Source organism: Rhodophyticola porphyridii (assembly GCF_003688285.1).
Lineage (GTDB): Bacteria > Pseudomonadota > Alphaproteobacteria > Rhodobacterales > Rhodobacteraceae > Rhodophyticola > Rhodophyticola porphyridii.
In genome coordinates this window covers 1-55,574 of the sequence record NZ_RCNT01000002.1, presented here as the reverse complement: position 1 = coordinate 55,574, position 55,574 = coordinate 1, and the positions used below count along the sequence as shown (strand labels likewise).

Sequence of the window (55,574 nt, the reverse complement as noted above, 5' to 3'; positions counted from 1 at the left end):
GCGGCGGTCTGGTTCAGCGCCAGTATCCATTCCGGCCCCGTCAGTTCCGGCGCGATGCGGGTGGCCTCGGCCATGGTACTGTCTGTCTCGGGCAGAACCCGGCGGCCCACACCATCGGGCCAGCCCATCATCTCAACGGACAAGCGTCGCCGCGGCGGCTTCGGCAAGGCCATCCACGCCGAACAGGTTGAAGACGCCCAGAACCATGATCCCGGCACAGGCCACCAGCCCGACCCAGGGCACCAGCCCCATTCTGCCGTCAAGGCCGTCTTCCTCGGCGCCGAAATACATCAGATAGACGATGCGCAGATAGTAGAACGCCCCGATGACGGACGCGATGACACCGGCCACCGCCAACCAGATCAGCCCGGCATCGACAGCGGCCATGAGCACGGCGAACTTGCCGAAGAACCCGACCATGGGCGGCACACCTGCCAGGCTGAACATCAGGACCAGCACCGCAAGCGCCTTGAGCGGCTCCTTCGAGGAGAAGTTGCTGAGCGCGGTGATTTCCGTCACATGACGCCCGTCCTTTTCCATCGACATGATGAAGGCGAAGGTGCCGATATTCATCGTCACGTAGATCGCCATATAGATCAGCATGGCGGTCACGCCCTGCTCGGTTCCGGCAGACAGGCCCATAAGCGCAAAGCCCATATGCGAGATCGAGGAATAGGCCATAAGGCGCTTGATATCCGTCTGCCCGATCGCGGCAATCGCCCCCAGAAACATCGAAAAGACCGCAAGAAACGCCACGATCTGCTGCCAGTCGCCCACCGCACCGCCGAAGGCGTCATGTACGACCCGCGCGAACAGCGCCATCGCAGCGACCTTGGGCGCGGTGGCGAAGAAGGCCGTCACCGGCGTGGGGGAGCCCTCATAGACATCCGGCGTCCACATGTGGAACGGCGCGGCGGAGACCTTGAAGGCCAGCCCCGCGATCAGGAACACCAGCCCCAGAAGCAGACCTATCGACAACTCGCCATTCACCGCCGTGTCGATGATGCCCGAGAAAAGCGTGGTGCCGGAATAGCCGTAGACCAGCGAGGCGCCGTAGAGCAGCAGCCCGGAGGAGAGCGCGCCCAGGATGAAGTATTTCAACCCCGCCTCGGTGGAGCGCACGCTGTCGCGCCGCAGGGAGGCGATCACGTAAAGCGACAGGGATTGCAACTCCAGCCCCATGTAAAGCGCCATCAGGTCGCCTGCGGACACCATTATCATCATGCCGATCGTCGCCAGCGTGATCAGCATCGGGTATTCGAACCGCAACAGATCCGATTTTTCCATGTAATCATGGCTGATCACAAGGATCGCCGCCGCGGCCAGCAGGATCGTGATCTTGGCAAAACGCGCGAAACCGTCATCGACGAACATGCCGCCGAAGGCGATGCGCGTGCCGCCGCCGGTCACCCCGATATAGAAGGCCATCACCACGAACAGGACCGCGGTGACATAGGTCAGTGTGGAGGCCAGCCCGTCCTTGGACGTATAGACCGCCGCAAGCAATCCGATCATCGCGTAGACGGCGAGAACGATCTCGGGGGTCAGAATGGAAAGATCGGTGGCGATCATTGCATCACCTCAATGGCTGGCGACTTGCGTATCCGGCACATGCTGTGCCAGCGCAACGTCGTAATTGGTCAACAGCGCCTCTACCGAGGGGCCGATGATGTCGGTCACCAGACTGGGGTAGACGCCCAGAAGCAGGGTCATGACGATCAGCGGCGCAAAGATCATGCGCTCGCGGCGCGTCATGTCGGTGATGGATTTCAGGCTTTCCTTGATCAGGTCGCCGAAGACAACCCGGCGATACAGCCAGAGCGCGTAGCCCGCGCTCAGGATCACGCCGGTCGCCGCCAGCACGCCGATCCAGGTATTGACCTGGAAGACGCCCACCAGCGTCAGGAACTCACCCACGAAACCCGAGGTTCCGGGCAGGCCCACATTCGCCATGGTGAATAGCATGAATACAAGCGCATAGGCCGGCATGCGCGTAACCAGACCGCCATAGGCCTCGATGTCGCGTGTGTGCATCCGGTCGTAGATCACGCCGACGCAGAGAAAGAGAGCGCCCGAGATGAAGCCATGGCTGATCATCTGGAAAATCGCGCCGTCCACGCCCTGCTGATTGGCGGCGAATATGCCCATGGTGACGAACCCCATATGCGCCACGGAGGAATAGGCGATCAGCTTCTTCATGTCGTCCTGTACCATCGCCACCAACGAGGTGTAGATGATCGCGATCACCGACAGCCACATCACCAGCGGCGCCATGATGTCCGAGGCGACCGGGAACATCGGCAGACTGAACCGCAGGAAGCCGTAGCCGCCCATTTTCAGCAGGATCGCGGCCAGAACGACCGAGCCTGCGGTGGGGGCCTGCACATGGGCATCGGGAAGCCACGTATGGACCGGCCACATCGGCATCTTCACGGCAAAGCTGGCGAAGAAGGCAAGCCACAGAAGCATCTGCATGCCGCCCGCGATCTGCCAGCCAAGCAGGCTGATCGGACCCGCATCGAACTGATGCTGCAACAGGCTGGGAATGTCGGTCGTGCCCGCGTCGATATACATCGCGACCATGGCCACCAGCATCAGGACCGAGCCGAGGAAGGTGTAGAGGAAGAACTTGAAGCTGGCATAGATCCGGTTCGCACCGCCCCAGATGCCGATGATCAGGAACATGGGGATCAGGCCCGCCTCGAAGAACAGATAGAACAGCACCAGATCCAGCGCCACGAAGACCCCGATCATCAGGGTTTCGAGGATCAGAAGCGCGATCATGTAGTCCTTCACCCGGTGGGTCACGTCCCAGCAGGCCGCGATCACCAGCGGCATCAGGAAGGTGGTCAGCATCACGAACAGCACGCTGATGCCGTCGACACCCAGCTTGTAGGTCAGGCCCAGAAGCCATTCGCGCTCCTCAACCAGCTGGAAACCCGTCTGGTCGGGATCGAACTCGAACAGAATGGCCAGCGATATGATGAAAGTCGCCGTGGTTGCCGCAAGCGCCAGCCATTTGGCGTTCTGCTGCGCCATGGCGTCATCGCCGCGCAGGAACAGCGCCATGATCAACGCGGCGGCCATCGGCAGGAAGGTGACGATCGACAGGAGGGAATTGAAGTCCATGATTGTCTCTTAGCCCCCGATCGACAGAGTTGCCCAGGTGATCAGAACGACGATCCCCAGCACCATCGCGAAGGCATAGTGGAAGATGTAGCCCGACTGCGCCCGGCCCGCGAGCCGGGTGATGAAGGGGATGATGCCCATGGCCAGCCCGTTGATCCCGCCATCGATGACCTTGCCATCGCCGCTTTTCCACAGGAGCCGGCCCAGAGCAACGGCCGGCCGCACGAAGATCGCGTCATAGATCTCGTCGAAATACCACTTGTTCAGCAGGAACCGGTAGAGGATCGGATTGGTTTCGGCCCAGATCTTCGGCAGGCGCGGGGAGACGAGATAGAAGAGGATCGCCATCGCCAGCCCCAGAAGCATCGCAATGAAGGGGGAGAACTTGACCCAGGTCGGCACCTCATGGGCTTCGTTCAGCACGTCATTGCCTGGCGCCGCGTGGATCGCGCCTTCGCCGGGCGCGCCGATCAGGACATAGTGGTGCTCCGCCTCTTCGGCATAGGCCGCTTCGCCCCCGTGATCCTCGCCCTCCGCGGCGGGTGCGTCCGCGTTCGCTCCGTGGCTATCCCCGGCGGCATGTTCGCCTTCTGCCGCATGGGCCCCGGCTTCGGCATATTCAACGCCGAAGAACTCCCCGACCTCATCGGTATGACCGAAGAAGCTGTTGTACCAGATGAAGCCCGAGAAGACCGCCCCGAGGGCCAACACGCCAAGCGGAGCCAGCATCGTCCACGGGCTTTCATGGGCGTGGTCATGGGTGTGCTTGTCGCCCCTCGGCTCGCCGAAGAAGGTCAGGAACATCAGCCGCCAGGAATAGAAGCTGGTGAAGGCCGCCGCGATCACAAGAAGCCAGAAGGCGTACTGGCCGAGATCGCCGCCGAAGGCGAAGGCGCTTTCAATCACCGCATCCTTCGAGAAGAATCCGGCGAAACCGATATAGGTGAGCGGAATGCCGACCCCGGTGATCGCCAGGGTGCCGATCATCATCGCCCAGAAGGTATAGGGGATCTTCTTCCGCAGGCCGCCATAATTCCGCATGTCCTGCTCATGATGCATCGCATGGATGACCGAGCCTGCGCCCAAGAAGAGCATCGCCTTGAAGAAGGCGTGGGTGAAGAGGTGGAACATGGCGACCGAATAGACACCCACGCCCGCCGCCACGAACATGTAGCCCAACTGCGAGCAGGTCGAATAGGCGATCACACGTTTGATGTCGTTCTGAACAAGGCCCACAGTCGCCGCGAAAAACGCGGTTGCGGCCCCGACGATGATGATGAGATTCGTGGCAAACGGGGCATATTCCATGATCGGCGACATGCGGCACACAAGGAACACGCCCGCGGTCACCATGGTGGCCGCGTGGATCAGCGCCGAAACCGGCGTCGGGCCCTCCATCGCGTCGGGCAGCCAGGTGTGCAGGAACAGCTGCGCCGATTTCCCCATCGCCCCGATGAACAGCAGCATGGCGATGGTATTGGCCGCATTGACCTCATAGCCGAGGAAGCTGAAGGTCATCTCGGCCAGTTCCGGCCCCATGGCCAGGATCACGTCGAAATTGATGCTGTCGGTCATCCAGAAGAGCGCGAAGATCCCCAGAAGGAAACCAAAATCCCCCACGCGGTTGACGATGAACGCCTTCATCGCCGCTGCCCCGGCAGAGGGTTTGCGGTAATAGAACCCGATCAACAGGTAGGAGGCGACGCCCACACCCTCCCAGCCGAAGAAAAGCTGCAACAGGTTGTCCGCCGTCACCAGCACCAGCATCGTGAAGGTGAAGAACGAAAGATAGGCGAAAAAGCGGGGGCGATAGCTCTCCCCCTCTTTGAAATTCTCGTCATGGGCCATGTAGCCGAAGCTGTAGAGATGGACGAGCGCCGACACCGTGGTGATCACGATCAGCATGATCGCGGTCAGCCGGTCGATGCGGATACCCCATGATGTGTCGAGCGAGCCCGAGGCGATCCAGGTGAAAAGCGGCTCGGAATAATAGCCATTTTCATGCGCGGCTGGGTCGAAGGTCAGGAAGATGATCCAGCTCAGCAGGCAGGACAGGAACAGAAACCCTGTCGCCGTGACGCAGGCCGCCTGTTCCCCGATCAGCCGCCAGGAGAACCCGCAGATCAGCGCACCCACCAGCGGGGCGAAAAGGAGGATCGTTTCCATCACCCTAGCCCTTCATCACATTGACATCTTCCACCGCGATCGTGCCGCGGTTGCGGAAGAAACAGACCAGAATGGCCAGCCCGATGGCCGCCTCGGCGGCGGCGACGGTCAGCACGAAGAGCGTGAAGACCTGCCCGGTCAGATCACCCAGGAAGAACGAGAAGGCAACAAGGTTGATATTGACGGCCAAGAGCATCAGCTCAATCGACATCAGAATGATGATCACGTTCTTACGGTTCAGGAAAATCCCGAAAATCCCGATGACGAACAGCGCCGCCGCTACTGTCAGGTAATGTTCCAGTCCAATCGTCATGTCGTCCCTCCGGGGGCACGCCCCGTGTCTCGTTCAAATCGTCGCGCGTTCGCGACAGGGCGGCGTCTTACAACCCCTGCCCCGGTTTCACATCCTTCAGTTCCATCGCCTTGGCCGGGTCGCGCATCATCTGGGCGACCACATCCTGACGCTTGATGTCCTGACGGTGGCGGAGCGTCAGCAGGATCGCGCCGATCATTGCCACCAGCAGGATCAGACCGGAAAGCTGGAATAGCAGGAAGTACTGGTCATAAAGCAGCAGCCCGAGCGCCTGGGTGTTATGCACCTCGTCCAGCGGCGGTGTCGGGCTGGCAAGCCGCGCCTCGACCCCATCGGAGAACTCCCATGTGCCGAAGGCCAGAACCAGCTGCATCATAAGGACCACGCCGATCAGACCGGCCAGCGGCACGTATTTCGCCATCTCGGCCTTCAGTTCGGCGAAATCGACATCCAGCATCATCACCACGAAAAGGAACAGCACCGCAACCGCGCCCACATAGACGATGACCAGCAGGAAGGCGACGAACTCCGCCCCAAGCAGCACGAAGAACCCCGCCGCCTGAATGAAACACAGGATGAGCCACAGGACCGAATGGACCGGATTGCGGGCGACGACGACGAACAGCGCCGCTGTCACCAGAATGATCGCGAAGGTGTAGAAGGTGAAATCGGCAATATGCATTCCGCGGCTACTCCTCAGCCTCGTCGATGGCGGCCTTGGCCAGTTCCATCGCCTTGTTCATGGCCGGCACACCGGCAAAAACCGCGGCCTGGCCGATCGTCTCGGCGATCTCCTGCTTGGTGGCTCCCGCCTCCACCGCATGGCGCACGGTCAAGCGGATCTGCGGTTCGGCCACCGCACCCTGAATGGTGAGGCCCTGAAGCGTGAGAAGAAGCCGGGTTTTCGCGTCCAGCCCGTCGGGGTTGAACTGCTTTCCCCAGAACGCCTCCAATACCTCCGACGGGATGGTCGGCCACATCTTGTCGAACCCCTGTGCCGTGAAATTGGCCATCGCCGGATTCACGGTCTTGACCCATTCCTGGGCCATTTGCTGGGTCTGGGCGAACATCGCCTCGAACGGGTTCTGGGGGGTGTCACTCATCGGTAGGGCGCGTCCATTTCAAGGTTGCGGGCGATCTCCGCCTCCCAGCGCTCGCCATTCTCCAGAAGCTTGGCCTTGTCGTAGAACAGCTCTTCGCGGGTTTCCGTGGCGAACTCGAAATTCGGCCCCTCGACGATTGCATCCACCGGGCAGGCCTCCTGGCAGAAGCCGCAATAGATGCATTTCGTCATGTCGATGTCATAGCGCGTGGTCCGGCGGGAGCCGTCTTCGCGCGGCTCCGCATCGATGGTGATGGCCTGCGCGGGGCAGATCGCCTCGCAGAGCTTGCACGCGATGCACCGCTCCTCCCCGTTGGGATAGCGCCGCAGCGCATGTTCGCCGCGAAAGCGGGGGCTTAGAGGGCCCTTTTCATGGGGATAGTTCACCGTGGACTTGGGGGCGAAGAAGTACTTCATCCCCAGTTTGAAGCCCTGGAAGAAATCGGCCAGCAGGAAGTACTTGGCCGCACGGGTATAGTCGATCTGTGTCATCGTCAGCCTCCAATCGCCCAACGGGCATAGGCGCCGCCAAAGAGTTCGAATTTCGCCAGGAAAGACACGATTACAACCCAGGCGAGCGACATCGGCAGGAAGACCTTCCAGCCAAGCCGCATCAGTTGGTCATAGCGATAACGCGGGGTGATCGCCTTCACCATCGCGAACAGGAAGAAGAAGAAGCTCATCTTCAGGATCATCCAGAACGCGCCATCTGGCAGCCCCGGGATCGGCGACAGCCAGCCGCCGAAGAACAGAAGCGAAATCAGCGCGCACATCAGGAAGATGGCGATGTATTCGCCGGCCATGAACAACAGGAACGGCGTCGAGGAATACTCCACCTGATAGCCCGCCACCAGTTCCGACTCCGCCTCCGGCAGATCGAAGGGCGGGCGGTTGGTTTCAGCCAGCGTGCTGATGAAGAACAGGAACACCATCGGCAGATGCGGCAGCCAGTACCAGTTGAACAGGCCCAGATCGCCATCCTGCGCGCGGACGATATCGCCGAAATTCATGCTGCCGGTGGTGATGATCACACCGATGATGATCAGCCCGATCGACACCTCGTAAGAGATCATCTGCGCCGCCGAGCGCAGACTGCCGAGGAACGGGTATTTCGAGTTGCTGGCCCAGCCCCCCATGATCACGCCGTAAACCTCCAGCGAGGAGATCGCGAAGACATAGAGAATGGCGATGTTCAGATCCGCCAGAACCCATGTGTCGTTGAACGGAATGACGGCCCAGGCCACCATCGCCAGAACGAAACTGGTCAAGGGCGCCAGCATGAAGACCGGCTTGTCCGCGCCGGCGGGAACCACGACTTCCTTGACCACGTATTTCAGCGCATCGGCCACGGTTTGCAGCAGGCCGAAGGCGCCCACCACGTTTGGGCCGCGGCGCATCTGGACCGCGGCCCAGATCTTGCGGTCGCCATAGACCAGAAACAGAAGCGAGATCATCACGAAACCGATGACCAGCAGGCTTTGCGCCGCCATGATCAGCGCGATGCCGGGAGTGGTTGAAAAGAAGCCGTCCATTCGTCCTCACACGGTCGGTATACCTTGCTCGGCGCAGGCCGCAGCCACCACTTCGGCGTCTAACGTCTGCAACCCTCGCGGGAGCGCCGGTGAGATGGTGTAAACCGCATCTCCGCGCCAAACGCCACCCTCTTCCTGCACATTAGTGCGGACATGTCGCGCAAAACCATAACCGCGGATCAGCGCATATTGCGACGCGGCGCATTTGGCATAATCCTCCACATCGGCGCGTGTGGCCAGTCCCGTCATCTGCACCCGGAAATTCACCAGATCATCGTCCAGAAGCCGGGTTTCCACACCATCGTAGAACGCAGCCCGGTTCGGGCTGTCCACGGGCGGCCGGCCCGCGCAGGCCGCGAGGACCGAAAGGCAGACCACGCCCGCGATCAAAGGCATGCGGCCCGGAACGCGCATATCGCGCCTTACTCCGCCGCGATGGGTGTGGCGCGGCGGGCCTTCGCATTGGCGCTCAGCTCCGCCATGAGCTGGCTGGCCCGCGTGATCGGGTTGGTGAGGTAATGATCGGCGATCGCGTTGCGGAAATCGCCATCATCCGGCTCCGCCGCATCCAGCGGCTGCCAGTCGTTTTCCGGCACCTCGTCGATGGTTGCAAGCTGCGGCACCTCGGCGACCATCGCTTGACGCAGCGCCGCAAGGCTGTCATAGGGCAGGGTCGCGCCGATTTCCGCCGACAGAGCGCGCAGGATGGCCCAGTTCTCCTTGGCCTCGCCGGGCGCGAACCCGGCGCGCAGCGCCAGTTGCGGGCGGCCCTCGGTGTTCACGAACAGCCCCTGCTCCTCGGTATAGGCCGCGGCGGGCAGGATCACGTCGGCGCGGTGCGCGCCCCGGTCCCCATGGCTGCCCTGATAGATGACGAACGGACCTTCTGGCAGTTCGATCTCGTCGGCCCCCAGATTATAGACCACGTCGGCCCCTTCAAGGGCGGCGTCTATTCCTCCGTCGGTCACGGCGCCTGCATCCATCGCGCCCACGCGGGAAGCCGCCGTGTGCAGGATCAGAAGCTTCGATTGCGCCGCTTCGGCCAGCCGCATCGCCGTGGCCAGAACCGCCGCGCCATCGGAACGCCGCAGCGCGCTCTGCCCCACGATCACCACGCCCGGCACGCCATGCTTGTCGGAATGATCCATCGCCGCCAGTTTCACCAGCGCCGCGCCACCGGTTCCCAGATGGGTCACGTCATAGGTCAGATCGACCGCTTCACCGATCAGGCCGACCTGTGCGCCGCGCAGCCATGCCTTGCGGATCCGCGCGTTCAAAACCGGCGCCTCTGCCCGGGGGTTCGTCCCGATCAGCAGAATCGATGTCGCGTCGTCGATATCCTCGATGGATGCCGTCCCCACATAAGCGGAGCGGTTGCCGGCAGGCAGTTTCGCGCCATCGGTGCGACATTCGACCGATCCGCCCTGCCCTTCGATCAGCTGTTTCAGCCCATAGGCCGCCTCGGTCGGGGCCAGATCGCCCACCAGACCGGCCACCTTGGATGCACCCGTGATCGCCGCCGCCGTCTTTGCAAGCGCCTCGCCCCAGGATGCCGGGCGCAATCTGCCGTTTTCGCGGATATAGGGCTTGTCGAGCCGTTGCCTCCGCAGCCCGTCCCAGACGTAGCGCGACTTGTCGCTCAGCCATTCCTCGTTCACGCCATCATGGTTGCGTGGCAGGATGCGCATGACCTCCCGGCCCTTGGTATCCACGCGGATATTGCTGCCAAGGGCATCCATCACGTCGATGGATTCGGTCTTGGTCAGCTCCCAAGGCCGGGCAGTGAATGCGTAAGGCTTGGATGTCAGCGCACCGACCGGGCACAGATCGACGATATTGCCCTGCATCTCGCTGTCGAGCGTCGCGCCGAGATAGCTGGTGATCTCGCTGTCCTCGCCGCGACCGGTCTGGCCCAGCTCGGGAATGCCCGCGACTTCGGTGATGAACCGCACGCAGCGCGTGCAGGAAATGCAGCGCGTCATATGGGTGCCCACCAGCGGCCCCAGATCCATGTTGTCCACGGCCCGCTTCGGCTCCCGGTAGCGGGAGAAATCCACACCATAGGCCATAGCCTGATCCTGAAGGTCGCACTCGCCGCCCTGATCGCAGATCGGGCAATCCAGCGGGTGGTTGATCAGCAGGAACTCCATCACCCCTTCGCGAGCCTTCTTGACCATGGGAGAGTTCGTCTTGATGACCGGCGGCTGCCCCTCGGGTCCGGGGCGCAGATCCCTCACCTGCATGGCGCAGGAGGCGGCGGGTTTCGGCGGCCCGCCCACGACCTCCACCAGACACATCCGGCAATTGCCGGCAATCGACAGGCGTTCGTGATAGCAAAATCGTGGAATCTCGATATCGGCCTGCTCACAGGCCTGGATCAGCGTCATCGCCGGATCCACATCGATTTCCTTGCCGTCAATGACGATCGTGCGCAGGTCGCTCATATATGCGGTCCTTCACTGGTCCAAGGCGGGTCTGATCCGCCCCGGCGGTGTCCGTTTGACCGCTTCTACCCCTCTCTGAGCAATCTGCCAATTGTAGAACCGGCGGAAATTTCGTCGCGCCCCACCTGACAGATGGTTTCGGGCGCGGCCTCTGATGCGCCGCGTTGTTCGAGCCATCGCCGGGCCAGGGCCCGCACCCGCTCCTTTTCGGCGTCATCATCAATATAGGCGGCAATCTCGCTACGGGAATAGCCAAGCGAAATGGCGCGATTGAACAACGGGATCGCCGCCAGCCGCGCAGGCCCCCGACGCCGCTCGATATCGGCGCAATTGTCCTCGATCATCCGCCCGATTGCGGCCACCAGCACGCCGTTGGCGATCTCGGGATCGTCGCGCAGCACCTGCCAGCGATCCGCCTGCGCCATCGCAACCGTCGTCAGCACGCCGAAGCCTGCCACCAGTATGCAACCCGCCAGCACTCTCGCATAATGTCTCATGTCTTGTTCCTGTTCAGACTTGGTCCGCCTCGGTGTCGGATCTGGACCGATCGGGCTCTGATATTCAATAACAGCCCGTTTGCATGGGTGGTTTCCCGCCGGAACAGCTAGTCTGCGGGACCCTCGGAACAGGGGGCCGCGCTCCAGGTCGAACTTCCATCCAGGCGTCCGCGATAGGAAAAATCGGCAATGGGCACCACCTGACCACGCTGGCCGCAATAGATGGTCAGCGCCTCAAGCGCCGCCTCGCGCGCGTCAAGCGGCAGACCGCTGCCATCGGGTCGGGTCACCACCAGCGCGCCGAACTCCGGAAAGGGCTGGATCGCCCCGCCCGCCGGCGCATCCGGCACCGGCTGATAGCGCGTCATGTCGGGATCCGGGCGAACCAGCAGCGACCCGGCCGATGTCTCTACCGCGACGCCTGTGTCAGCTGTGCAGGCGGACAAGGAGAGCAGTGCCGCCAGCAGCGCCCGCTTTTTCATTCCGCAGCCGCCGGGCTGCAGGCATGGCGCTTCCACAGCTCCGCTTCCTCCAGCCACGCCCAGTCAAAGGCATGGCTGCCGGCCCCATGGCTGCGCAGATGCTCCAGCCGCGCCAGCGCCTCCGACAATGTCGGACGGTGGCCGATGGGCACCCACCACATCACGAAATGCATCTCCCCCAGAACCTCGAACCAGTCCTGCCGGCGTTCGTAGAACCGCCGGTGCACGGTGTTCCAGACGAAATCTTCCAGGGTTTCAACACTTTCCCAGACCGTCAGGTTGGCGATATAGCGCGGATCACCGCCAATGGCGGCATCCGTATTCCCCGGCCCGCCCGACCCTTCCATCATCCAGACAAATCCAGGCATGCGTTTGCCCATCCCGTTGATCCGGTCGACATTGTCGATGAATTCGGCGACGCGCGGGTCGTCCACCGGTGCCAGCAACCGGCCGACATTCAGCTCCGCCAGATGATGCCCCTCCGGCGCGCTCACAACCTGACGCCCCAGAAGGCGACGATCATGTAGATCGTAAGACCGATCAACAGGATCGACAGGATCGCGTAAAAGGCGGTTTCCATGCGTTCCGGCGTGTTGAGCATCATCGCCACAAGCGAGGCCACCATCGCCCCCAGCACCACACCCAGGATCGACCCGCCAATCCCCCATGTGTAGCCCAGGATCATTCCGGCCACGCAGCAGCCAAGAAAAATCACCGTCAATCCAATGCGATAGACGCTTGTCATGTCTTTGCCCCTTTTTTATGCCCCACGACCCGGCTGCGGGAGAGGTCCCCGCACAGATCTTCGTTTCTTGATTGGCGGGAATGCTAGGAAAAGGGCGCGTTTTCAGCAAGAAAAAGCGCAAGTCCCGCGGGGATTAGACGGGTCACCTGTGACGCAGATGCCGCGCCCCAGAACTATGGAACGCCAGTGCACGCCCTGCCGCGAAGGCACCGGGGGATGTCGGCTTACCAGGACAGTGCGGAGCGCGGTCACTCCGCCGCGATTGCGCCGCCGCGTTTATGCCTGATCCGGTCTTCGATCTCGTCCCGGAAATGGCGGATCAGGCCCTGGATCGGCCAGGCCGCGGCGTCGCCGAGCGCGCAGATCGTGTGACCTTCGACCTGCTTGGTGACATCGAGCAGCATGTCGATCTCCTCGACCTCCGCCTCGCCCTTCACCAGCCGGTCCATCACCCGCATCATCCAGCCGGTGCCTTCGCGGCAGGGCGTGCACTGGCCGCAACTTTCATGCTTGTAGAACTTCGACAGCCGCCAGATCGCCTTGATGATGTCGGTGGAGTTGTCCATCACGATCACCGCGGCGGTGCCAAGGCCAGAGCGTTGTTCGCGCAGCCAGTCGAAATCCATGATCGCGTCCTTGCGCATCACCTCACCGGGCAGGCACGGCACGGAGGAGCCGCCCGGGATCACCGCCTTGAGATTGTCCCATCCGCCGCGGATGCCGCCGCAATGGCGGTCGATCAACTCGTCGAACGGGATCGACATCTCTTCCTCGACGACGCAAGGGTTGTTCACGTGGCCCGAGATGGCGAAAAGCTTGGTGCCCGCGTTGTTCGGGCGGCCGAAACCCGCGAACCAATCCGCACCCCGGCGCAGAATCGTCGGCACCACGGCGATGGATTCCACATTGTTCACCGTGGTCGGGCAGCCGTAAAGCCCGGCACCGGCCGGAAATGGCGGCTTCATCCGCGGCATGCCCTTCTTGCCCTCAAGGCTTTCCAGAAGCGCGGTTTCCTCACCGCAGATATAGGCCCCCGCCCCATGGGCGAGATAAAGGTCGAAATCCCATCCCGACCCGGCGGCGTTCTTGCCGAGCAGGCCGTTGTCGTAGCACTCGTCGATTGCGGCCTGCAGCGCCTCGCGCTCGCGGATGTATTCGCCGCGGATATAGATGTAGCTGACATGCGCATTCATCGCGAAAGACGCAATCAGGCAGCCCTCGATCAGGGTGTGGGGGTCGTTGCGCATGATTTCCCGGTCCTTGCAGGTCCCGGGTTCGGATTCGTCCGCATTCACAACCAGATATGACGGGCGCCCGTCGCTTTCCTTGGGCATGAACGACCATTTCAGGCCGGTTGGAAAGCCCGCCCCGCCCCGGCCGCGCAGACCGGAGGCTTTCATGGTCTCGACGATGCTGTCCCGGCCCCGCTGAATAAGCTTGTCGGTGCCGTCCCAATGGCCCCGCGCCTTGGCCCCTGCAAGGGTCCGGTCATGCATCCCGTAGAGATTGGTGAAAATCCGGTCTTTGTCCTGCAACATGTCTCAACCCTTACCGTTCAGCGGCGCGAGGCCTAGCCGCGCCGCGATTTCCACACCTGATACGTCACAAAAAGCGCCCAGACCAGTGCCGCGATTGCCGCAAGGTCGAACAGAAACACATAGCGCACCGGCAAACCCAACTGGCCGCCCAGAAACTGCGCGCCCATCCAGAGAACCATGGTGGCGGCCATGACGATCGCTGCCAGCCTGATCTGGCCGACACGCTGCCGCTCCTTGTCGCGTTGATCTGTCATCCTGCCTGCCAGAAGCCCGGGTGCCATCCGCACCAAGCGTAAAGATAGGGTTTCGCGCCGGGGGCGCAATGAGACGCGCCCGCCGAAGCCTCATGGGAGCACACCAAAGGCGCCGCCCTTACCGCTCAGTAGACATCCCCGCCATCGACCCTGCGGGAAAAATCCGTGTCCCCGCCGGCCGCCAGCAGCCTGGCCTGATCCACCCAGTTGTCGCGGCTGACCCGGCCCTTGAAGCCCTGCAGATTCTCGTCGACCCAGGCGATCTCATGGGCGCTCCAGCCCGCGATCTGGTCGAAATGGTAATATCCCATGGAATGCAGAAGCCGCTCAAGCTTCGGGCCGACGCCCTTTATCCTCTTCAGGTCGTCGGCGCCGCCCTCGCGCGGGCCATCCAGTCCGGCGGGGCGTGTGCCCTCGCCTGCCGAAACGGGCGCGGGCACCACCGGGTCGGAAACGGGCGCGGCCGGAGCCGGTTCCGCCGCGGGCGCCGGTGCAGGTGCTTCCGCCTGAGGGGCCGCCGCCGCGGGTGAAGAGGCCGCCGCGGGCCGTGCCGGGGCCGCAGGCCGCGCCGTGGATCCAGCGGTTCCGACGCGCACCGGCCCCGAGGATTTGCCACACAGGAACACCGCGAAAAACGTGCCCAGAACGCCGGCCAGAACCACCGCCGCGAACAGCGCCTGCCCTCCCGTCCAGTCGCCGAGGATAATCAACATCGCAGCGCCGAGCGCCCCGATTGCACCACCGATCACATAGCTGAAGACCATGCAGGTCAAACTACCGCTCTCAGAGTTCATCCCATCACTCCCCATTCCGTCCGATCGTCCGTGAATTGATCACAGTCTTATCGCAGGAGTTTTGAAATGTCTTCTATCCAGATGCAAGCTTGCGGGCCTGTGTGACCCAGTCGTCGCGCTCGATCCGGCCCTTGAAGGTCAGCCGCGCATCGACCCAGGCGATCTCCGCCGGGGTCCATGCGGCGATCTGGTCGAAATGCCAGAACCCCAGGTCGTTGAGCAGCGTCTCCAGCTTCGGGCCGACGCCGGTGATCTTTTTGAGATCGTCGGCCCCGCCCTGCCGGGGCGCGCTCAGCGTCTCCGGCGCGCGCTCCTCGATGTCTCCGGCGGCATCGCCTGCGGCGGACCGGGTCACCGCAGGGTCGGTCTTGGCGCTCGGTTTCGCCTTGGTCTTCGCCGGCGCTTCCTGCTTGGTGGTGCCGGTTTCATCCACCGGGCGGCCCTTGGACCGGTTGGCGGGCCGGGCCGGCGCCGGGGCCTCCAGAACATCGCCGGACTGGCGGCCCCAATTGGCCACCAGAGGCACCTCGGTCCCGTCGATGCGTTTAATCGTGTCGCCGATATCGGTGGCCAGCCGGGCCGAGACATTCAGACTGTCGCGCCCCGCCTCATACTCCTTCAGCGAGGTCAGGCCAGAGGCGGGTTCCGACGCGTAGCGCCCGTTCTGCGGGCCCGGCGTGGGTACCCTGCCCGCGGCCATCTCGTCGATGATCTCGCCCAGTCGCGCGGCTGTCAGATCCTCGTAATAATCCTTGCCGATCTGCGCCATCGGCGCATTGGCGCAGGACCCGAGGCATTCCACCTCTTCCCAGGAAAACTTGCCATCGGCAGAGAGTTGATGCGCACGCTTGGCGATCTTTTCCTGACAGACGCCGATCAGATCTTCCGCGCCGCAGATCATGCAGGACGTGGTGCCGCAAACCTGGATATGCGCGACCGAGCCCACGGGCTGCAACTGGAACATGAAATAGAAGGTTGCAACCTCCAGACCCCGGATATGGGCAAGACCCAGCATATCGCAGACATGTTCGATGGCAGGACGGGTCAGCCACCCCTCCTGCTCCTGCGCGCGCCACAAAAGCGGGATGATCGCGCTGGCCTGCCGGCCTTCGGGATATTTGGTGATCTGCGCCTCGGCCCAGGCCTGGTTGGCAGGGGTGAAGGCGAAGCTGTCGGGTTGTTCGGGATGAAGGCGGCGTAGCATGTCAGGCCTGATCCTTATGCGTCTGGCCGAAGGGCGCGTGGCACGGGCGGGAACCTCCGGCGGGGATATTTTTGAAGCAGAGAAGCATGGGGCCGACTATCGGTCCACCTCGCCGAACACGATGTCGAGCGAACCGAGAATGGCCGAGACATCGGCCAGCTGGTGCCCCTTGCAGAGGTAATCCATCGCCTGAAGATGCGGGTAGCCCGGCGCGCGCAGTTTGGCGCGGTAGGGCTTGTTGGTGCCATCCGCCACCAGATAAACGCCGAATTCGCCCTTCGGCGCCTCCACCGCGGCATAGATCTCGCCCTCTGGCACGTGGAAGCCTTCGGTGTAGAGCTTGAAGTGATGGATCAGCGCTTCCATCGAGGTTTTCATGTCGGCGCGGGTGGGCGGGGTCAACTTGCCGCGCGCCATGATTTCTCCGGGCTCGTTGCGCAGCTTCTCGCAGGCCTGATGGATGATCTTGATCGATTCCCGCATCTCCGCCATCCGGCACAGGTAGCGATCATAGCAATCGCCGTTCTTGCCAACGGGGATCTTGAACTCGAACTCGTCATAGCACTCATAAGGCTGCGCGCGGCGCAGATCCCAGGCCAGGCCCGAACCACGGACCATCACGCCGGAAAACGCCCAGTTCTGGATATCCTCTTCTGTCACGACACCGATATCGGCGTTGCGCTGCTTGAAAATCCGGTTCTCGGTCAGCAGCCCGTCGATATCGTCAAGCACCTTGGGAAACTCATGCGCCCAGGTGTCGATATCCTCCACCAGTTCAGGAGGCAGATCCTGATGCACGCCGCCGGGCCGGAAATAGGCCGCGTGAAGCCGCGCGCCGCTGGCCCGCTCGTAGAAGATCATCAGCTTTTCGCGTTCCTCGAAACCCCAGAGCGGCGGGGTCAGCGCGCCCACATCGAGCGCTTGGGTCGTCACGTTCAGCAGGTGGTTCAGGATGCGGCCGATCTCGCAGTAAAGCACACGGATCAACTGCGCCCGGCGCGGCACCTCGGTCTTTGTCAGCCGCTCGATCGCCAGGCACCAGGCGTGTTCCTGATTCATCGTGCCGACATAATCCAGCCGGTCGAAATAGGGCAGGTTCTGCAGATACGTCCGGCTTTCCATCAGCTTTTCGGTGCCGCGATGGAGCAGCCCGATATGCGGGTCGCAGCGCTCGCAGATCTCGCCATCCAGTTCCAGCACCAGACGCAGCACACCATGGGCCGCCGGGTGCTGCGGGCCGAAATTGATGTTGAAGTTGCGGATCTGCTGTTCGCCGGTCAGCGCGTCTTCATAGCCGCGCCCCGTCTCATTGCCGCCGTCCATCATGCCAGCGCCTCCATATGTTCGGTCCATCGCCGGGGCAAAGGCCCGCAGCGCGCCGCCACGGCGGCATATTGAGGAGCAAGCCACGCCAATGCGCGGCGTCTCTGCCCCTCGGTCATCTTCAGATCGGTGCCCGGAAGCACCCGAACCCCGGTTTGCGCGGGCCGGGGCGCGATGCCCAGAAACCCGCACAGCGCCGCGATCGTCTCGCGGTCGAAAAGGGTCTCGTAAAAGCCCAGAAACAGGTTCGCCGGGTTCAGTGCGCGCGCGGTCCGCTGCAATGTCGTCGCGTAGTCGCTGCGCAGGGCCGCCGCCTCGTCGCGCCCGTCCAGAACCTGATCCAGCCGCGCGCCCGCATTCGCGGCGAAATCGCCGGCGTCACGCGCCGCGACCATCCGGACATTGGACCACAGCCGGTCCAGCGGGTCGCGCATCAGAAACACGAACCGCGCCACGGGTCCCAGACGCTCCATCCGGCGCAGGCTGTCTTCGCCAAGCGTTCCATAGGCCGGCGTGATATCGCCGGTGAGTTTCACCGCCCCGGTGCCGCGCAGGAAATCCACATAGGCCGTGTCCCGTCCGCGGGTTTTCAGGACATCGATCCAGGCATCATATGCGCGGATTTCCCGTTTCAGCCGCCGGTCCTGACCGGCATCGCCGGTCGGCAAGCGATCCGCGCGGCGCGCGCGTTCCCGGTCCATCCGGGTCACCTGCCGCGCCCATTTCCCGGTCTCGCAGGTGTCGAACCAGTGCAGTTCCTTCACCGCTGGCATCGCCACATCCGGGTGCTGCGCCAGATAGCGGTAAAGCCAGGTCGTGCCCGCCTTCGCCGCGCCCAGCCCGAACATGATCGCCGTTTCCGCCACGGATCAGCCTTTCGCCTCTTCGGATTTCTCGTCCCCGGGCAGGATGTATTCCGCACCCTCCCACGGGCTCATGAAATCGAACTGCCGGTATTCCTGCACCAGATTGACCGGCTCGTAGACCACGCGCTTGAGTTTCTCGTCATAGCGCACTTCGGTATAGCCGGTGGTCGGGAAATCCTTGCGCAGGGGGTGCCCGCGAAACCCGTAATCGGTGAGGATCCGGCGCAGATCGGGATGGCCGGAAAACAGGATGCCGAACATGTCGAACACTTCGCGCTCATACCAGTTCGCCGACGGGTGCACAGATGTGATCGACGGCACGATCTGGTCCGCGCGGACATGGGCGCGGATGCGGATACGGTGGTTCTGGTACATCGACAGGAAATGCCACACCAGATCGAAGCGCTTGTCCCGGGTCGGGTAATCCACCGCCGTGATGTCGATCAGCGTCGAAAACCCGCAACTCCGGTCGTTCTTCAGGAACTCGACGAAGCTTTCGACCTCTGTCGCGGTAATCTCCACCGTCAGTTCGCCAAAGGCGATATCGGCGCCGATGACCGCGTCGGCCTGTTTCTCGGCAATATGATCGGCCAGTTCGCGCAGGGCGTCGTCGCTCATGCTGTTCTCTCTCTTCGCAGGCGGCTTAGCGCGTTATGGTGCCGGTGCGGCGGATTTTCCGCTGCAACTGCAGGATGCCGTAGAGCAGCGCCTCGGCCGTCGGCGGGCAGCCGGGCACGTAGATATCGACGGGCACGATCCGGTCGCAGCCGCGCACCACGGAATAGCTGTAGTGATAATAGCCGCCGCCATTGGCGCAGGAGCCCATCGAGATCACGTAGCGCGGTTCGGGCATCTGGTCGTACACCTTCCGCAGCGCGGGCGCCATCTTGTTGGTCAGCGTGCCGGCCACGATCATCACGTCGGATTGCCGGGGCGACGCGCGCGGTGCGATGCCGAACCGTTCCGCGTCGTAGCGCGGCATCGAGGTATGCATCATCTCCACCGCGCAACAGGCGAGCCCGAAGGTCATCCAGTGCAGCGAGCCGGTGCGCGCCCAGTTGATGATATCCTCGGTCGAGGTCAGCAGGAATCCCTTGTCCTGCAACTCTCGGTTCAGATCCTGGGTGGCGACCTCGCGGTCGGCGCCCGCGGTGTTCGCGCCGGTCATCACTCCCATTCCAACGCTCCCTTTTTCCACTCATAGGCAAAGCCGATGGTCAAAACGGCGAGGAACACCATCATCGACCAGAAGCCGACCATCGAGATTTCGGAAAACGACACTGCCCACGGGAACAGGAACGCGACTTCCAGATCGAAAATGATGAACAGGATCGCCACAAGGTAGAACCGCACGTCGAATTTCATCCGCGCATCGTCGAACGCGTTGAACCCGCATTCGTAGGCGCTGACCTTTTCCGGGTCCGGGTTGCGAACGGCCAGCACCACGGCGGCCAGGATCAGGGCAATCCCCAGCCCAATGGCCAGAGCCATGAAAATCAGGATCGGGGCGTAGTCTCTGAGCAGGTCTTCCACCTGAGGTCTCCTTGGCGGTTCCGCATGCCTAAGGACCGTCGGTCCGGTCTGCGACACGTCTATCTGCGGGCGCGGGGCCGGTCAACCGGAGGACGTGCGGCAAAGGCGCGTCTTTGCGTCAGCCGCGCGGTCCCCCCAACACCATATGATAGGCGCGATCGCGGCCCCTGCAAGGCTGGTCGGGTGCGCGCGACAACCGCCCCAGTCGGAGCATCCGGCATCCTGGAGTGGCCGGAAAGCGAAATCGCGCGGCTCGCGACCGGGCAAGTCACCTATCCCTCCGACCGTTCGCAAGCCTTCTGGCCTTATCAACAAGCATCAGGGCGACGATCAATATCCAGATAAGCCCATAGAGCAGAACCAGGGCGAGGTAGAAACCCGGGCCGCCTGTGGGCTCCGACACCCCCAGAATCGTGATCACGCAAATGAGAATGACGACCGGGGTGAAGATCATGCAGCTTGCGTCGAACGTGTCGCTCAGGATGAAGCGGCAAACCCGCTGAAAGCTAGGACACCGCGGCTGTCTCAGATCGGCCGCGTATCTCCTCAGATCGGAGATCGTGCTCTCCCAATCCCAGAGTGCGAATATCAATGAGATGATGGCCAGCCTGATCAACAAGTGGACATATGCGAATTGCCCCTGCTTGGGCGTATCAAGGCCCACAATCATCATCACGCTGTTGATGACGGTCACGATGGCGAATGCCGTGCAGATCTCTCCCAGAACCCCCTGACCGTTGAAAATCCAGCGATATATCTGCTTCAGCTTCTGCATGGCACATCACACTCAACCGGGTTCGAACCAGATATGCCCAATCCACCGGCCGGACACGCAAGCCTTTTGCGCTCGGGGGCCGCGTTCATGCCCGCGCCCGGTTCAGGGTCTGGAACTCTTCGACCATCGAAGATAATCCCGCAGGATGCGCCCGTCGAGGCTCGGATAGAGGCTGCGGCAGGCAAAGTGCGACCCAAGCCTATGCCGTGACGCGGATGGAAACGGCCGCCAGCGGCTCGCGCTGCACAATGACGGCGCGCAGACTTCGGGTTCACTCCGCGCGCAGCTCGTCCCGCAGGAACCGCCGCAGGATCTTGCCCGAGGCGGATTTCGGCACACTGTCCACGAAGCGGACCTCTGCGGGGTGCTTGTAATGGGACAGACAGCCCTCCAGATGCGCCATCACCGCATCTCCGTCCAGCTCCGCGTCCGGCGCGGCGACCACGAAGGCAATCGGCAGCTCTCCTGCCTCATCATCGGGTTTGCCCACCACGGCGGCGTCGATGATCTTTTCATGGGCGATCAATGCGGCCTCCACCTCGGCCGGGGCCACCGCGAAGCCCTTGTACTTGATCAGCTCCTTCAGCCGGTCGCGAATGAACATGTACCCGTCGCCGTCGATCACCGCCAGGTCGCCGGTTTTCAGCCATCCATCCTCGGTCAGGGTTGCCGCCGTCGCCTCGGCATTGTTCAGATAGCCCATCATCACCTGCGGGCCCCGCACCCAAAGCTCCCCTTCCTGATCCGGGCCCAGATTCCGGCCCGTTTCCGGCTCCACGATACGGCATTCGGTGTTTGGCACCGCCTGGCCGGAGGAACCGTGCCGGGGCTTGCCGCGATAGGTGGAGTGGCTCACCGGGCTCATCTCGGTCATCCCGTAGCCCTGGATCGATTCCGCACCCAACCGCTCCCCCACGGCAATCTCGACCTCGGCGCTCAGCGGGGCCGCGCCCGAAAATATGAACCGAACCGACGACATGTCGTATTGCGCCACCATTGGATGCTTGGCCAGCGCCAGCGCCACCGGCGGCACGATGTAAAGCCGGCTGACCGCGTGGGTCTGGATCAGATGCAGGAACTGTTCAAGATCAAATCGCGGCATGGTGACCAGCCGCCCTTCCTGCCCCAGAACGAGGTTCATCAGAACGGTCATGCCGTAGATGTGGAAGAACGGCAGAAAGGCGATGACCGTTTCGCCACGCTCAATGCCCGTTGGCACGGCCAGCTGGTTCACGTTGGTCACGATGTTGCGATGGCTCAGCATCACGCCCTTGGGCCGCCCTGTGGTACCGCTTGAATAAGGCAGAACCACGGGAAAACTGTCGAGATCCACGCGCACCTGAGCTGCCTGTGGCGCGCCCATCAGATCATCCAGCGACAGCGCATCTTCCGCGCCGCCTCCGATCACCACCAGCTCCGTGACGGCCGTGCCCGTCATGCCCGCGCGGGCCAGATCGACCAGTGCCGGGATCGTCACCAGCATTGTCGCGCCGGCATCGTGCAACTGGTGCTGGATTTCGGGGGCCGTATAGGTGGGGTTCAGCGTGGTGATCGTACCGCCCGCAAAAGCCACACCGTGGAAAACCACCGCATATTCCGGGCAGTTCGGCGCAAGGATCGCAACCGTTCCGCCCGGCAAGACGCCGCGTGTCACGAGCCCGCCGGCAAGCGATCTGATCTGGTCGACGAGCGCAGCCGAGGTCAACGCCCGCCCTGTGGGCCCGTCGATGATCGCCACGTCTTCCGGGCGGTTCTCCAGCCCCTGGAACAAACGCTCGGTGATCGACATGTCACTCAGCGCGACCTCCGGATAGAGGCTCGGAAAAACGGTCATGGAATCCTCCCTGTCCGGCCCTCTTTGGCGGGGCCGATCGGGCAAGGCTAGCACAGGCGCGCGAAAACGGAAGCCGCGATCAGATCTCGATTACGACGGTGCCGAGCTTCTCGGCCGCTTCGACCATGCGGTGCGCCGCGGCGCAGTCTGCCAACGATCCGCCCGGCACGACAGCATGGCTGAGCGCGCCGGCCTCCAGCCATGTGGCCAGCTGCGCCTCCCCCCGGCGATGATCCGCAGGTGCCATCAGATAGCAGATCAGCATGTGCAGCCGCACGTTCTTGAACATGAACGGGTAGAATTCTAGCCGCGGCACCATCTCGCTGGCCGAGCCATAGGCGGCAATCACGCCGCCGGGCTTCACCAGCGCCAACGCCGTGGCCTGATTGGCGGCGAAATCCACCTCCACCACCCGGTCAACGCCTGCGCCATCGGTTAGGTCCATCACCGCGTCGGCCACATCCGTGTCGCGATAGTTGATCCAGGTCTCCGCCGTCGAATGCGCGCCCTTCTCTTCCGAAGAAACCGTGGCGATCACACGCGCGCCCGACAACGCCGCCATCTGACAGGCGTAGCGCCCGACGCTGCCCGCGCCGCCGGCCACCAAAACCGTTTTCCCGTCCACGGGCCCGTCCCCCAGCACGGCCATCCACGCAGTCATCGCAGGGATGCCGAAACACGCGCCTTCGGCCAGCGAGGTCCCGTCGGGCAGATGCACCGCCTGCGCGCTCGGCAGCGCGACGTACTCGGCTGCCGTGCCGAAGGCCCGTTGCCAGCCCGCATTCCATACCCAGACGCGCTCTCCCACGCGGGCCGAATCCACGCCATCGCCCACCGCCTCAATCACACCGGCGCCGTCGGAATGCGGTACTATCCTGGGAAAGGCCATGGTCGCGCCGGGTCTTGCGCCCGCACGCAACTTCACATCCGACGGATTGATGCCCGAAGCCCCAAGGCGGACCAGAACCTCGCCAGCGCCCGGTTCGGGCCGGGTCAGCGTGCCCATATGCAACACATCGCCCGCCGCCCCGAATGCTTCATACCAAACCGCCCGCATCCTATCACCCTTCCCTATTCGACACGCCATAAACGGTGTCATTTCAGCCCATCGGACATGCCCGACGCGGGCTCCCGGCTCCGCCCCCGCGCGAAGCGACGTAGACATTCCCGCCCCGAAAATCTCAGGTACTGCTTCCTGTTACTCCTCCACCCAATGGGGCTTCCGCTTCTCGAAAAAAGCGCCGATCCCTTCGGCGCTTTCCGCACTTTCCCAGCGCGCCACAAGCGCGTCCACCGTCATCGCAACCGCCGCCTCGCCCACGCCCGGGGCCAGACGCGCCACCAGCGCCTTGCCCTCGGCCACCGCGCCGGGGGCCGCGGACAGATAGGGCAGCACCTCCCGCTCCACCGCAGCATCAAGCTCCGGCTCGGGCACGGCGCGGGCCAGAAGGTCAAGCTCCACGGCCTCCTGCGCCCCGAAGATACGGCCGGAGAAAAACACCCGCCGTGCCTTGGCGGCCCCGATCCGCGCCACGACATAGGGCCCGATGGTCGCCGGGATCAGACCGAGCCGCACCTCGGTCAGCCCGAATTTGGCGGTCTCCACACCCACCGCCACATCACAGACCGACATCATCCCGACGCCGCCGCCGAAGGCCTGTCCCTGCACCCGCCCGATCAGCGGTTTCGCCATCCGGTCCAGCGCACCCAGCATATCGGCAAGCTTGCGCGCCTCGCGGCCCCGCGTGGCCCCGTCCGCGTCCATCTGCGCCTTCATCCAGCCGAGATCGCCCCCGGCGCAGAAACTGGCGCCGGCGCCGGTCAGAACCACCACGCGGACTGCCGGGTCGCGCCCCAACCGGCCCGCAGCTTCGGTCAGCTCGGCGATCATCCTTGCGTCCAACGCGTTGTGCTTGTCCGGGCGATTCAGAGTGATCTTCGCCACCCCGCGTGCATCCACGGCAATCTCGATCGTTTCCATCACGCCGCCTCCCGGCGCATCGCCCGCGCCATCCCGGCTGCCTGCGCCAGCACCCCGGCATCCAGCCCGGTCTCATAGCCCAGATCGGCCAGATGGCGCGCCACCGCTTCGGTCGCCACATTTCCTGCCGCGCCCGGCGCGTAGGGGCAGCCGCCCAGCCCCCCCACCGCCGCATCGAAAACCCGCAGGCCGAGGCTCAGGGAGGCGTCGATATTGTCCAGCGCGCGCCCGCGCGTGTCATGGTAATGCCCCGCCAGACGGCCCGCGGGCACAACATTGCGCACCGCCAGCAGCATCCGCGCGATGCTGTCAGGCGTCCCGTAGCCAAGGGTGTCGCCGAGGGAGATCTCGTAGCAGCCCATGGCAAAAAGCCGGTCGGCCACACGCGCGACCTGCCCCGGATCGACCGGGCCGTCATAGGGGCAGTCCGTCACACAGCTTACGTAGCCCCTGACCGGCAGATCGATATGCCGCGCGGCCTCCACCACGGGCCGGAACCGCTCCAGGCTCTCGTCGATGGTGGCGTTGATATTGGCCTTGGAAAACCCCTCCGAGGCGGATCCGAAAATCGCGATCTCATCGGCGCCCGCCGCCAGCGCCGCCTCGTAGCCGCGCATGTTCGGGGTCAGTGCCGCATAGCGGATCCCGTCGGCCCGCGCGATGCCCGCCAGAACCTCGGCGCTGTCGGCCATCTGCGGCACCCATTTGGGCGATACGAAGCTTGCCACCTCGATCCGCCGGAACCCGGCCTCGCTCAGCCGGTCGACCAGCGCGATCTTGTCAGCCACCGGGATCTCTCCCGCCTCGTTCTGCAAACCGTCCCGCGGCCCGACCTCGAAGATCTCGACATATTCGCTCACACCCCGCCCTCCTTCTCATGGTTCCCGATATCGTCGCGTCCGGGGCGCATGTCCGCCACCCGCGCGACGCCCGTCAGTTTGCCTTCCCGGCTCCGTCCTCCCCGCTCCAGGCCTCGTAATAGTCCCGGGTGTAGAGCCCGCGCCCCGCAGGCAGGGACGCCGTGAACCCGGGGCGGGCCGTGATCCGGTCATACCACGCCGCCGCCGCCGCGAAAGGCTCAAGCCGTGCGAAATGACGCGCCATGTAAACCGCCTGCCCCACGCTGATATCGGCCGCCGAAAACCCGCCATCCAGCAGATAGGCGCGGCCCGCCAAACGCTCCTCGATGACCTGATAGCATTTCTCGATCCGCCTGGCCTCGATCTTCATCACGACGGGGGAGCGCATGTGATCCTCGTAAAGCGCCTCATGCTGTTGCGTCAGCGCCGCCACGTGCTGGCTGATCGTCTCGGCAAAATGCACCCAGATCAGCCAGTCGGCCCGCTCCGCATGGCCGGGCGCGCGGCCCATCCCCGCCTCGGGAAACCGCTCGCACAGGATTTCCGTGATCGCGCCGGTTTCCCACAGGCTGACCCCGTCAAGCTCAAGCGCGGGCACACGCCCGGCGGGGTTCAGCGCCAGAAACTCCGCACTGCGCAAGGTCTTGTCGAAGGGCCATTCCACCACCTCGAACGCCACGCCCAGCTCATGCAGCAGCCAAAGCGTCCGCATAGACCGGCTTTGCGGCACATGATGAAGCCGGATCATCGCCCACCCTCCAGCACCGCCACAACCCCGGGCCGCGTCTCGGCAAAGGCCGCGCGCGCGGATATCCCGGCGAACCATCGGCTCGGCGCGGACCGCGCCTCCAGCATCGCCCTGCCCTCGGACACGAGCGCAAAGTAACCGATCATCGACGCCAGCGGGCGATCGGCGCGGCTGTCATCGCGCCCGGCCGGGCTGGCCTGCCCGTCTTCGGTGAAGGGGTTCGCCTCGTCATACTCGTAGGCCAGCGCCTTTTCGGACGGTGCAAGGCGCACCGCGCGGGTATAGACGCTGTCCTGAAACCCGATCAGCGTCAGCCCCGTCACGCCGCCTCCTCCGCTTCTTCCAGCACGATCAGCGCGGCACCGGCTTCCACCTGCGCGCCTGCCTCAACCATGACTTCGGCCACGACCCCGTCCCGCCCGGCGCTCAGGGTGTGTTCCATCTTCATCGCTTCCAGCACCGCCAGCCGGTCGCCTTTCGCGACCGCCTGCCCGACGGCCACGAACACCGTTTTCACCAGCCCCGGCATCGGCGCCTCGATCCGGCCCGCCGCCGCACCGCCTTCGGCCACCACATCCAGCGGATCGACCGGCTCGAACCCGTAGGCGTTCCCCCAGAAGACGGACACGCCTGCATCGTGACGGACGACCTGCGCCGGTACCACAGCGCCGTCGATCCGCCAGCGGTCACCGTCGCGCTCCAGTTCATGCACCGCCTCACCGCGGACCCGGAAACGGCCGGGCGCCAGCGTCTCCACCACCAGATCCAGGCTCTCGCCGCGATACTCCAGCCTCACCGCCTGTTCCAGCGGCGCCCAGAGCGCAAACCCCGCCAGCGGATCGGCCGTGTCATGCAATCCCAGCGCGCCTAGCGCCGCCAGCGACCGAGACCGGGTGCAGGCCACCGGCTCGGCGGCCAGCGTCTCCAGATCGCGCCCGATCAACCCGGTATCCACATCGCCCGCACCAAACCCCGGATGCCGCGCCAGCTTGCGCAGAAACGCCAGATTGGTGACCGAGCCGGCCACCTGCGTCCCCGCCAGCGCCTGTTCCAGCCGGGTCAGCGCAACCGCGCGGGTGGGCCCGTGCACGATCAGCTTGGCGATCATCGGGTCGTACCACGGGCTGATCGTGTCGCCCGGCCTGACGCCGGTATCTGCCCGCGCAGTGGCCGGGAACACCAGATGCGCCAGCGTTCCGGTGGCGGGCAGGAAGCCTTTCGGCACATCCTCGGCATAAAGCCGCGCCTCGAACGCATGGCCGTCGATCGCCAGATCCTGCTGCGCCATCGGCAGGCCCTCGCCCGCCGCCACACGAAGCTGCCATTCCACCAGATCGACGCCGGTAATCGCTTCGGTCACCGGGTGCTCCACCTGCAGGCGCGTGTTCATCTCCATGAACCAGAACCGGTCGGGTCTCAGCCCATCGGACCCGTCGACGATGAACTCCACCGTGCCCGCGCCCGCATAGCCAATCGCCTCGGCGGCGCGCACCGCGGCCATCCCCATCTCGTTGCGCATCTCCTCGGTCATGCCGGGGGCGGGCGCTTCCTCGATCACCTTCTGATGGCGCCGCTGAAGCGAGCAGTCCCGCTCGAACAGGTGCACCGCACGTGTCCCGTCGCCAAAGACCTGAACCTCGATATGGCGCGGTTTCTCGACGAATTTCTCGATCAGGACCGCATCATTGCCAAAGGCTGTGGCCGCCTCTCCCTTGGCGCTTTCCAGCGCTTCCATGAAGCCGGATGGCGCATCAACCTTGCGCATCCCCTTGCCGCCGCCGCCGGCCACCGCCTTGATCAGCACCGGATACCCGATCGCGTCCGCCGCACCGGACAGATGCTCCGGGTCCTGGTTCTCGCCGTGATATCCCGGCACCACGGGCACCCCCGCCTCGGACATCAGCGCCTTGGCCGCATCCTTTAGCCCCATCGCCCGGATCGCATCCGCCGACGGTCCGATAAACACCAGCCCCGCCGCCTCGACCGCCTCCACGAAATCCGGGTTTTCGGACAGGAAGCCGTAGCCCGGATGGATCGCCTGCGCGCCCGTGGCTCTCGCCGCTTCGATGATCGCCTCGCCGCGCAGATAGCTGTCCTTCGGCGCGGGCCCGCCGATATGCATCGCCTCGTCCGCCATCGCCACATGGCGCGCGCGTGCATCCGCGTCGGAATACACCGCCACCGTGCGCACCCCCATCGCGCGGGCGGTCTCCATCACCCGGCAGGCGATCTCGCCCCGGTTCGCGATCAAAATCTTGCTAAACATCCCCGCCCCCAAAATCCTCGACCATCCGAAACCGCTCGCAGATCAGCGGCATCTCCGGGTCCCAGCCGCCATTGCGTTCGAAATACGCCCGGTGCGCGCGGCGCCAGCCTTCGAGGCTGTCATTCTCGCCTTCGGCCAGGGCGAAATCCGCCTCCACGTCGCAAAATCTCTGCTGCCTCACCTCGACCGTCTCGATCACCAGCGCGGGCGTTCCGTCCCAGTTGAGCGCGATATCCCGCCGACCCGCGACAGGCATCGCCTCGCCGCCGGGGCCGAAATCGCGCGCCGCCCCGCAGGTAGCGGTCTTGCGTCCCGACCGGACCAGCGCCAGAAGGTCCGCGCACAACTCCGGTCCGTCACCGAAGGTGAAGCTTTCCGCCCCCGGGTAAAGCGCCTTCGCCTCCTCCAGTGTCATGTCGCCCTTCCTTCATACCAGCCCGCATGCGCGAGGGTTCCGCAAAACATCCGCATCGCCCCCGTCACATCCGGAAGACGCCGAAACGCGTCTCCTCCATGGGTGCATTCAGTGCCGCTGACAGGCTCAGGAACAGCACCTCGCGGCTTTTGCGCGGGTCGATCACCCCATCATCCCACAGCCGGGCCGACGCATAGAGCGGGTGGGACTGACGCTCGAACATATCGATGGTCGGCTGCTTGAACGCCGCCTCCGCCTCGGTGGACCATGTCTCGCCCGCCCGCTCCATCGCCTCGCGCTTCACGGTCGCCAGAACGCCTGCAGCCTGCGCGCCGCCCATTACCGAAATGCGGCTGTTCGGCCATGACCACATGAAGCGCGGCTGGTAGGCGCGGCCTGCCATCCCGTAATTCCCAGCCCCGAAGGAGCCGCCCACAACCATGGTGATTTTCGGCACCGACGTGGTGGCGACCGCGGTCACCATCTTCGCGCCGTGCCGCGCGATCCCCTCGTTCTCGTACTTCCGGCCGACCATGAACCCGGTGATGTTCTGCAGGAACACCAGCGGGATGGACCGCTGCGAGCACAGCTCCACGAAATGCGCCGCCTTCTGCGCCGCTTCGGAAAACAGCACGCCGTTATTGGCCACAATCCCCACCGGACAGCCCATCAGATGGGCAAAACCGCAGACCAGCGTTTCGCCGAAGCGCGGCTTGAACTCGTCGAACCGGGAGCCGTCCACCACGCGCGCGATCACCTCTCGGATATCATAGGGCGTGGTCAGCGCGGCGGGCACGACCGAGAGCAGGTCCTCGGGGTCATAGGCCGGATCCTCGGGGGTCTGCCACTGCACCGTCGCCGGTCTGGCGCGGTTGAGCGAGCCCACCGCCCGCCGGGCCAGCGCCAGCGCGTGAGTGTCGTCCTCGGCCAGATAATCGGCGACGCCGGAAAGCCGCGTGTGCACATCGCCGCCGCCCAGATCTTCCGCCGTCACGACTTCACCGGTCGCCGCCTTCACCAGCGGCGGCCCGGCCAGAAAGATCGTGCCCTGCTCCTTCACGATGATCGTGACATCGGACATGGCCGGCACATAGGCGCCCCCCGCCGTGCAGGAGCCCATCACCACGGCGATCTGCGGGATGCCCTTGGCGCTCATCCTTGCCTGATTGTAGAAGATCCGCCCGAAATGATCGCGATCGGGGAACACCTCGTCCTGATTGGGCAGGTTCGCGCCGCCGCTGTCGACAAGATAGATGCAGGGCAGATGGCATTCCTCCGCGATCTCCTGCGCGCGCAGATGCTTCTTCACGGTGATCGGATAATAGGTTCCGCCCTTCACCGTCGCGTCGTTGCAGACGACCATCACCTCCTGGCCGTGGACCCGCCCGACACCGGCAATCGCGCCGCCGCACGGAGCGGCCCCGTCATACATCCCGTGCCCTGCGGTCGCGCCCACCTCAAGAAAAGGCGATCCCGGATCGAGCAGGTTCGCCACCCGCTCCCGCGGCAGCATCTTGCCGCGCGACACATGCCGGTCCCGCGCCCGCTTGCCGCCACCAAGCGCGGCCAGTTCCGCCGCCTCGCGCACCTGCGTCAGGGCTTCCAGATGCGCGGCCCGGTTGGCCTTGGCCTCGTCCGAGCCCGCCATCAAGGTTGTCGATAGTCTCATTCTTATCTGCCTCTTGGACTGGAACGGGATGTGTTAGCGATACGCCTTTCAGGCACAACCATTTTGTCGCAGCGCAACCGTCGCATCGCTTGACCCAGATCAATGTTGCTGCGGTGCGGCAGGCGCAAGACCGAGGAGCGCGCAAACTGAAAGGCATAAAAATGAGAACCTCGATTTCGTCCCTCGCCATGATTGCTCTGCTTGCCTCGGCAGGCGCCGCGACCGCGCAGCAGGCGGGTGACTGGACCCTTGGCTTCGGCATCGGATCGGTCAATCCCCAATCCAGCACCGGCGTCCTTGACGGCGCAGCCTCCTCTATCGACGATGATATCCGCCCGACCATCACGTTGGAATATTTCATACGCGACAATCTCGGCATCGAGCTTCTGGCGGCCACGCCATTCGAGCACACGATTTCTCTTGCCGGGGTGGGGGAGGTTGGCACGGCCACACACTTGCCCCCCACCGTCTCGCTGAACTATCATTTCGCCAATGACAGCGCGCTCACACCCTTTGTCGGTGCAGGTGTGAACTACACCGCGTTTCTGGATGTCGACGCCGTGGGCGCACTCTCCGGCCGGGTGCTGGATATCGACAACAGTTTCGGGCTCGCCCTTCAGGCCGGTATCGACTACGCGGTTTCTGATCGCTCCGCGATCCGCTTCAATATCCGTTGGATGGATATCGACGCCGACGTCCATCTGGACGGGGCCTATATCGGCACTGCCGAGATTGATCCGATGGTCTATGGCATCTCCTACGTGCTGCGCTTCTGAACGCAACATGCAGCCTGCCCGTGCAGCAGCTCGGGCAGGCAGGGTACTCTGGCCACCCCGGCATAGACGCTGAGCACCGGCGCTCAGCCAATGGTTAGGCCCGGAACCCGTCACGCACGATACTCCGGGTTTTCATAGTCGAACCGGCATCCCGCCTTCCACGCGCGGCGGTCGTTGCCCTCGTTCGGGAGGCCGCCCGCCTCCTTCAGCAGCTTGGCCAGATGCATCAGGTTCCAGGTCATGATCGTTGTGTTGCGCTTGGTGAAATCATTGTCGAACCCCACCTGTCCGCCCGCCCCGTCATCGTCGCCATACGACGCACCGGGCCCCGCCTCGCCGATCCAGCCGCAATCTGCCTGCGGCGGGATCGTCACGCCCAGATGGCTCAGCGCATAACCGATCGTCATCGCAGCATGTTTGATCCCATCCTCGTTGCCGGTGATCACGCAGCCGCCCACCTTTCCGTAATAGATGCTCTGCCCCTTGTCGTTCAGCATCCCCGACATGCCATAAAGCCGCTCGATCAGGATCCTGCACAAGCTGCTTTCCTCGCCCAGCCAGAGCGGTGTGCCGATGACCAGAATATCGGCCGCCTCAACCTTCTCCCAGATCGCGGGCCAACCATCGGTGTCATAGCCATGTTCGGTCATGTCCGGGTAAACACCGGGTTTCACATCCGAGGTTGCGATATGCACATGCTCCACCGTCACACCCTGCTTTTCCATGATCGCGGCAGAGGCATTCATCAAAAGCTGAGTGTGGCTCTCCTCGGGTTTGAGTTTCAGGGATGTGTTGAAAAACAAGGCCTTCAGGCCGTCAAAATCGCTCATGTCCGCAGCTCCTCCGCCAGAAGATCCGGCCCGATATCCACCGTCGCGCCGTAGATGTCGACGGCGCGCGCCCAGGGTGTGTCCCGGTCATTTTCGCAGATCACCACCAGCCGCACACCCTCCAGCGCCGAAGGCCGCGCAAAGCAGTCGGTCGGCGTCCCGCCGGTCTCGGCCACATATTGCGCCGCGACACCGGCATGATCTCGGTCTCACCGGGCGGGATGGCGCGCTGACCCCAGACCATACCCAGAACGCCGGCGCAGGCCAGAAGCGCGGCGAAGCTGATCTTCATGCCCGGGCTCATCGTTCGGGGTCCCGGCGGATACCTTCGATCTCGCGATCGAGAAAGAAGCTGATGGCGGACCTGATCAGCACCAGCAGCCCCAGAAAGACCAGATCGCCCAAGGCAAAGCTCAGCGCGGTGTGGATGATATCGGCCACGATGAACAGTTCCAGCCCGGCAAGGATATAGCGGCCAAGCTCGACCCGCTCCTCGTTCAGGATCCGCGCGCGGTCGGTCTTGGCGATCTTGGCCTCGCCGATGACGAAGCCATAGAGAAACCGGGCCGCCCCGATCAGCATCACCGCGATCGCGAGGATGCTGATCAGCGCCGCGATCCATTCCAACACCATGGCCACGCCCGCCAGGTCGCCGTGAAGGACGCCTTCGGTCACGCTGAGATCGGCCAGGTCTTCCATCCCGTTCAGGCCATTGCCGCCATCATCTCGCGGCCCACCAGCATCCGGCGGATCTCACTTGTGCCCGCACCGATCTCCATCAGTTTGGCATCGCGGAAGATCCGGCTGACGGCGCTGTCATTCATGAAGCCCGCGCCGCCCATTGCCTGCACCGCCTGATGGGCCACGACCATCGCCTCTTCGGACGCATAGAGCACGCAGGCCGCCGCATCCTGCCGCGTCACCTCACCCCTGTCGCAGGCCTTTGCCACCTCGTAGACATAGGCGCGCGCAGAGTTCATCTTGGTATACATGTCGGCGATCTTGCCCTGCATCAGCTGGAAATTCCCGATGCTCTGGCCGAACTGCTTGCGCTCCACCATATAAGGCATGATCTCGTCCAGACAGGCCGCCATGATCCCGGTGCCGATGCCGCTCAGCACCACGCGCTCGTAATCGAGCCCCGACATCAGAACGCGCACGCCCTTGCCTTCCTCGCCCAGAACGTTGTCGAACGGCACTTCCACATCCTCGAAGATCAACTCCGCCGTGTTCGAGCCGCGCATGCCAAGCTTGTCGAAATGCGGCGAAGTGCTGAACCCCGTCATATCTTTTTCTATAAGAAAGGCGGTGATACCCTTGCTGCCAGCCTCCGGATCGGTCTTGGCATAGACCACGAGCGTATCCGCGTCGGGGCCATTGGTGATCCAGTATTTCGTGCCGTTCAGGATGTAGCGGTCGTTCCGCTTCTCGGCGCGCAGCTTCATGCCCACCACGTCCGAACCGGCCCCTGCCTCCGACATCGCCAGAGCGCCCACATGCTGGCCGCTGACCAGACCGGGCAGATACTTCGCCTTCTGCGCGGGCGAGCCGTTCAGCTTGATCTGGTTCACGCAAAGGTTCGAATGCGCCCCATAGGACAGCGAGACCGAGGCCGAGGCGCGCGCGATCTCCTCCACCGCGATCACATGGGCGAGATAGCCCATGCCCGCGCCGCCGAACTCCTCTTCCACCGTGATGCCGAGCAGGCCCAGTTCTCCCATCTCCTGCCAGAGATCCGCCGGAAACTCGTTCGAGGCATCGATATCGGCCGCAATCGGCCTGATCCGCTCCTGGGCCCAGCGATGCACCATATCGCGCAACGCATTCACATCCTCGCCCAGATCGAATGTCATTGAAGCCATGAACATGGGCGGTCCCTCCCCCTAATTGAACGCTTGTTCAGTTATTAGCGCAGCATACTTCCCGAGTCAAAACGTATCGCGCCCCCCGCGCGGCCCGCAGATCGCGCAGATCACGCCGCCGCGCGGACCTCGTCGCGGATGATGGAGGCGATGAGGCTGCAATCCTCTTGCGAAAAGGTCAGCGGCAGACGCATGTCCATCAGCCCGGCCAGAACCGCATCGGTTCGCGGCAGGCGCTGCGCCGGGGCATAGCGCCAGCTGTCATAGCGCGAGGTGAAGGCCACGGGCTCGGCCGCGCCGAACCATTTCAGCTCCACGCCGCGCGCAAGGCATCCGGCAAGAACCTGCCCGATCGTTTCGGGCGCTGCGCCGGGCAGAAGGAACTGGATCGACGAGCCCACGAACCGTTCGCGCGGATCGCGCTCGATGACCCGCAGGCCGGGCGTGTTGCGCAGCCCCTCTTCCACGGTTCGGTAAAGCGCGTTCCACCGCGCGATCTGCGCCGGCAGATCGGCCAGTTGCGGCCGCAGGATCGCGGCACGCAGATTGTCCATCCGGCCCGAAATATTGGGGGTGACGTATTTCACCCGCTCGAAAACCTCCGCCGGGGGCGCGGCGCGATGGCGCCCATAGAGCATGTAGCTACCGGATTGCATGATCGCCCGCGCCATCAGGTCGGCATCGTCGGAAACCAGCAGCCCGCCCTCACCGGAATTGATGTGCTTGTAGGTCTGCGCCGAGTAGCAGCCGAACACGCCGTGGCGCCCCGATGGCACGCCATCCCATTCCGCGCCCATCGTGTGGGCGCAATCCTCCACCACCACGATGCCTGCGCGGTCGCAGATCTCCATCAGCGCGCCCATGTCGCAGATATGCCCGCGCATATGGGACAAAAGCAGCACCCGCGCGCCGGAGCTTGCCGCCTTTTCCGCCAGATCGGGCAGGTCGATGGTCAGGCTTTCGGTGGTCTCCACGAAAACCGGCACTGCGCCCAGGCTGGCAATCGCGCCGGGCACGGGGGCCAAAGTGAACCCGTTCGACAGCACCTTGTCACCCGGGGCCACGCCCAGCGCGCGCAACGCACAAGCCATGGCGTACCCGCCGGAGGCGACGGCCAGCGCGTATCTGGCCCCGGTGAAGGCTGCGAATTCCTCCTCCATAAGCGCGGTTTCCCCCGCTTCTTCGGACTTGAGATTGTAGCGGTGCAGACGCCCGTGACGCAGAACCTTCAGCGCGGCGTCGATGCCCGCCTCGGGGATCGGCTCCTGTTGCGTAAAGCTGCCGGTGAAGATGAGTTTGTCCATACCCGGCAGGTTAGGCGACAGCGTGGCGGCGTCAATCCCAAGCAGCGTGCGCGAAAGGCCTGCGCGAGACCTCCAATCGGGGTAAATGCGGTGCCGGGAACATCGCCCGGCCTGTCAGGCAAGGCATGTGCCCGCTGCGCGGTCAGACGATCAGGCGGCCTACGATACTGTCCAGATCGTCGTAGCGCTCCAGCAAAGCCTCGGGCGCAAGCGCGTTGACGCCGCGGCCATCGGGGCCGAACGCCACCAGAACGCACGGCACCCCCGCGGCGCGGGCGGTTTTCCGGTCGGTCTCGGTATCGCCGATCAGAAGCGACCGGGCCGGGTCGCCCCCGGCCTGCTCCACCGCCAGCAGATAGGGCGCGGGATCGGGCTTGCGCACCGGCAGCGTGTCGGCGCCCACCAGCGAGGCGAAACTGTCGCGGACCCCCAGCCGGGTCATCAGCGTTTCGGCCAGACCCTGAGGTTTGTTGGTGCAGATCCCCACCGCCACGCCGTCACGGCGCAGCCGGTCGACCGCCGCCATCGCGCCGGGGTAAAGCGTGGTGTGGGTGTCGATGGCGGCGCCATAGGCCTGCAACAGGACCGGATAGCCTTCGTCCACATCGGCGGCGGCTCCCGTGATGCCCAACCGCTCGAAGCCCAGCTTCAACATCGCCCGCCCGCCGCGAAACGCGGTGGCGTCATCCCGCCCCGGGACAAGTTGCGGCGAGTGACCCAAAGCCTCCAGCGCCGCGTTCGCGGCCGCGATCAGATCGCCGGACGTATCCGCCAGCGTCCCGTCCAGATCGAAGATCACACAGCGCATCCTGGCCCCCCGTCTTTCGGCAGGTTTCCGCCTGCTCCTGAAATGAACCGTAGGCCGAATTGACCCACGCCGTCCTTGCGCGACGGGGTGGCATGGATAATACCGGGGTCACAAGACCAAAAACCAAGCGGACAGGCCCATGCCCACAGCCCTTGTAATCCTTGCTGCCGGTCAAGGCACGCGGATGAACTCCGAAATGCCCAAGGTGCTGCACCAGATCGCGGGCGCGCCGCTGATCGCCCATGCGATGCGCACGGGCGCCGCCGTGGACCCCGAGCGGGTCGTAGTCGTGACGGGTCATGGCGCCGAGCGGGTGGAGGAGGCGGTGGCCGCGTTCGATCCATCGGCCATCTGCGTCCGCCAGACCGAACAGCTTGGCACAGGCCACGCCGTTCTGCAGGCTGCCCCGGCGCTGGACGGGTTCGCCGGCGATGTGATCGTGCTTTACGGCGACACGCCCTTCATCCGGCCCGAAACGCTCGACGCGATGCTGGTCGCGCGGCGGAGCCACGACATCGTGGTTCTGGGCTTCGAGGCCGCCGAACCCGGTGGCTACGGCCGCCTGCTGATGGAGGAGGACCGGCTGGTCCGGATCGTCGAGGCCAAGGATGCCACACCCGAGCAGCTGGCCATATCCTTCTGCAATTCCGGGCTGTTGGCAGCCGATGCCGCAACCCTGACCGGCCTTCTGAAAAAGGTCGAAAACGACAATGCCGCAGGCGAATACTATCTGACCGACATCCCCGCGCTGGCCGCGGCGGCGGGGCTCTCCGCCACGGCGATCCACGCGGCGGAACGCGAAACACTGGGCATCGACACGCGCGCCGCGCTGGTCCGGGCGGAGGCGCTGTTTCAGGCCGCCAGGCGCGCCGGGATGCTGGAGGCCGGCGTGACGCTCACCGCCCCCGAAACCGTGTTTTTCGCCTATGACACCGAGATCGGGCGCGATGCGGAGGTGGAGCCCCATGTGATCTTCGGCCCCGGCGTCACCGTCGAATCCGGAGCGCGGATCCGCGCCTTTTCCCATCTGGAGGGCGCCCATGTGGGCGCCGGGGCCACCGTCGGACCCTATGCGCGCCTGCGGCCCGGGGCGGAGCTTGGCAACGGCGCGCGGGTCGGCAATTTCGTCGAAGTGAAGGAAGCCCGGATCGGCGAAGGCACCAAGGTCAATCATCTCAGCTATATCGGCGATGCCACGCTTGGCGAGGGCAGCAATATCGGTGCGGGCACCATCACCTGCAACTATGACGGGGTGATGAAGCACGAAACCCAGATCGGCGCGCGCGCCTTCATCGGGTCGAACACGATGCTGGTCGCCCCGGTCACCGTCGGCGAGGAAGCGATGACCGCCTCGGGCTCGGTGATCACCGAGGATGTGCCGGCCGGCGCGCTTGCGCTGGCGCGCGGCAAGCAGGTCAACAAGCCGGGACTGGCCACCAAGCTGATGGCCCGGCTGCGCGCCATCAAAGCCAGCAAAAAAGGGTAGCAACCATGTGCGGCATTGTCGGTGTGCTTGGGGATCACGAGGTTGCCCCTATTCTGGTCGAAGCCCTGAAACGGCTGGAATATCGCGGGTATGACAGCGCCGGCATCGCCACGGTGCAGAATGGCGCACTGGACCGGCGGCGCGCCGTGGGCAAGCTGGTCAACCTCTCCGATCTTCTGGTTCACGAACCCCTGCCCGGCAAATCCGGGATCGGACACACAAGATGGGCGACCCATGGCGGCCCCAGCGTCGCCAATGCCCATCCCCATCGCACCGGCCGGGTTGCGGTGGTTCATAACGGCATCATCGAAAACTTCCGCGACCTGCGCGACCGGCTCAAGGGCGCGGTCTTCGAGAGCGAGACCGATACCGAAACCGTCGCCCATCTCTGCGAAAGCTTTCTGGACGACGGCATGCCCCCCCGGATGGCCGCGGCGGAAACGCTGAAGCATCTGGAGGGCGCCTTTGCGCTGGCCTTCCTGTTCGAGGGCGAGGAGGATCTGATCGTCGCGGCGCGCAAGGGCTCTCCGCTGGCCATCGGCCATGGCGATGGCGAGATGTTCGTGGGCTCCGACGCCATCGCGCTGTCGCCGATGACAAACCGGATCACCTATCTTGAGGAAGGGGATTACGCCTTCGTCACCCGCGCAGGCGCCGAGATCTTCGATGCCGAAGGCCGCCGTGCCAACCGGGATCTGCGCGAGATCTCCTCCAAATCCGCGCAGATCGACAAGGGCGGACACCGCCATTTCATGGTCAAGGAGATTTTCGAACAGCCCACCGTACTGGCCGACTGCCTGACCCATTACGCCCCCGGCGACGCCGTGGTCATCCCCGAGGGCAGCGTTGATTTTTCCCGGACCGACCGGCTGATCCTGGTGGCTTGCGGCACCGCGCATTACGCCTGTCTGGTGGCGAAATACTGGTTCGAGCAACTGGCCGGTCTGCCCTGCGACGTCGATATCGCATCGGAATTCCGCTACCGCGAACCGCCCGTCTCGGAGCAGGCGGCCGCTTTGTTCGTCAGCCAGTCGGGCGAAACGGCCGACACGCTGGCCGCCCTGCGTTATGCGACGGGCAAGGCCGCGCATATCCTGTCGGTCGTGAATGTGGCCGAAAGCTCCATCGCGCGCGAAAGCGATCTGGCGCTACCGATCCTGGCCGGCGTCGAGGTCGGGGTCGCCTCGACCAAGGCGTTTCTCTGCCAGTTGGGCGTACTGGCCAACCTGGCCATTCTCGCAGCACGCCAGAAAGGCAGGATCGACGCCCGGCGCGAGGCGGAGCTGCTGCACACGCTGCGCAGCCTGCCGGCACTGATCAACCAGTCGCTGGCGCTGGAAGACGAGATCAGGCGCGGCACCCGGGCGCTTGCCCGCGCGCAGACGATCCTTTTCCTCGGCCGCGGCCCGATGTTCCCCATGGCGCTTGAAGGCGCGCTGAAACTCAAGGAAATCAGTTATATTCATGCCGAAGGCTATGCCTCCGGAGAGCTAAAACACGGACCCATCGCGCTGGTGGACAAGACCGTGCCCGTGGTCGTGCTCGCCCCCCGCGACGCGCTCTTCGACAAGACGATCTCCAACATGCAGGAGGTCATGGCGCGTGAGGGCCGCGTCTGGCTCGTGACCGACAAACCGGGCGCGGCGGCAGCCTCGGACGGGGTCTGGAAGACCCTGACCATGCCGCAGGTGGACCCGATTTTCGCGCCGCTGCTCTATGCGGTCCCGGCGCAACTCATCGCCTATCACACCGCACTTCACAAAGGCACCGATGTGGACCAGCCGCGCAATCTGGCGAAATCCGTGACGGTGGAATGACGCCCGAGAAAGGGATCTCCGCGCGCGGTCAGGGGGCAGGCTGAAACCCGTCGCGCGGACGAAGCCCGCGCGCCTTCTGCCGGGGCGGGCGGCGAGGGATTAAATGCCTCCGGCGGCGGTATTTCCGACCAGAAGAAGGGCCGGAGAGCTCTGTTGAACGCGTGATTGCTCACTTCGGAAAATGGCCGCGGGATGCAAGGATGGCTTTTCGGGGCGCTCCTGTCAGACCTGCGGCACGCCACCGCCAAGCACGGTCAGGAACCACTCCGTATCGATATTCCCGCCGCACAGGATCACCCCGACCTTCCTGCCGTTCATCCGCTCCCTTTCCTGCAACAGACCGGCCAGCGGCGCCGCGCCCGCGCCTTCCGCAAGGTTGTGAATGTCGCGGTAGTAGATGCGGATCGCCTCCGCCACTTCTGCATCGCTGACCGAAATGATGCGCGCGGCCCCTTCGGAATAGATCTCGAACGCCTCTTTCACCGGCACCCGCACCGCCATCCCGTCGGCGAAGGTCGCGGCGCTCTCTGTCTCGATCAGGCGACCGGCCTCCACCGATTGCTTCACGCAGTCGGCCCGGTCGGACACGACCCCCACGATCTCCGTTTTCAGGCCGAGGGCATTTCGGGCCAGAATGTTCCCGCAGATGCCCGAGCCGCAGCCGACCGGCACATAGATCGTATCCAGATCCGGCACAGCGCTCAGCAATTCATAGGCATAGGTGGCCACGCCCCGCACGATTTCGGGGTGGAACGGCGGCACGATAACCAGACCCTCGGCGTCGGCCACGCGAAACGCCTCCTCCCGGGCGGTGTCGAAATCGGCGCCGAATTCGATCACCTCGGCACCGAAGGCCCGCATGGCGGCGTTTTTCTCCACCGAATTGCCGTGCGGCACATAGACCTTGGCGGTCAGCCCCGCCGCCACGGCCTGCCGCGCCTGACCCTGGCCGTGATTGCCCCGCGAGGCGGTGCAGATCCCGCGCGCATCCGGATGGGCGCGCCGCACCCAGTCGATGAAGGTGATCGCGCCACGCGCCTTGAAGGAGCCCGTGGGCGTGTGGTTCTCATGCTTGACCCAGACTTCGGCGCCCGTCCGCCCGGCCAGTTGCGGCCAGGCATATTGCGGGGTGGGCCGCATCTGGGTGTAGACCAGATCGGCCGCCGCTTTCAGGTCGTCCAACGTCAGTTTCATCGCATCGCCTCCGCTGCTTCCGGCGGAGCCTAGCGACACATCCGCCCCTTGTCAGCCTGCCACGCCGCCCGTATGACCCGCCCGGAACCTTGGAAGGGACGGGGCGCAGGACACATGCCCATACTGGTGATGAAATTCGGCGGCACATCGGTCGCCACGCTGGACCGGATCCGCCGCGCCGCCAAGCGGGTGGGCCGCGAGGTGGCCAATGGCTACGACGTGATCGTCATCGTCAGCGCGATGTCGGGCGAGACCAACAAACTGGTGGGCTATGTCGAGGAGACCTCGCCGCTTTTCGACGCGCGCGAATACGATGCGGTGGTGTCCTCGGGCGAGAATGTCACCGCCGGGCTGATGGCGCTCACGCTGCAGGAAATGGATGTGCCGGCGCGAAGCTGGCAAGGCTGGCAGGTGCCGCTGAGAACCACCTCCGCCCATGCCTCCGCCCGGATCGAGGAGATCCCGACCGGCAACATCACCGCCAAGTTCGCCGAAGGCATGAAGGTGGCCGTCGTCGCGGGCTTTCAGGGGATCAGCCCCGAAGGCCGGATCACCACGCTCGGGCGCGGCGGGTCCGACACCACGGCCGTGGCCTTTGCCGCCGCCTTCGGGGCGGAACGCTGCGACATCTACACCGATGTGGACGGGGTCTACACCACCGATCCGCGGATCACGTCGAAGGCGCGCAAGCTGGACCGGATCGCGTTCGAGGAGATGCTGGAGCTTGCCTCGCTTGGCGCCAAGGTTCTGCAAACCCGCTCGGTCGAGCTGGCGATGCGCTACAATGTGCGCCTGCGGGTGCTGTCGAGCTTCGAGGATAATGACGAAAACGCGGGCACGCTGGTGTGCTCGGAGGAGGATATCGTGGAAAGCAATGTTGTCGCCGGCGTCGCCTATTCCCGGGACGAGGCAAAGATGACGCTGGTTTCGGTCGCCGACCGGCCCGGCATCGCCGCGGCCATCTTCGGGCCGCTGGCCGAGGCGGGCGTGAATGTGGACATGATCGTACAGAACATCGCCGAAGAAGGCCGCACCGACATGACCTTTTCCTGCCCCACCGATCAGGTGAAACGGGCAGAAAAGGCGATGACCGACGCGCAGGAGCGCGGCGAGATCAATTTCCACGATCTGGTCGCCGACACCGATGTCTGCAAGGTCTCGATCGTGGGTATCGGCATGCGGAGCCACGCGGGCGTGGCTGCGAAAATGTTCTCCACGCTGCGTGACGAGGGGATCAACATCAAGGTGATCACCACGTCGGAAATCAAGGTCAGCGTGCTGGTGGACCGGAAATACATGGAACTTGCGGTCCAGTCGCTGCACGACGCGTTCGGGCTCGAACGCGCCGCCTGATGCCCCGCGGCGCGCCGCTCAGCCGCCGCCTTGCAGAAGAAGTGCGGCCACCAGATATCCCAGCGATGCGCCGAAGGCGGCCAGCGCGCGGATGTGGTTCCACCGGGTCCAGCGGCTGGCATAGGCCGGCCAATAGGCGCGCGCCTCCGATCCGCCCAGCGCCATCGCGTCGAGCCTGCGGTTCATCGGCACGTTACCCAGCGCCGTGACGCCGAAACCGCCCAGCAGGTAGAGACCCGCCGCCCCGATCAGCAACGCGGCCACCGCGCCGCCCTGCATCGTCACGCCATAGACCAGGATCAGCACCGAAACCGGCACCAGCCCCAGAAGCAGCGTCAGGAAGACCGTGCGATAGACCTCGCGGTTGATATGCTGCATTGCCCGCGTGCCCGCCGCAGGCTCCGCCGCCACGAGCGACCGGATCACGAAATCCGAAAAACTCAGGAAAACGCCCGCCACCAGACCGCTTGCCAGCGAGGCCGCGGCAAGCCCCCAAATGATCCATACCTCAAACATCGTCTGTCTCCTTCCTCTCACAGGCTCTAGTTCGAAATCGCCACGGCCTGGTGCAGATACCGCCGGTCGCCCAGTTGACGGGCGAGAAAGCCCGCGACATCGGCGCGCGCGATCTTCAGGCGCAGCCCCCGCTCCTGCGCCGAAAACCCTTCCTTGTAGAGGCCGGTGGCGGGCGCGTCGTGGAAGGCGCCGGGGCGCACGATGGTCCAGTCCAGCCCGCTGGCCCGCACCAGGTTTTCCTGCAACTCGTGGTCCAGAAAGACCGGCCGCAGGAGCAGCCCGAACATGATCCGCTTCCAGAAGAAGTTCAGGTTGCTCCAGCTATCATGGGCGCCCAGCGTCGACTGGCAGATCAGCCGGCGCACCCCATGGCTCTGCATCGCGCGAATCACGTTCAGCGTTCCCTGTGAGCGGATCACCGATTTGCGCGAACTGCCCGCACCCAGCGTGACGACAACCGCGTCATGGCCTTTCACCGCATCCAGAACCGCCTGTTCCTCCAGCGCATCGCCCGCTGCAAACGTCAGGTTCGGATCGTCTGGCCCAAGGGTCTGCGGATGCCGGGCAAAGGCCGTCACCCGGTGGCCGGCCGCCAGAATCTGGTCCACCGCGAGGCGCCCGATGCTTCCCGTGGCGCCGATAACAATCACATTCATGCTTTATTCTCCTGGATCAATTGACTTGACACGATGTCAAGTTGACACCGTGTCAATAATCGGCGACTTTACACCATGTCAAGAAAAAACGAACACACCCGAACGCGCATCCTGAAGGCCGCTCTGGCGTTGCTGGAATCCGGCACCGCCGTGCGGATGTCCGATATCGCCAGGGCAGCCGGGATCAGCCGCCAGGCGCTCTATCTGCATTTCCCCAATCGCGCCGATCTGCTGATCGCGGCGACCCGCTATCTCGATGAGATCAGCGACACCGACACCAAGCTTGCCGCCAGCCGGAGCGCGCGGCGCGGCACCGAACGGCTGGACGCCTATATCGAGGCCTGGGGCAACCATATCCCAGAGGTCTACGGCGTGGCCCGGGCGCTTCTGGCGATGCGCGACAGCGACGCGGAGGCTGCGACCGCATGGACGAACCGGATGGCCGCGATGCGCGAAGGCTGCGAGGCCGCCGTGTGGATGCTGGCGCGCGACCGCGATCTGAACCCGCGCTATGGCGAGGATCAGGCCACGGATCTGCTCTGGACTTTGCTTTCCGTGCGTGGCTGGGAACTTCTGCGCCTTGAATGCGGCTGGTCGCAGGAGGCCTATGTGGCCGAGATGAAGGTGGTGGCGCGGGCAGTCCTGCTCCCACCCCCCGGCGGGCGAGATTAACCCCTCCGCCGTTGCGCCCTGCCCCCGCGGCGCGCTATGCCTGAGAGACAGAACCCGAGGGGACGCGCGGCCAACCCATGCCCGAACAGACCGAAAGCGAAAGCCGCAAGCTGCTCAGACGCTTGCAGGCCACTCTGGCCGAGGCCGGCGAGGGGCAGGAACGGCTTGACCGGATCACCCATCTGATCGCGGATTCGATGGGAACCGAAGTGTGTTCGATCTATCTGCTGCGCGATCCGGGCACTCTGGAGCTCTGTGCGACCGAAGGGCTCGCGCCGGAATCCGTTCACGTCACGCGGATGCGGATGGGCGAGGGTCTGGTGGGCCGCGTCGCCGCCCGGGCCCGTCCGATCAACACCGCCAACGCCCCCGCCGAACCTGGCTTCCGCTACATGCCCGAAACCGGGGAGGAACGGTTTTCCAGCTTCCTCGGCGTGCCGATCCAGCGTCTCGGGGAGCGTCTGGGTGTGCTGGTGGTGCAGTCGAAGGATGCGCGCGAGTTCTCGGGCGATGAGATCTACGCGCTGGAAGTCGTGGCCATGGTGATCGCCGAGATGACCGAACTGGGTGCGTTTCTGGGCGAAGGCGCGGCCCTGTCGCCCCGCCACCAGCAGCAGGTCATGATCCGCGGCGGCAGCGCGCAGGAGGGTGTGGCCGAAGGCGTGGTCTATCTGCATGAACCCCGCGTCGTGGTCACGAACCCGATCGCCGAGGACCCCCATGCCGAAAGCGTCCGGCTGCGCGAGGCGGTGGACCAGTTGCGCGTATCCGTCGATGAGATGCTGAGCCATGCGCCCAAGGGCGACGGCGAGCAGGCGCAGGTTCTGGAAGCCTATCGGATGTTCGCAAATTCGCGCGGCTGGATGCGCCGGATGGAAGAGGACATCGCCCGCGGCCTGAGCGCCGAGGCGGCGGTGGAAAAGGAGCAATCCACCGCACGGGCCCGGATGGAAACGGTGCCCGATGCCTATCTGCGCGAAAGATTGCAGGATCTCGACGACCTGTCGAACCGGCTGCTCCGGCTGCTGACGGGTCAGGGCGCGGGGGCGACCGGGGCGCAGATGCCCGACCGCCCGGTGCTGGTCGCGCGCAATATCGGCCCCGGCGACCTGCTGGATTACGGGCGCTCGCTCAAGGCCGTCGTGCTGGAGGAAGGCTCGGTCGGCAGCCATGCCGCGATCGTCGCCCGCGCGCTTGCAATCCCTCTGGTCGTGAACGCGAAGCGGATCACCACGGAGGCGCTGAACGGCGACCCCATCCTTGTAGACGGCGATCAGGGCATCGTTCACCTGCGCCCCGAAGAGGCCGTGGCCACCGCCTTCCGAGACAAGATCGCGATGATGGCCGCCGCGCAGGAGCGCTATGCCTCGATCCGCGACAAACCGGCCGAAACAAAATGCGGTACGGTCATCAGCCTGCAGATGAACGCGGGCCTGATGGCCGATCTGCCCTCGCTGGTCTCGTCCGGGGCGGAGGGCGTGGGGCTGTTCCGGACCGAGTTGCAGTTTCTGACCCGCAACAAGGTGCCGCGCCGGGGCGAACTGGCGCAGCTCTATGCCAAGGTCATGGACAGCGCCGGGGGCAAGCGGGTGATCTTCCGCACGCTCGACATCGGGTCCGACAAGGTTTTGCCCTACATGAAGCCGCAGGACGAGCCGAACCCGGCCCTTGGCTGGCGCGCGATCCGCGTGGGTCTGGACAAGCCCGGCGTGATGCGGATGCAGTTGCAGGCGCTGATCCGCGCGGCAAACGGGCGCCCGCTGTCCGTGATGTTCCCGTTTATCGCGCAATTCGAAGAGTTCACCCAAGCCCGCGACCACCTGCTGCGGGAGATCGACCGGGAGGCGGCATTGGGCCATGTGCTCCCTGCCGAGGTTGAAATCGGTGCGATGCTGGAGACGCCGAGTCTTGCCTTCGCGCCGAGGCATTTCTTCGAACTGGCCGATTTCATCTCCATCGGCGGCAATGACCTGAAACAGTTTTTCTTCGCCGCCGACCGCGAGAACGAGCGGGTGCGCAGGCGCTACGACACGCTGAATGTGTCGTTCCTGACCTTTCTGGAACAGATCGTGCATCGCTGCGACGATACGGATACCCCACTCAGTTTCTGCGGCGAGGATGCAGGCCGGCCGATCGAGGCGCTCTGTTTCGGGGCGATGGGGCTGCGGACCCTGTCGATGCGCCCGGCCTCCATCGGACCGGTCAAGAGCCTGCTGAGGCGCGTCGATCTGCGGGAGTTGCGAAGCGTCATCAACGAGGCGCGCACCACCGGGGCGCAATCGGTGCGGCCTGCGGTGATGGACTGGTTCCGGCAACAGGGCTGAGCCCACGGGAGAGCCGGCGCGCGGTAACGCGCGCGGGCCCTGCAGGATCGGGATATCTCGGGCGGGAAGCCCGGCGGGCGATTGCGCCGGGGGATGATCCGGAAGGAAACCCGACCGGTTCGCATGGCGCGCCGGTCGTCTCGTCAGCCGGAAAGGCGGCGCCGCCGTAACGGGCGGAGCGGTTTGCGGTCCCGGGTATCATGCCGGGGCCTCGTGCATGCGGTTCAGGCTGCCATCCCTTGGCCCTTTGTAGGCTGTCTTCGGAAAGGCGGTTCAAACCGTCCCTGGATTGCAAGAGTGCCAATCTTGCGTCTGGTATACCGGGACCCGAAAATAGCAGAGACCGGTTAAGGGAAGGTTAGCCGCGCGCGAAATCCGGTGCCGCGAAAAGCGAGCGCCGGAACGGGCCGTCCGGAACATCGTTCGGCGGGCTACGGCGCGGGTTGCGGCTACCCGCGCGAGCCTTTGGATTTGCGGCCCGTCTTGCGGGGCGACAGGAAGGCGCTGGCAACCACCAGCGAGGCGTTGAGAGGAAGGCTTTTCATGGTCATCGGCTATCAATCTCCACGTGGGTGGGGAGACGGGCCATCACACGGCAGAGGACCGCGCAGAGGTGCCAGCCCCTCCGGTTCGCGGAGCATAGCCCGGGAAATCCTTCGCTTCGGTTAATGCGCCCAGGGGCTGACGGTGCCCGTGACTCCGGCCCAGTCGCCCAGCCCCAGCACCCGGTCGGGATTGGTGGGCGGCGGCATCTCGACCCCGCAGAGCCGCGTGAATCCGAACCGGCTGTAATAGGGCGCATCGCCGATCAGCATCACCCGCGGCCAGCCCGCCGCGCGCGCGCGCGTCAACCCGTCTTCCATCAACTCCGCGCCCAGCCCCTCCCCCTGGCGGGTGGGATGCACGGCAATGGGGCCCAGAAGCAGCGCTTCGGCGCCGCGCAGGCCCACGTGAACCGGCCAGAACCGCACCGCACCGGCCAGAATACCATCGGCATCGCGGGCGACGCGGCAGAGATCACGCACGGGCGGAATACCCTCGCGCAGGCGATAGCTCGACAAGGCCTCGCGCCCGGGCGCAAAGCACAGATCGTAAAGCGCCTCCACCTCCCATCGGTCGGCGGGGTCTTCGCGGGTCAGGTGAAACATCGGCCTTGCCGCTCAATTGCCTCTGGTCCCGGCCCTAGCACGAGGTTAGGTCTTTGCCAAATTAGAGAGGCTTATCATCCATGTTCTACAGACCGGAAGACGGCCACGGCCTGCCCCATAACCCGTTCAACGCCGTGGTATCCCCCCGGCCCATCGGCTGGATTTCGACCCGGGGCACGGACGGGTCCGAAAACCTGGCCCCCTATTCCTTCTTCAACGCGGTCGCCTATGTGCCACCGCAGGTCATGTTCGCGTCGACCGGAACGAAACCGGATCGGGGCGACACGAAGGACAGCGTTTCGAACATCCGCGACACGGGCGTTTTTTGCGTGAACATCGTGGAATATGCCGCGAAGGAGGCGATGAACCAGTCATCGGGGCCGTGGGACAGGGACACGGATGAATTCGCGCTGGCCGGCGTCGAGCGGGTGGATTGCGACACGATCGACTGTTCCCGCGTGGCCGGCGCGCCCGCCAATCTGGAATGCCAACTGACCCAGATCGTGCGTTTGCCGGGGGAGGCGAATTTCGTGATCTTCGGGGAAGTGACAGGCGTACATCTACGCGATGATTGCGTCGTCGACGGGCGGTTTGACGTGACACGGTTCCAGCCCCTCGCACGCCTTGGCTACATGGATTACACCCATGTGACGGAGCTTTTTTCGCTCAAGCGACCCGAAGGCTAGCCGGCGCGCTCTGCACCAGACGCACGGCCTCGACAAACTCCGCGAGTTTCCGGCCGCGCGGTTCGTCGGGTTTGCCGGTCAGGGCCAGAAGCGGAGTGTCGAAGCCGGGCCGCGCGGCGGCCACCTCTTCGCGCAACGTATCAAGCAGGCCGTGGCCACCACGGGTTACCGCGACACCGGCCACCGGGGGCAGGTGCCTGTGCGCCCGCAGAAAGCGGCGCGTCGGCGTGGCTAGATGTGTCACCCAGACCGGCGCCACGATCACCAGCCAGTTCGCGGGACCGATCGGCGGGGCCACGTCGATTTCGGGCAAACAACTGTAATAGCTGTCATATCCGGCGCGCAGATACCCAAGCGGACCGCCGTAGCGGGAGCAAGTGATCTCGGATATCCCGCCATCCAGCGCCCTGGCCAGATCCTCGGCCAGCGCGCGGCTGCGCCCGGTTCGGGAATAGGAAACGATACGGGTGGTCATCTGCCCGAAGACCTCTGTTTTTGTTAACTATTGTATCGTGCAAATAAGTACCTCGCGGCAGATGTCAATTCCGCGCCCTGCCTTAACGCGCCTGACACACGGGAGTGTGATAAACTGCGCCATCGTCGTGAAAGGAGTTTCCGTTGCCACGTACCAATCGCCGCGATCTGAGCTTCGCCACCTTCAACCTGCTGAACCTGTCCCTGCCCGGCCAGATCACCTATGGCAGCAAGCCCGCACTTGCCGATGACGCCGACGGGCAGGAGGCCTATGCCCGCAAGATCCGCTGGACCGCACAGGCCCTGCAACTGCTGGATGCGGAGGTGATCGGCTTTCAGGAAGTCTGGTCCGCCGCCGCGTTGATCGAAGCGTTCGAGGCGGCGGGCCTGCGCGATCAGTATGACATCATCGCCCGTGACGCGCCGGGCAAGGGCCGCCCGCAGGTGGCGCTGGCCGTGCGGCGGGGCGAGGACGGGGAAAGCCAGCTGATCGCGGGCAGCGCCGAATGGGTCGCGTCCTTCCCCGAGACCTTCCGGCTTGACGGGTTGCGCGAGGTCTGGGGCAGCGAGGAAGAGATCACCGTCACCATCTCGGAGTTTTCGCGCCCGGTGCTGCGCGCGCAGATCCAGCCGACGGGCACCCGCCCGAAACCGCCTCCGGTACAGCTTTTCGTGGCTCATCTGAAATCGAAGGGGCCGGCGCGCCTGTCCTTCCGCGATGCGCCGCCGGTGCTGGACCTGCACGGATCGGTGGTGAAAAGCGCGGTGGCCCATATCCGCCGCGTGATGGAGGCCGCCGCCCTGCGCGTGATGCTCGATGCCGAGATCAAGGGCGAGGCGTTGAGCCCCGTCGTGGTGCTGGGCGATCTGAATGACGACAGCCTGTCGGTCACCACCGAGATGATCTCGGGGCAGCCCGGCTACCGGCTGGAGGAGAAATCAACCGCCGGGTCCCGCTCCGATGCGGGGCTTTACGCTGTGGAGCGATTGCAGCAATACCGGTCGCTCCGCCACGTCTATTACACCCATATCTTCCGCAACAAGATGGAAAGCCTCGACCATATCATGGTGTCCGAGGAATTCTACGACCACGCCCGCAAGCGGCAATGGAGCTTTCGCGAGGCGGAGGTGATCAACGATCACCTGAACCGTGAAAGCAAGGCGGAACTGGCGGAAATCGGGGCCAGCGATCACGGGCTGGTGCGCGCCTATTTCGACTGGAACCCGATGCCCGAGATGAAGGAAAGCTGACCGCGGCGTGGCCTGCGCCCCGCGGGCCAGCCCGATCCCGCGGAACCGGCCTTTTTGGGTGCGCCCAACTTCTCCGCGCTGCGCGCCGGAGCGCACAAGATCTGAACAGGACATCCGCCATTTTTCCGACCGGCGCGTGTATTTACGGGCCACCAGGCCGCGCCGCGCCTGCGGCCGGTTGCCCGCCCTTTGCCGCCCGGCTAGCCTGTTGCGGCTGGCTTGCAGAAGGGGATAGGCATGGAAACGGTGATCGGGGTCATTGGCGGCTCGGGCGTCTACGAGATCGACGGGCTGGAGGGCGCGGACTGGACGCGGATCGACAGCGCCTTCGGCGCACCGTCGGACGCGATGCTGATCGGCCGTCTGGCGGGGGTGAAGATGGTGTTCCTGCCCCGCCACGGGCGCGGCCATGTGCACAGCCCCTCTTCCGTTCCCTATCGGGCGAACATCGACGCGATGAAACGGGCGGGCGTGACGGATGTGATCTCGGTGTCCGCCTGCGGCTCCTTCCGCGAGGACATGGCGCCGGGCGATTTCGTCATCGTCGATCAGTTCATCGACCGGACATTCGCGCGCGAGAAAAGCTTCTTCGGGCCCGGTCTGGTGGCACATGTCAGCGTGGCCCACCCCACCTGCCCCCGGCTTGGCGCGGCCTGTGCCAGCGCGGCGCGGGATGCGGGGGTCACCGTTCATGACGGCGGCACCTATCTGGCGATGGAGGGGCCGCAGTTTTCCTCGCTGGCGGAATCGAGGCTCTACCGCGATGTCTGGGGCTGCGACGTGATCGGCATGACCAACATGCCCGAGGCGAAACTGGCCCGCGAGGCGGAGCTTTGCTATGCCTCCGTCGCCATGATCACCGACTACGACAGCTGGCACCCCGATCACGGCGCGGTGGATATCAGCGAGATCATCGCCACGCTGACCGGCAATGCCGGCAAGGCGCGGGCGCTGGTTGCCGGGTTGCCGGGCCTGCTCGGCGCCTCGCGCGCTCCCTGCCCCCATGGTTGCGACCGGGCGCTGGAGCATGCGATCCTGACTGCGCCCGAAGCGCGTGATCCGGCCATGCTCGCCAAGCTGGATGCCGTGGCGGGGCGGGTTCTGGGGTAAGATCATGCAGGACGATCTTGCGGGTCCGATCCCGTTCGGCTCTTCTGACCGCGCCACGAGGCCCGCACCGGTGCGCGCCCGGCATCGAAAGGAGACAGATGATGAGTTTCGATACCTGGCTCGCCTTCGTCGCGGCCTCCACCGCGCTCCTGCTGATCCCGGGGCCGACGGTGCTTCTGGTGCTCTCCTACGCGCTCAGCCAAGGCCGCCGGGTCGCGGTCTCCACGGCGGCGGGCGTGGCCCTTGGCGATCTGCTCGCAATGACCGTGTCGCTGGCCGGGCTTGGCGCCCTGGTTCTGACTTCGGCCACTCTCTTCACCGTACTGAAATGGGTCGGCGCGGTCTATCTGATCTGGCTGGGGATCCGGCTGATCCGCACGGCGGGACGGGGTGGCCCGGACGACCTCGGCAACCTGCCGGCGACGGCGGAGATCACCGCGGGAAAGACCTTTTCCCATGCGGCCGCCGTCACCGCGCTCAACCCCAAATCCATCGCCTTTTTCATCGCCTTCGTTCCGCAATTCGTCGATCCGGATCGCCCGCTGATCCCGCAATTCGTCATTCTGATCGGCAGCTTCGTGGGCCTGGCGACGCTCAATGCGCTGGCCTATGCGCTGCTGGCGGACCAGTTGCGCGCCCGTCTGAGGCAGCCCGGCGTCATCGCCTGGCTGACCCGGGCGGGGGGTGCAACGCTGATCGGCATGGGCGTGCTGACTGCCACGCTGCGCCGCGCGCAGGGCTGACAGGGCGCGCCCAGGCTGCAACACCTGCCCACGACCGGTGGCCGGACCGCTTGAAACCCCCGCATCCCTCGCCCATCACAAACGCATGCTGACCCGCCGCACCTTTCTTGCCGCCCTCCTGCCCGTGCCCGCCGCCGCACAGGAATTCGTCGCGGTGTCCGAGATCATCAGCGACGATGATTTCTACCGTCTCGTCTCCTGCGGGGCGGCCCCGGATGCGGAGTGCACCAAGCCGCAGATCCGCTGGCCCCGCGACCGCCAGCTGCGCCTGCGCGTCGGTATCGCGGCGGTCGGCATGAGCTTCCCCGATTACAAGCTCGATCTGGTCGATGCCGCGCTGGATGCCGCGATCGACGAGGTCAACGCCTCCGGCGCGCGGCTGTTTCTGGAACGCGCCTATGAAGGCGCTTTCGACATTCCGGTCTATCTGCTGGACACCTCCCAGGGCGGCCAGATCAGCGGCACCGGCAACAGCGAGCTGGATGGCGCGACGATCTCCATCGGGCGCGTCGCGCTGCGGTCCCGCGGGCCCGATATCACCGCCGCGGCCATTGCCATCAGCCGCGATATTCGCCGCCGCGAGGTCGCCAGCGTGATTCTGGAAGAACTGGTGCAGGCGCTTGGCCTGCATACGGATATCGCCTCGCCCGTCTATCGCCGCTCGATCTTCTCGGAAGAGAGCAATTCCGTCACCCGCCTGAGCGGTCAGGATGCCGAGGCGCTGCGCCGCCACTACCCCCGGTTCTGACAGCGCGGCAATAAGGGCTGTTCGACAGGTGCGAACCCGCTACACTCCTCCGGGTGGCCACCGGCAAAACAGGATCCGCTGAACCGATGCTTGATCACAAACAGGTGCAGGATTACATCCGCACGATCCCGAATTTCCCCCATGACGGCATCATGTTCCGCGATGTCACCACGCTGTTTCAGGACCCGCGCGGGTTTCGTCTGGCCGTCGATCAGTTGCTTGCGCCCTTCGTCGGCCAACGCATCGACAAGGTGGCCGGGCTGGAGGCGCGGGGCTTCATTCTGGGCGGCGCGGTGGCCCATCAGCTGTCCAAGGGTTTCGTGCCGATCCGCAAGGCGGGCAAGCTTCCGGCCAGGACCATCGCGCAGGATTACGAGCTGGAATATGGCCGCGCGACAGTAGAGATCCATGACGACGCGTTCAGCCCCGGTGAGACGGTCCTGCTGGTCGATGACCTGCTGGCCACCGGCGGCACCGCCGAGGCCGGGATCAAGCTGATCGAACGTCTGGGGGCCGAGGTCATGGGCACGGCATTCGTCGTGGACCTGCCCGATCTGGGCGGGCGCGCCCGCCTTGAGGCGATGGGAATGTCGGTCCATGCGCTGTGCAGCTACGAGGGCGACTAGCGCGACACGCCCGCTGGATGCGGCCACTTGGCGCCATGGCGCCGGCGCCCGAGGCGTCAGATGTCGCCCGGACCCGACCGCCGCCGGATCGCAGACCAGATCTGCATCTCCGACAGCCCGTCTGACGGGATCACCGCCCCGTCCAGAACCACGGAGAAAAGCGCGGCCGGGCTGACCGAGCGGGTGCGGGCCGCACTGGCGGTCTCCAACCGGTCGTGACGCGCGGCCAGGCCGGCGTTGCGGGCCCGGTCCAGAAGGCTCTGCGCGCGGGCCTCAAGCTGCACCGACAGCCCCGTGCTCTGGATCACCAGCCCCGGCCCGAGACAGGCCGCCCGCCGGGTCCAGTCCTGCGGCAGGCGGGGCAGCGCCATCGGGCCTTGCAGGATCTTGCCCATCAGCCGCGTGTTTCCCTCGGTCCGGTCCAGGCAATGATATCCCCGCCCGGTCACGAACTCCGGCGGAATCAGGCCAAGCGCCGGGCCGCTCTGGGCCAGCACCGCCGCAAACCCGTAGAATCGCGCCCAATCTTCCACCGCCCCCCAAAGCCGGCGCACGGTACCCGGCCCCATGGATTGCGGGCCCGCGCGAAGATCGTGAACCACCACCGCATCGCCGGCCCCCTCGATGGGTGCCCAGGCCGACCGGCCCGGCGTGAACGCGATGAACCCCTGATCGGGCGCGCGCAGCATGCGAAGCTGCAAGCCTTCCTGAAACCGCGCCAGAAGCCAGTCGCGGCACATCACCGGGCCGCTCAGCGCCAGGGCGCGGTCGATATCCTCAAATCCGGACCGCTCCAATATGGGCGGCGTCACGGTCAGCAGTTCTGGGCGGTGTCGGGCCATCGGGGTCTCCGGCAAATGCCGCGTTTCCGGGGCGAGTATCCGAAGATCATCCCCGCCCCGCTTTGATCTGTCGCAAATCGGCGGAAAACTGCAACGTCAGGCTTAACGTTGGATTAACGGATCTGCGGCACAGTCATCGCCGGGCGCCTTCTCCCAGGGGGCCCGTCTGTTTGCTTGCAAAACAGTGCTGCGCCCTGCCATCCCCGGCAGGGCGTAGATGCGTTCGGGCGAAGACGCGCCGGGCGCGGGCCGCACGCCCCCCCTCGACGCCGCAGGACGGGCCTTGTATGCCTGCATCCGTGGCCGCTTGCTGGAACTGGTAGACAGACCGGACTTAAAAACCCCTTTGTTTACAAAAACTGGGTTTTTGCGTCACAAATTTTGATCGTGATTTCAGAGAGATCGCGAAACGAGTGAAAAGGAGTGGTTTTGAAAGACTGATCCGGGTGCCGTACAGGAGCTTGGAGCGCTACCCGTAGAGTGTGGTAGCGTTCAGCGCTATAGTGTGTGACATCCAGAGATGAAGAATGCGGACGTGGTGGAATCGGTAGACACAAGAGACTTAAGCCATGTTTTGAGTGCCTCAGCGGAAACGTTGGGAGTAGAACTGCTCAAATTCGGGGAAAGCTAACGGCTGAACTTTCGGCTCACGCCAATCCCGAGCCAAGCCAATCGAGACACGATCTCGAATGGAAGGTGTAGAGACTAGACGGGCAGCACCTAAGACCGGGGAACCGGTGATGGTGAAGGGATAGTCCAGACCACAAACGGCGCAGGCGCGCCGGCGGCGAAAGTCGTAGCGGGTAAGAAAATCTCTCGATCGTATGATCGTGCGGGTTCAAGTCCCGCCGTCCGCACCATTTTGACATCTGAGCATGTGAAACCGATCTAACACTTTGAATGGAAAGCTAATTTCCGGGGTTCTAGCTCCGTGATTTCGGCAGTATTTGATGCGGGTTCCGAAGGCGAGTTTGAGCACCAAACGGCGCAGGTGTACCTGTGCTTCTCCAGGCGTTTCCCATAGTTTCCAAGGGTTTGCGAGAAATGTCAGCGCAGGTTCTAGTTTTTCTTCGAAGGAGCCTTTGGGCTCGGTCTGCTTTTGCACCTTTTCAGCCAGGCGGGCTTTATCGTGCTCCAGAGACACGATCTCCGCCTCGTACACAGGGACGATGGCCTCGGTCTGGGCGGTAAGAACACGGCTGACCAAAGCTTCGATCTTCTTGTCTAGCGCGCGGAGCTGTCGTTGCGCGTCTCTCCTGAGTTCTGCCGCTTGGGTGCGGCGGGCGTCCCAGATGTGTCGGAACATGTCAGTGAGAAGCTGCACGACGCTCTGATCCGGCTGGAGTGATTTGATAATCTCGCCAACATCGTCCTCAAGTTGGTCACGCTTGATCGACTTGCCGTAAGCCTCACAGCCTTTGGTCTGACACAGGTAGTAGGCATATTGCCCACCGTTACCCCTCGTGATGGAGGAGCGCAGCGGTACCTCGCAGCAGCCACAAACAGCAATTCCCCGGAGCGCAAAATGATCTCCGATGTTCTTGCGCTTAGGGGCTTTGACGCTGCCAGACCGGCGTTCCTGGACCTTGTCGAAGGTCTCCAATGAGATCAACGGTTCGTGCTGTGCTTTCAGCCAGTGGATGCCATAACGCTCGGAGCAGATATGCCCTGTGTAAATCGGATGCGTCAGTAGATCGGTGACTCTCTGCTGCCTGAGCTTCCCGTCTTTTAGGTGCGGATAGTTCGGAAACGTTTCTAGGGTCAGGACCCATTGATTTTTGGGTGGCGGCATGATTCACGGTTCAAAAAACGAGCGGTGAACATGTCTGATCTTTTCTGGCTGACCGACGCGCAGATGGCGCGTCTTGAACCCTTCTT

At 64.5% G+C, this 55,574-nt stretch carries 59 protein-coding genes (1 of these 59 running past the window's edge); 12 read left to right on the top strand and 47 right to left on the bottom strand.

Annotated elements, in window-relative coordinates; translation table 11 throughout:
• The 34 genes from D9R08_RS04805 to D9R08_RS04645 all read right to left on the bottom strand — a co-directional run.
• Positions 1-131, bottom strand: partial view of a biotin--[acetyl-CoA-carboxylase] ligase gene (locus tag D9R08_RS04805; RefSeq protein WP_121896910.1) — the beginning only. 619 nt of this gene lie to the left of the window's left edge; 131 of the gene's 750 nt are visible here — the first part of the coding sequence; its start codon is at positions 129-131; its stop codon lies off the left edge, out of view.
• Between the two features lies 1 nt (position 132).
• Positions 133-1,572, bottom strand: coding sequence for an NADH-quinone oxidoreductase subunit NuoN (gene nuoN, locus D9R08_RS04800; protein ID WP_121896909.1), 1,440 nt, complete (start codon positions 1,570-1,572; stop codon positions 133-135).
• A gap of 9 nt (positions 1,573-1,581) precedes the next feature.
• A complete protein-coding gene (locus D9R08_RS04795) occupies positions 1,582-3,129 on the bottom strand; it encodes an NADH-quinone oxidoreductase subunit M (protein ID WP_121896908.1) in 1,548 nt (515 codons plus the stop codon).
• A 9-nt stretch (positions 3,130-3,138) separates the two neighbouring features.
• Positions 3,139-5,295 carry an NADH-quinone oxidoreductase subunit L gene (gene nuoL / locus D9R08_RS04790; RefSeq protein ID WP_121896907.1) on the bottom strand — a complete coding sequence of 719 codons (2,157 nt, stop codon included), beginning with the start codon at positions 5,293-5,295 and terminating at the stop codon, positions 3,139-3,141.
• Between the two features lie 4 nt (positions 5,296-5,299).
• Positions 5,300-5,608, bottom strand: a complete 309-nt coding sequence (gene nuoK, locus D9R08_RS04785) for an NADH-quinone oxidoreductase subunit NuoK (protein ID WP_121896906.1) — start codon at positions 5,606-5,608, stop codon at positions 5,300-5,302.
• Positions 5,609-5,675: 67 nt separating this feature from the next.
• Positions 5,676-6,290, bottom strand: coding sequence for an NADH-quinone oxidoreductase subunit J (locus D9R08_RS04780; protein ID WP_121896905.1), 615 nt, complete (start codon positions 6,288-6,290; stop codon positions 5,676-5,678).
• A gap of 7 nt (positions 6,291-6,297) precedes the next feature.
• A complete protein-coding gene (locus D9R08_RS04775; protein ID WP_121896904.1) occupies positions 6,298-6,711 on the bottom strand; it encodes a carboxymuconolactone decarboxylase family protein in 414 nt (137 codons plus the stop codon).
• On the bottom strand, positions 6,708-7,202 hold the full coding sequence (gene nuoI / locus D9R08_RS04770) for an NADH-quinone oxidoreductase subunit NuoI (protein ID WP_121896903.1): 495 nt from the start codon (positions 7,200-7,202) through the stop codon (positions 6,708-6,710). Before nuoI ends, D9R08_RS04775 begins: the two co-directional genes overlap by 4 nt.
• 2 nt (positions 7,203-7,204) lie before the next feature.
• On the bottom strand, positions 7,205-8,242 hold the full coding sequence (gene nuoH, locus D9R08_RS04765) for an NADH-quinone oxidoreductase subunit NuoH (RefSeq protein WP_121896902.1): 1,038 nt from the start codon (positions 8,240-8,242) through the stop codon (positions 7,205-7,207).
• Positions 8,243-8,248: 6 nt separating this feature from the next.
• The gene (locus tag D9R08_RS04760) at positions 8,249-8,656 is read right to left on the bottom strand and encodes a hypothetical protein (RefSeq protein ID WP_233557267.1); all 408 of its coding nucleotides are present in this window, start codon (positions 8,654-8,656) and stop codon (positions 8,249-8,251) included.
• An 8-nt stretch (positions 8,657-8,664) separates the two neighbouring features.
• Positions 8,665-10,686, bottom strand: a complete 2,022-nt coding sequence (nuoG, locus tag D9R08_RS04755) for an NADH-quinone oxidoreductase subunit NuoG (RefSeq protein ID WP_121896900.1) — start codon at positions 10,684-10,686, stop codon at positions 8,665-8,667.
• 65 nt (positions 10,687-10,751) lie between these two features.
• Positions 10,752-11,183: a DUF5333 domain-containing protein gene (locus D9R08_RS04750; RefSeq protein ID WP_147450616.1), complete on the bottom strand. Its 432-nt coding sequence runs from the start codon at positions 11,181-11,183 to the stop codon at positions 10,752-10,754.
• A gap of 107 nt (positions 11,184-11,290) precedes the next feature.
• Complete coding sequence (locus D9R08_RS04745; RefSeq protein WP_121896898.1) at positions 11,291-11,665, bottom strand: hypothetical protein; 375 nt, start codon at positions 11,663-11,665, stop codon at positions 11,291-11,293.
• Complete coding sequence (locus tag D9R08_RS04740; protein WP_233557266.1) at positions 11,662-12,159, bottom strand: DUF3291 domain-containing protein; 498 nt, start codon at positions 12,157-12,159, stop codon at positions 11,662-11,664. Before D9R08_RS04740 ends, D9R08_RS04745 begins: the two co-directional genes overlap by 4 nt.
• Positions 12,156-12,410 (bottom strand): hypothetical protein, encoded by a 255-nt coding sequence (locus tag D9R08_RS19370; protein WP_233557264.1) that lies wholly within the window; start codon positions 12,408-12,410, stop codon positions 12,156-12,158. The genes D9R08_RS04740 and D9R08_RS19370 overlap by 4 nt, the downstream gene beginning before the upstream one ends.
• Before the next feature lie 248 nt (positions 12,411-12,658).
• Entirely contained in the window at positions 12,659-13,948 is a 1,290-nt protein-coding gene (gene nuoF / locus D9R08_RS04735) for an NADH-quinone oxidoreductase subunit NuoF (protein WP_121896896.1), read from the bottom strand.
• Between the two features lie 32 nt (positions 13,949-13,980).
• Entirely contained in the window at positions 13,981-14,202 is a 222-nt protein-coding gene (locus D9R08_RS04730) for a DUF5337 domain-containing protein (protein WP_121897255.1), read from the bottom strand.
• A 125-nt stretch (positions 14,203-14,327) separates the two neighbouring features.
• Positions 14,328-14,996, bottom strand: a complete 669-nt coding sequence (locus tag D9R08_RS19365; protein WP_233557262.1) for an NADH:ubiquinone oxidoreductase — start codon at positions 14,994-14,996, stop codon at positions 14,328-14,330.
• A 73-nt stretch (positions 14,997-15,069) separates the two neighbouring features.
• Positions 15,070-16,200 (bottom strand): NADH-quinone oxidoreductase subunit E, encoded by a 1,131-nt coding sequence (locus tag D9R08_RS04720; RefSeq protein ID WP_121896895.1) that lies wholly within the window; start codon positions 16,198-16,200, stop codon positions 15,070-15,072.
• A 96-nt stretch (positions 16,201-16,296) separates the two neighbouring features.
• Positions 16,297-17,523: an NADH-quinone oxidoreductase subunit D gene (locus D9R08_RS04715; protein WP_121897254.1), complete on the bottom strand. Its 1,227-nt coding sequence runs from the start codon at positions 17,521-17,523 to the stop codon at positions 16,297-16,299.
• Positions 17,523-18,389, bottom strand: coding sequence for a sulfotransferase family protein (locus D9R08_RS04710; RefSeq protein ID WP_121896894.1), 867 nt, complete (start codon positions 18,387-18,389; stop codon positions 17,523-17,525). Before D9R08_RS04710 ends, D9R08_RS04715 begins: the two co-directional genes overlap by 1 nt.
• A 3-nt stretch (positions 18,390-18,392) precedes the next feature.
• A complete protein-coding gene (locus D9R08_RS04705; protein ID WP_121896893.1) occupies positions 18,393-19,007 on the bottom strand; it encodes an NADH-quinone oxidoreductase subunit C in 615 nt (204 codons plus the stop codon).
• Between the two features lie 25 nt (positions 19,008-19,032).
• Positions 19,033-19,557 (bottom strand): NuoB/complex I 20 kDa subunit family protein, encoded by a 525-nt coding sequence (locus tag D9R08_RS04700; protein ID WP_199709277.1) that lies wholly within the window; start codon positions 19,555-19,557, stop codon positions 19,033-19,035.
• A complete protein-coding gene (locus D9R08_RS04695) occupies positions 19,557-19,922 on the bottom strand; it encodes an NADH-quinone oxidoreductase subunit A (RefSeq protein ID WP_121896891.1) in 366 nt (121 codons plus the stop codon). The genes D9R08_RS04700 and D9R08_RS04695 overlap by 1 nt, the downstream gene beginning before the upstream one ends.
• Before the next feature lie 268 nt (positions 19,923-20,190).
• Positions 20,191-20,697 (bottom strand): hypothetical protein, encoded by a 507-nt coding sequence (locus D9R08_RS04690; RefSeq protein ID WP_121896890.1) that lies wholly within the window; start codon positions 20,695-20,697, stop codon positions 20,191-20,193.
• 271 nt (positions 20,698-20,968) lie between these two features.
• Positions 20,969-22,531 (bottom strand): AMP-binding protein, encoded by a 1,563-nt coding sequence (locus tag D9R08_RS04685; RefSeq protein ID WP_121896889.1) that lies wholly within the window; start codon positions 22,529-22,531, stop codon positions 20,969-20,971.
• A 79-nt stretch (positions 22,532-22,610) separates the two neighbouring features.
• Positions 22,611-23,588, bottom strand: a complete 978-nt coding sequence (locus D9R08_RS04680) for an NADPH:quinone reductase (protein ID WP_121896888.1) — start codon at positions 23,586-23,588, stop codon at positions 22,611-22,613.
• A 141-nt stretch (positions 23,589-23,729) separates the two neighbouring features.
• The gene (locus D9R08_RS04675; protein WP_121896887.1) at positions 23,730-24,515 is read right to left on the bottom strand and encodes a crotonase/enoyl-CoA hydratase family protein; all 786 of its coding nucleotides are present in this window, start codon (positions 24,513-24,515) and stop codon (positions 23,730-23,732) included.
• Entirely contained in the window at positions 24,512-25,372 is an 861-nt protein-coding gene (locus D9R08_RS04670; RefSeq protein WP_121896886.1) for a hydroxymethylglutaryl-CoA lyase, read from the bottom strand. Before D9R08_RS04670 ends, D9R08_RS04675 begins: the two co-directional genes overlap by 4 nt.
• Positions 25,373-25,445: 73 nt before the next feature.
• Positions 25,446-26,120 (bottom strand): glutathione S-transferase family protein, encoded by a 675-nt coding sequence (locus D9R08_RS04665; RefSeq protein WP_121896885.1) that lies wholly within the window; start codon positions 26,118-26,120, stop codon positions 25,446-25,448.
• Positions 26,117-26,443: a hypothetical protein gene (locus tag D9R08_RS04660; protein ID WP_121896884.1), complete on the bottom strand. Its 327-nt coding sequence runs from the start codon at positions 26,441-26,443 to the stop codon at positions 26,117-26,119. Before D9R08_RS04660 ends, D9R08_RS04665 begins: the two co-directional genes overlap by 4 nt.
• Positions 26,440-28,386, bottom strand: a complete 1,947-nt coding sequence (locus D9R08_RS04655; RefSeq protein ID WP_121896883.1) for an acetyl-CoA carboxylase biotin carboxylase subunit — start codon at positions 28,384-28,386, stop codon at positions 26,440-26,442. Before D9R08_RS04655 ends, D9R08_RS04660 begins: the two co-directional genes overlap by 4 nt.
• Entirely contained in the window at positions 28,379-28,801 is a 423-nt protein-coding gene (locus D9R08_RS04650) for an ASCH domain-containing protein (protein WP_121896882.1), read from the bottom strand. Before D9R08_RS04650 ends, D9R08_RS04655 begins: the two co-directional genes overlap by 8 nt.
• A 64-nt stretch (positions 28,802-28,865) precedes the next feature.
• Positions 28,866-30,470: a carboxyl transferase domain-containing protein gene (locus D9R08_RS04645; protein WP_121896881.1), complete on the bottom strand. Its 1,605-nt coding sequence runs from the start codon at positions 30,468-30,470 to the stop codon at positions 28,866-28,868.
• 161 nt (positions 30,471-30,631) lie between these two features.
• On the opposite strand from D9R08_RS04645, the gene D9R08_RS04640 reads away from it, so the two are divergent.
• Complete coding sequence (locus D9R08_RS04640; protein ID WP_121897253.1) at positions 30,632-31,246, top strand: OmpW/AlkL family protein; 615 nt, start codon at positions 30,632-30,634, stop codon at positions 31,244-31,246.
• Positions 31,247-31,356: 110 nt separating this feature from the next.
• On the opposite strand, the gene D9R08_RS04635 is transcribed toward D9R08_RS04640, so the two are convergent.
• The 6 genes from D9R08_RS04635 to D9R08_RS04610 all read right to left on the bottom strand — a co-directional run bounded on the left by D9R08_RS04635 (position 31,357) and on the right by D9R08_RS04610 (position 36,050).
• The gene (locus D9R08_RS04635) at positions 31,357-32,076 is read right to left on the bottom strand and encodes a flavodoxin family protein (protein WP_121896880.1); all 720 of its coding nucleotides are present in this window, start codon (positions 32,074-32,076) and stop codon (positions 31,357-31,359) included.
• Positions 32,073-32,252, bottom strand: a complete 180-nt coding sequence (locus tag D9R08_RS04630; RefSeq protein ID WP_121896879.1) for a hypothetical protein — start codon at positions 32,250-32,252, stop codon at positions 32,073-32,075. Before D9R08_RS04630 ends, D9R08_RS04635 begins: the two co-directional genes overlap by 4 nt.
• Before the next feature lie 124 nt (positions 32,253-32,376).
• On the bottom strand, positions 32,377-32,775 hold the full coding sequence (locus tag D9R08_RS04625; protein WP_121896878.1) for a DUF1622 domain-containing protein: 399 nt from the start codon (positions 32,773-32,775) through the stop codon (positions 32,377-32,379).
• Between the two features lie 5 nt (positions 32,776-32,780).
• Entirely contained in the window at positions 32,781-33,944 is a 1,164-nt protein-coding gene (locus tag D9R08_RS04620) for an isovaleryl-CoA dehydrogenase (protein ID WP_121896877.1), read from the bottom strand.
• Between the two features lie 104 nt (positions 33,945-34,048).
• Positions 34,049-35,242, bottom strand: coding sequence for a DegT/DnrJ/EryC1/StrS family aminotransferase (locus D9R08_RS04615; RefSeq protein WP_121896876.1), 1,194 nt, complete (start codon positions 35,240-35,242; stop codon positions 34,049-34,051).
• Between the two features lie 142 nt (positions 35,243-35,384).
• On the bottom strand, positions 35,385-36,050 hold the full coding sequence (locus D9R08_RS04610; RefSeq protein WP_121896875.1) for an HAD-IA family hydrolase: 666 nt from the start codon (positions 36,048-36,050) through the stop codon (positions 35,385-35,387).
• A 139-nt stretch (positions 36,051-36,189) separates the two neighbouring features.
• On the opposite strand from D9R08_RS04610, the gene glmU reads away from it, so the two are divergent.
• Both glmU and glmS read left to right on the top strand, forming a co-directional pair.
• Positions 36,190-37,536 carry a bifunctional UDP-N-acetylglucosamine diphosphorylase/glucosamine-1-phosphate N-acetyltransferase GlmU gene (gene glmU / locus D9R08_RS04605; RefSeq protein ID WP_121896874.1) on the top strand — a complete coding sequence of 449 codons (1,347 nt, stop codon included), beginning with the start codon at positions 36,190-36,192 and terminating at the stop codon, positions 37,534-37,536.
• 5 nt (positions 37,537-37,541) lie between these two features.
• Positions 37,542-39,353, top strand: a complete 1,812-nt coding sequence (glmS, locus tag D9R08_RS04600; protein WP_121896873.1) for a glutamine--fructose-6-phosphate transaminase (isomerizing) — start codon at positions 37,542-37,544, stop codon at positions 39,351-39,353.
• A gap of 222 nt (positions 39,354-39,575) precedes the next feature.
• On the opposite strand, the gene D9R08_RS04595 is transcribed toward glmS, so the two are convergent.
• Positions 39,576-40,547, bottom strand: a complete 972-nt coding sequence (locus D9R08_RS04595; RefSeq protein WP_121896872.1) for a threonine dehydratase — start codon at positions 40,545-40,547, stop codon at positions 39,576-39,578.
• A gap of 114 nt (positions 40,548-40,661) precedes the next feature.
• Between D9R08_RS04595 and D9R08_RS04590 the strand changes: the two genes are divergently transcribed.
• Positions 40,662-41,900 carry an aspartate kinase gene (locus tag D9R08_RS04590; RefSeq protein ID WP_121896871.1) on the top strand — a complete coding sequence of 413 codons (1,239 nt, stop codon included), beginning with the start codon at positions 40,662-40,664 and terminating at the stop codon, positions 41,898-41,900.
• Positions 41,901-41,918: 18 nt separating this feature from the next.
• Here D9R08_RS04590 and D9R08_RS04585 read toward each other — a convergent pair whose 3' ends face one another.
• Positions 41,919-42,416 (bottom strand): anthrone oxygenase family protein, encoded by a 498-nt coding sequence (locus D9R08_RS04585; protein WP_121896870.1) that lies wholly within the window; start codon positions 42,414-42,416, stop codon positions 41,919-41,921.
• 26 nt (positions 42,417-42,442) lie between these two features.
• A complete protein-coding gene (locus D9R08_RS04580) occupies positions 42,443-43,072 on the bottom strand; it encodes an NAD(P)-dependent oxidoreductase (RefSeq protein WP_121896869.1) in 630 nt (209 codons plus the stop codon).
• Positions 43,073-43,147: 75 nt separating this feature from the next.
• Here D9R08_RS04580 and D9R08_RS04575 point away from each other — a divergent pair, with 75 nt between their 5' ends.
• Positions 43,148-43,744: a TetR/AcrR family transcriptional regulator gene (locus D9R08_RS04575; protein WP_121896868.1), complete on the top strand. Its 597-nt coding sequence runs from the start codon at positions 43,148-43,150 to the stop codon at positions 43,742-43,744.
• 77 nt (positions 43,745-43,821) lie between these two features.
• Entirely contained in the window at positions 43,822-46,068 is a 2,247-nt protein-coding gene (gene ptsP, locus D9R08_RS04570; RefSeq protein WP_121896867.1) for a phosphoenolpyruvate--protein phosphotransferase, read from the top strand.
• A 665-nt stretch (positions 46,069-46,733) separates the two neighbouring features.
• On the opposite strand, the gene D9R08_RS04565 is transcribed toward ptsP, so the two are convergent.
• On the bottom strand, positions 46,734-47,216 hold the full coding sequence (locus D9R08_RS04565; protein ID WP_121896866.1) for a GNAT family N-acetyltransferase: 483 nt from the start codon (positions 47,214-47,216) through the stop codon (positions 46,734-46,736).
• An 80-nt stretch (positions 47,217-47,296) separates the two neighbouring features.
• On the opposite strand from D9R08_RS04565, the gene D9R08_RS04560 reads away from it, so the two are divergent.
• A complete protein-coding gene (locus D9R08_RS04560) occupies positions 47,297-47,902 on the top strand; it encodes a flavin reductase family protein (RefSeq protein WP_121896865.1) in 606 nt (201 codons plus the stop codon).
• Here D9R08_RS04560 and D9R08_RS04555 read toward each other — a convergent pair.
• Positions 47,883-48,377, bottom strand: coding sequence for a hypothetical protein (locus D9R08_RS04555; protein ID WP_121896864.1), 495 nt, complete (start codon positions 48,375-48,377; stop codon positions 47,883-47,885). The genes D9R08_RS04560 and D9R08_RS04555 overlap by 20 nt on opposite strands.
• A 143-nt stretch (positions 48,378-48,520) precedes the next feature.
• Here D9R08_RS04555 and D9R08_RS04550 point away from each other — a divergent pair, with 143 nt between their 5' ends.
• From D9R08_RS04550 to D9R08_RS04530, 5 genes are all read left to right on the top strand, one after another.
• The gene (locus tag D9R08_RS04550; protein ID WP_121896863.1) at positions 48,521-49,627 is read left to right on the top strand and encodes an endonuclease/exonuclease/phosphatase family protein; all 1,107 of its coding nucleotides are present in this window, start codon (positions 48,521-48,523) and stop codon (positions 49,625-49,627) included.
• Positions 49,628-49,864: 237 nt separating this feature from the next.
• The gene (locus D9R08_RS04545) at positions 49,865-50,737 is read left to right on the top strand and encodes an S-methyl-5'-thioadenosine phosphorylase (protein WP_121896862.1); all 873 of its coding nucleotides are present in this window, start codon (positions 49,865-49,867) and stop codon (positions 50,735-50,737) included.
• A 101-nt stretch (positions 50,738-50,838) separates the two neighbouring features.
• The gene (locus D9R08_RS04540; protein WP_121897252.1) at positions 50,839-51,480 is read left to right on the top strand and encodes a LysE family translocator; all 642 of its coding nucleotides are present in this window, start codon (positions 50,839-50,841) and stop codon (positions 51,478-51,480) included.
• 85 nt (positions 51,481-51,565) lie between these two features.
• Positions 51,566-52,228, top strand: coding sequence for a DUF2927 domain-containing protein (locus D9R08_RS04535; protein WP_121896861.1), 663 nt, complete (start codon positions 51,566-51,568; stop codon positions 52,226-52,228).
• A gap of 86 nt (positions 52,229-52,314) precedes the next feature.
• Positions 52,315-52,854, top strand: coding sequence for an adenine phosphoribosyltransferase (locus D9R08_RS04530; RefSeq protein ID WP_121896860.1), 540 nt, complete (start codon positions 52,315-52,317; stop codon positions 52,852-52,854).
• Positions 52,855-52,910: 56 nt separating this feature from the next.
• Here D9R08_RS04530 and D9R08_RS04525 read toward each other — a convergent pair whose 3' ends face one another.
• Positions 52,911-53,696, bottom strand: coding sequence for a hypothetical protein (locus tag D9R08_RS04525; protein ID WP_121896859.1), 786 nt, complete (start codon positions 53,694-53,696; stop codon positions 52,911-52,913).
• 838 nt (positions 53,697-54,534) lie between these two features.
• The gene (locus D9R08_RS04520) at positions 54,535-55,488 is read right to left on the bottom strand and encodes a recombinase zinc beta ribbon domain-containing protein (protein WP_121896858.1); all 954 of its coding nucleotides are present in this window, start codon (positions 55,486-55,488) and stop codon (positions 54,535-54,537) included.
• Positions 55,489-55,574: the final 86 nt, after the last annotated feature.

What these genes read in the sequence shown, in the direction of transcription:
- nuoN (WP_121896909.1), bottom strand. Translation starts at nt 1,572, where the DNA reads ATGATCGCCACCGATCTTTCCATTCTGACCCCCGAGATCGTTCTCGCC.
- D9R08_RS04795 (WP_121896908.1), bottom strand. Translation starts at nt 3,129, where the DNA reads ATGGACTTCAATTCCCTCCTGTCGATCGTCACCTTCCTGCCGATGGCC.
- nuoL (WP_121896907.1), bottom strand. Translation starts at nt 5,295, where the DNA reads ATGGAAACGATCCTCCTTTTCGCCCCGCTGGTGGGTGCGCTGATCTGC.
- nuoK (WP_121896906.1), bottom strand. Translation starts at nt 5,608, where the DNA reads ATGACGATTGGACTGGAACATTACCTGACAGTAGCGGCGGCGCTGTTC.
- D9R08_RS04780 (WP_121896905.1), bottom strand. Translation starts at nt 6,290, where the DNA reads ATGCATATTGCCGATTTCACCTTCTACACCTTCGCGATCATTCTGGTG.
- D9R08_RS04775 (WP_121896904.1), bottom strand. Translation starts at nt 6,711, where the DNA reads ATGAGTGACACCCCCCAGAACCCGTTCGAGGCGATGTTCGCCCAGACC.
- nuoI (WP_121896903.1), bottom strand. Translation starts at nt 7,202, where the DNA reads ATGACACAGATCGACTATACCCGTGCGGCCAAGTACTTCCTGCTGGCC.
- nuoH (WP_121896902.1), bottom strand. Translation starts at nt 8,242, where the DNA reads ATGGACGGCTTCTTTTCAACCACTCCCGGCATCGCGCTGATCATGGCG.
- D9R08_RS04760 (WP_233557267.1), bottom strand. Translation starts at nt 8,656, where the DNA reads ATGCGCGTTCCGGGCCGCATGCCTTTGATCGCGGGCGTGGTCTGCCTT.
- nuoG (WP_121896900.1), bottom strand. Translation starts at nt 10,686, where the DNA reads ATGAGCGACCTGCGCACGATCGTCATTGACGGCAAGGAAATCGATGTG.
- D9R08_RS04750 (WP_147450616.1), bottom strand. Translation starts at nt 11,183, where the DNA reads ATGAGACATTATGCGAGAGTGCTGGCGGGTTGCATACTGGTGGCAGGC.
- D9R08_RS04745 (WP_121896898.1), bottom strand. Translation starts at nt 11,665, where the DNA reads ATGAAAAAGCGGGCGCTGCTGGCGGCACTGCTCTCCTTGTCCGCCTGC.
- D9R08_RS19370 (WP_233557264.1), bottom strand. Translation starts at nt 12,410, where the DNA reads ATGACAAGCGTCTATCGCATTGGATTGACGGTGATTTTTCTTGGCTGC.
- nuoF (WP_121896896.1), bottom strand. Translation starts at nt 13,948, where the DNA reads ATGTTGCAGGACAAAGACCGGATTTTCACCAATCTCTACGGGATGCAT.
- D9R08_RS04730 (WP_121897255.1), bottom strand. Translation starts at nt 14,202, where the DNA reads ATGACAGATCAACGCGACAAGGAGCGGCAGCGTGTCGGCCAGATCAGG.
- D9R08_RS19365 (WP_233557262.1), bottom strand. Translation starts at nt 14,996, where the DNA reads ATGAACTCTGAGAGCGGTAGTTTGACCTGCATGGTCTTCAGCTATGTG.
- D9R08_RS04720 (WP_121896895.1), bottom strand. Translation starts at nt 16,200, where the DNA reads ATGCTACGCCGCCTTCATCCCGAACAACCCGACAGCTTCGCCTTCACC.
- D9R08_RS04715 (WP_121897254.1), bottom strand. Translation starts at nt 17,523, where the DNA reads ATGGACGGCGGCAATGAGACGGGGCGCGGCTATGAAGACGCGCTGACC.
- D9R08_RS04705 (WP_121896893.1), bottom strand. Translation starts at nt 19,007, where the DNA reads ATGAGCGACGACGCCCTGCGCGAACTGGCCGATCATATTGCCGAGAAA.
- D9R08_RS04700 (WP_199709277.1), bottom strand. Translation starts at nt 19,557, where the DNA reads ATGACCGGCGCGAACACCGCGGGCGCCGACCGCGAGGTCGCCACCCAG.
- D9R08_RS04690 (WP_121896890.1), bottom strand. Translation starts at nt 20,697, where the DNA reads ATGCAGAAGCTGAAGCAGATATATCGCTGGATTTTCAACGGTCAGGGG.
- D9R08_RS04685 (WP_121896889.1), bottom strand. Translation starts at nt 22,531, where the DNA reads ATGACCGTTTTTCCGAGCCTCTATCCGGAGGTCGCGCTGAGTGACATG.
- D9R08_RS04680 (WP_121896888.1), bottom strand. Translation starts at nt 23,588, where the DNA reads ATGCGGGCGGTTTGGTATGAAGCATTCGGGGCGGCGGGCGATGTGTTG.
- D9R08_RS04665 (WP_121896885.1), bottom strand. Translation starts at nt 26,120, where the DNA reads ATGATCCGGCTTCATCATGTGCCGCAAAGCCGGTCTATGCGGACGCTT.
- D9R08_RS04655 (WP_121896883.1), bottom strand. Translation starts at nt 28,386, where the DNA reads ATGTTTAGCAAGATTTTGATCGCGAACCGGGGCGAGATCGCCTGCCGG.
- D9R08_RS04650 (WP_121896882.1), bottom strand. Translation starts at nt 28,801, where the DNA reads ATGACACTGGAGGAGGCGAAGGCGCTTTACCCGGGGGCGGAAAGCTTC.
- D9R08_RS04645 (WP_121896881.1), bottom strand. Translation starts at nt 30,470, where the DNA reads ATGAGACTATCGACAACCTTGATGGCGGGCTCGGACGAGGCCAAGGCC.
- D9R08_RS04640 (WP_121897253.1), top strand. Translation starts at nt 30,632, where the DNA reads ATGAGAACCTCGATTTCGTCCCTCGCCATGATTGCTCTGCTTGCCTCG.
- D9R08_RS04635 (WP_121896880.1), bottom strand. Translation starts at nt 32,076, where the DNA reads ATGAGCGATTTTGACGGCCTGAAGGCCTTGTTTTTCAACACATCCCTG.
- D9R08_RS04625 (WP_121896878.1), bottom strand. Translation starts at nt 32,775, where the DNA reads ATGGAAGACCTGGCCGATCTCAGCGTGACCGAAGGCGTCCTTCACGGC.
- D9R08_RS04620 (WP_121896877.1), bottom strand. Translation starts at nt 33,944, where the DNA reads ATGTTCATGGCTTCAATGACATTCGATCTGGGCGAGGATGTGAATGCG.
- D9R08_RS04615 (WP_121896876.1), bottom strand. Translation starts at nt 35,242, where the DNA reads ATGGACAAACTCATCTTCACCGGCAGCTTTACGCAACAGGAGCCGATC.
- D9R08_RS04610 (WP_121896875.1), bottom strand. Translation starts at nt 36,050, where the DNA reads ATGCGCTGTGTGATCTTCGATCTGGACGGGACGCTGGCGGATACGTCC.
- glmU (WP_121896874.1), top strand. Translation starts at nt 36,190, where the DNA reads ATGCCCACAGCCCTTGTAATCCTTGCTGCCGGTCAAGGCACGCGGATG.
- glmS (WP_121896873.1), top strand. Translation starts at nt 37,542, where the DNA reads ATGTGCGGCATTGTCGGTGTGCTTGGGGATCACGAGGTTGCCCCTATT.
- D9R08_RS04595 (WP_121896872.1), bottom strand. Translation starts at nt 40,547, where the DNA reads ATGAAACTGACGTTGGACGACCTGAAAGCGGCGGCCGATCTGGTCTAC.
- D9R08_RS04590 (WP_121896871.1), top strand. Translation starts at nt 40,662, where the DNA reads ATGCCCATACTGGTGATGAAATTCGGCGGCACATCGGTCGCCACGCTG.
- D9R08_RS04585 (WP_121896870.1), bottom strand. Translation starts at nt 42,416, where the DNA reads ATGTTTGAGGTATGGATCATTTGGGGGCTTGCCGCGGCCTCGCTGGCA.
- D9R08_RS04580 (WP_121896869.1), bottom strand. Translation starts at nt 43,072, where the DNA reads ATGAATGTGATTGTTATCGGCGCCACGGGAAGCATCGGGCGCCTCGCG.
- D9R08_RS04575 (WP_121896868.1), top strand. Translation starts at nt 43,148, where the DNA reads ATGTCAAGAAAAAACGAACACACCCGAACGCGCATCCTGAAGGCCGCT.
- ptsP (WP_121896867.1), top strand. Translation starts at nt 43,822, where the DNA reads ATGCCCGAACAGACCGAAAGCGAAAGCCGCAAGCTGCTCAGACGCTTG.
- D9R08_RS04565 (WP_121896866.1), bottom strand. Translation starts at nt 47,216, where the DNA reads ATGTTTCACCTGACCCGCGAAGACCCCGCCGACCGATGGGAGGTGGAG.
- D9R08_RS04560 (WP_121896865.1), top strand. Translation starts at nt 47,297, where the DNA reads ATGTTCTACAGACCGGAAGACGGCCACGGCCTGCCCCATAACCCGTTC.
- D9R08_RS04555 (WP_121896864.1), bottom strand. Translation starts at nt 48,377, where the DNA reads ATGACCACCCGTATCGTTTCCTATTCCCGAACCGGGCGCAGCCGCGCG.
- D9R08_RS04545 (WP_121896862.1), top strand. Translation starts at nt 49,865, where the DNA reads ATGGAAACGGTGATCGGGGTCATTGGCGGCTCGGGCGTCTACGAGATC.
- D9R08_RS04540 (WP_121897252.1), top strand. Translation starts at nt 50,839, where the DNA reads ATGAGTTTCGATACCTGGCTCGCCTTCGTCGCGGCCTCCACCGCGCTC.
- D9R08_RS04535 (WP_121896861.1), top strand. Translation starts at nt 51,566, where the DNA reads ATGCTGACCCGCCGCACCTTTCTTGCCGCCCTCCTGCCCGTGCCCGCC.
- D9R08_RS04530 (WP_121896860.1), top strand. Translation starts at nt 52,315, where the DNA reads ATGCTTGATCACAAACAGGTGCAGGATTACATCCGCACGATCCCGAAT.
- D9R08_RS04525 (WP_121896859.1), bottom strand. Translation starts at nt 53,696, where the DNA reads ATGGCCCGACACCGCCCAGAACTGCTGACCGTGACGCCGCCCATATTG.
- D9R08_RS04520 (WP_121896858.1), bottom strand. Translation starts at nt 55,488, where the DNA reads ATGCCGCCACCCAAAAATCAATGGGTCCTGACCCTAGAAACGTTTCCG.